The sequence below is a fragment of the Pseudomonas sp. FW305-25 genome (assembly GCF_017351415.1).
Classification (GTDB): domain Bacteria; phylum Pseudomonadota; class Gammaproteobacteria; order Pseudomonadales; family Pseudomonadaceae; genus Aquipseudomonas; species Aquipseudomonas chlororaphis.
In genome coordinates this window covers 114,267-170,595 of the sequence record NZ_JACNDE010000002.1, presented here as the reverse complement: position 1 = coordinate 170,595, position 56,329 = coordinate 114,267, and the positions used below count along the sequence as shown (strand labels likewise).

Sequence of the window (56,329 nt, the reverse complement as noted above, 5' to 3'; positions counted from 1 at the left end):
GGGCCAGGTGGTCCGCGCGGTGGATAACGTCACCACCCGCGTGGCCAAGGGCGAAGTGCTGGTGGTGATCGGTCCGTCCGGCTCCGGCAAATCGACCTTCCTGCGTTGCCTCAACGGCCTGGAGCAGTTCGATTCCGGCTCGGTGAGCATCGACGGCCTGCAACTGGCCGACCCGAAGACCGATGTGAATGCCTATCGCCGCGAAGTCGGCATGGTGTTCCAGCACTTCAACCTGTTCCCGCACATGACCGTGCTGGAAAACCTCTGCCTGGCGCAGAAGGTGGTGCGCAAGCGCGGCAAGCAGGAGCGCGAGGCCAAGGCCCTGGCGTTGCTGGAGAAGGTCGGTATCGCGCAGAAGGCCAACGAATTCCCGTCGCGGCTCTCCGGCGGCCAGCAGCAGCGCGTGGCCATCGCCCGGGCGCTGGCCATGGAACCCAAGGTCATGCTGTTCGACGAGCCGACTTCGGCGCTGGACCCGGAAATGGTCGGCGAAGTGCTGGACGTGATGAAGACCCTGGCCCTGGAAGGCATGACCATGGTCTGCGTGACCCACGAAATGGGCTTCGCCCGGGAAGTGGCGGATCGGGTGCTGTTCTTCGATCACGGCAAATTGCTGGAAGACGCCTCGCCAGCGGCGTTCTTCGATGCACCCAAAGACCCGCGGGCCCAGGCGTTTTTGCGTCAGGTCCTGTAACCCACCCCGATACCCTGCTTGGCAATACGCCCTGTAGCCGCTGCCGAAGGCTGCGATAAGGTCCGCAGGACCTTGGTTCCCGATCTCAGGCCGAACATCTGACGGCCTTGAGATCGCTGCGCCCCTTCGGGGCGATCGCAGCCTCGCGGGCTCGGCAGCGGCTACAGGGATCGCCGTCGCCCTGGCTCAAACCCGGAAGCGCCCGACCAGGGTCTGCAGATGGGTCCCCAGGCGCGCCAGTTCGACGCTGGAGGCCGCTGTCTCTTCACTGGCTGCCGAGGTCTGCTCGGACACGTCGCGCACGTTCAGCACGCTTCTGTTGATTTCCTCGGCCACAGCGCTCTGCTGTTCGGCCGCGGCGGCGATCTGCTGGTTCATCGCCTGGATCGCCGAGACGGTACGGGTGATGTTTTCCAGCGAGCCACCGGCACGGCGGGTCAGTTCGACGCTGCTGTCGGTCAGGCTGCGGCTGTTGTCCATGATGTTGGCCACTTCCTGGGTGCCGTTCTGCAGGCCGACGATCAGCTCCTCGATCTCCTCGGTGGACTTCTGGGTGCGCTGCGCCAGGCTGCGTACCTCGTCGGCGACCACGGCGAAACCGCGACCGGCTTCGCCCGCGCGGGCGGCTTCGATGGCGGCGTTGAGGGCCAGCAGGTTGGTCTGCTGGGCGACCGACTTGATCACGTCGAGCACGCTGCCGATCTTGTCGCTTTCCTGCTTCAGGTGGCCCATGGCCGCGGTGGAGTTGCCGACCTCGGCGGCCAGGCGCTCGATCTGTGCGATGGCCTCGCCGACCACCTTGTCGCCTTCGCGGGCCTGCTGATCGGCGGCGACCGCGGCTTCCGAGGCTTCTTCGGCGTTGCGCGCGACTTCCTGGACCGTGGCGGCCATTTCATTCATGGCGGTGGCGACCTGGTCGGTCTCGACTTTCTGGCTGTTGACCCCGGCGCTGGTCTGTTCGGTCACCGCCGACAGCTGCTCGGCGGCGCTGGCAATCTGGGTGACGCCATCGCTGATGCCGCCGATCAGCTCGCGCAGGCTCAGGGTCATGCGTTGCATGGCCCGTTGCAGCTGGCCGAGCTCGTCGCGCCGCTCGACCTGCAGGTTCTCGCTGAGATCGCCCGAGGCGACACGCTCGACCACCTTGAGAGTCTGGCGCAGCGGGATGACGATCTGCCGGGTGATGCTCCAGGCGGCGACCAGGCCGAACAGCAGGGCCAGCGCGGTGACGATGGCCAGGGTGCTTCTGGCCTTTGCGGCGTCGCTGTCGCGTTTGTGGGTTTGTGCGGCGGTCAGCTGCTTGCTGACTTCCATCAGGCGGTCGCCCTGGGCCGCCATGCGTTTGAGGGCGGCGGCGCTGGCCACCTGGGAGTCGCGGAAGTCGCTGACCGCCGAGCGATAGCCTTTCAGGGCGTCGGTGGCCTGTTGCAGGTTGGCCAGGTGCTGTTCCGGCAGCTTGGCCGGCAGGCTGGCGAGGTTGTTCAGGGCGTTGTCGATGGCGTCCAGCGCCGGCTGTTCGGCCTCGGCCTTGCCGCTGTAGGTGTAGCCGCGGACCTGGAAACGCGCCTGCTGGATCAGCTTGCTCAGGTCGATGACGCTGTTGAATTGCGCCACGTTGTCGCCCTGCAGCATGGATTTTTCCACTTCGGCCACCCGGGCCACGGCGTTATCGGCGGTGGCGCCCAGTTTGGCGCGGGCGGCTTCACGGCTGGCGGTGGCGCGGGTCATGTCGGCGAAGGCCAGCTTGTACTCGCTGACGGCGGCGATCTGCTGGTCGATCATGGCGATGCTTTCAGGCATTTCCAGCATCTTGCGCGCGCTTCGCAAGCCGTCGTCGAGCTTGGTCAGCAGCTCGCTGACCGGCCCCGGGCCTTGTTCGCCACGGCGCATTTCATAGTCCAGGCGCGCGTTGCGCAGGTCCTTGGTCAGCTCGTTGAGGCTGGAGATGTAGCCCAGCTTGTCGCCGCGCTCGATCACATTGCCCAGGCCCAGCCAGCCGGTTGCGGTGATCAACAGGGTCAGTAGCAGCACCAGGCCGAAGCCAACGCCGAGTTTGAGGTTGACGCTCACATTTCCCAGACTCTGGGCTAACCAACGGTACATGCCGCGAACTCCCTTGGGCTATTAATAGGTTTTGTACCAAGGCTATCGGCTGCGTCAGATTAATCTGAAGCATCCGTGCAACAGCAGCGAGGCTTGCCGGCGATGGTGCCGTGTCAGGCACAGCGCTATCGCGGGCAAGCCTCGCTCCTACGAGTAGTGGGGCTAATTTAGAAGAGGCGGGCGAGAAGGGCGGTGACGGCGGTTTCGACCCGCAGGATGCGCTCGCCGAGCTGCACCGGTTGCAGGCCGGACTTGCCCAGCAGGTCGATTTCGTAGGGGATCCAGCCGCCTTCCGGGCCGATGGCCAGGGTCACCGGCTCATCCAGGCCGCGAGGGCAGGCCGGGTACTGGCCGGGATGGCCGACCAGGCCGAGGGTGCCTTCGACCAGCGCTGGCAGACGGTCTTCGACGAAAGGTTTGAAGCGCTTTTCGATGACCACTTCCGGCAGCACGCTGTCGCGGGCCTGTTCCAGGCCAAGAATCAGTTGCTCGCGAATCGCCTCGGGTTCGAGGAAAGGGGTTTGCCAGAAGCTTTTCTCGACCCGATAGCTGTTCACCAGCACCAGCCGGGGTACACCCATGGCGGCGACGGTTTGCAGCACGCGACGGAGCATTTTCGGACGGGGCAGGGCCAGCACCAGGGTCAGGGGCAGCTTGGTCGGCGGCGGCTGGTCGAGGCTGACTCGCAGTTCAGCCTCCCCGGGCTCCAGGCGCAGCAGTTCGGCCGAGCCCATCAGGCCGCCGATACGGCCGACCCGCAGGCTGTCGCCTACCGCAGCACGATGGACTTCCTGCATGTGGGTCAGGCGGCGATCGCGCAGGATCACCCGGTCGGCCGCGATGAAGTCGGCCTCCTCGAGCAGCAGCAGGTTCACGCTTGGGTCGCTGGCGGCTGGTCGTTGTGGTCTTCAGCCGGCTGGTCGTCCGGATGGTCGCCGCGCTTGCTGATCAGGCTGCCGAACAGGATGCCGATCTCGAACAGTAGCCACATCGGTACTGCCAGCAAGGTCTGGGAGAAAATGTCCGGCGGGGTCAGGATCATGCCGACCACGAAGCAGCCGATGATCACGTACGGGCGGATCTTCTTCAGGTAGGCGACGTTGACCACGCCGATCCACACCAGCAGCACCACCGCCACCGGGATCTCGAACGCCACGCCGAAGGCGAAGAACAGGGTCATGACGAAATCGAGGTAGCTGGTGATGTCGGTCATCATTTCCACGCCGGCCGGGGTGGCCGCGGCGAAGAACTTGAAGATCAGCGGGAACACCAGGAAGTAGGCGAAGGCCATGCCGATGTAGAACAGCAGGATGCTGGAGACCAGTAGCGGTACGGCGATGCGCTTTTCATGCTTGTACAGGCCGGGGGCGATAAAGCCCCAGATCTGGTGCAGGATCACCGGGATCGCCAGAAACAGCGAGACCATCATCGTCAGCTTGAGCGGCGTCAGGAACGGCGACGCCACGTCGGTGGCGATCATCGTTGCGCCCGCCGGCAGGTACTGGCGCAGCGGCGTGGAGACGATGGTGTAGATCTGCTGGGTGAAGGCGAACAACCCGCCGAAGATCAGGAAGATCGCCGCCACGCAGCGCAGCAACCGGGTGCGCAACTCGGTGAGATGCGACACCAGCGGCATATGTTGGTCGTTTTCCGGAATATCGCTCATGGGGCTCGCGGCGGCAAAGTAGGGTCGTGGGGGGCTGGCGTGACAGGCGTTGTCACGGGCGCAGCCGGTTCGGCCGGTGCAGTTGCGGCAGTGGGGCTCGCCGTGGTCGCGCTGGCTGGCGCTTCAGGCGCCGCGGCGGGCGCGTGAATGCTCTGCTCGGCCACGGGCTCGACCGGTGTCGGCTGTTGCTGGGTCGGATTGAGGATCTTCCGCGCTTCCTGTTCCAGCGACAGAATGTGTTCGTTGTGCAGTTGCCGACGAATTTCATCGGCACCGATTTCCCGTTCAACTTCCTGCTTGATCGCATTGAAGCTGCGCTTCAAGCGGCCGATCCACAGGCCTGCCGTGCGCGCGGCACCCGGCAGACGCTCGGGGCCGAGCACCAGCAGGGCCACCAGGCCGACGAGCAGCAGTTCAGAGAAGCTGATACCAAACATTAGTCAGTGCTCACGAGTCTTTGCGGGTCGGCTCTTCGACTTTTTGAGCCTGCACGTCGATGGTGTGCGGCTGGTTCAACGGAGCGCTTTGCGGCTGGACCGGCGGAGCAGGCTGGGCGGTCGGTGGCACGCCGGGCTCGGCGGGTTTTTCGTCGTCGTTCATGGCCTTGCGAAAGCCCTTGATCGATTCGCCGACGTCGGTGCCGAGGTTTTTCAGTTTCTTGGTGCCGAACACCAGCACCACGACAACCAGGATGACGATCCAGTGTTTCCAGTCAAAAATGCCCATGCTGCGTTTCCTCTCTAAATGATGTTCAGGCGGACGGACGCGAGGCTTTCTCGGCGTGTCCGGACAAACCGAAGCGCCGGTCCAGTTCATCGAGAACGGCCTGCGGATGCTGCCCCAGCTGGGCGAGCATGACCATGGTGTGGAACCACAGGTCGGCGGTTTCGTAGATCACATCGCTGCAGTCGCCGCTGTGGGCGGCGTCCTTGGCGGCGATGATGGTTTCCACCGATTCCTCGCCGACTTTTTCCAGAATCTTGTTCAGGCCCTTGTGGTACAGGCTGGCGACATAGGAAGTGTCGGCGGCGGCGCCTTTGCGCTCTTCCAGCACCTGGGCCAGACGGGTCAGGGTATCGCTCATGTTCAGTGTCCTGCTTGATAGATCGCGTGCGGGTCTTTGAGTACCGGATCGACCGTTTTCCAGTCGCCGTTTTCATAAACGCGGTAGAAGCAGCTCTGGCGGCCTGTATGGCAGGCAATGTCGCCGATCTGTTCGACCATCAGGATGATGACGTCGGCATCGCAGTCCAGGCGCATTTCATGGAGCTTTTGCACATGCCCGGACTCTTCTCCCTTGCGCCATAGCTTGCCACGCGAACGTGACCAGTAGATGGCACGGTTTTCGGCAGCGGTCAGGCTCAGCGCCTCGCGGTTCATCCAGGCCATCATCAGCACGCGCCCGGTCTTGTGATCCTGGGCGATGGCTGGCACCAGGCCGTCAGCGTCCCATTTGATCTCGTCCAGCCAATCTTTCATCTTCGACTCCGACAACAGGGCTCGACGCGCTCGTCGAGCCTCGGCGATGGGAAACAGTGTGCCAGCCGCTAGCCCGGCTGGCTATCGGCGCACGACCAGATACAAGCCCACGGCAATCATGATTCCAGCAGGCCAGTGACCCAGCCCGTTCAGCGGTCCGCCGGCCGCGAGGATCGCGCCACCGCCCAGGTGCGCCGCGCCGAGAAGACGCAGGAACCAGTCGTCCTTGCGCCGTTTCCAGGGCGGCGAAGGGTCCTGGGCATGGGGCTGGGACATGCGTTCGAGCAGGTCGCGGGTCATGTTGGCCAGGTGCGGCAGTTGCTCGACCTGGCTGTGCAGGTTGCCCAGTAAGGCTTTCGGGCTGACGCGCTCGCGCATCCAGCGTTCGAGGAACGGCTGGGCGGTGTTCCACAGGTCCAGCTCCGGGTACAGCTGGCGGCCCAGGCCTTCGATGTTCAGCAGGGTCTTTTGCAGCAGCACCAGCTGCGGCTGCACTTCCATGTTGAAGCGGCGAGCGGTCTGGAACAGGCGCATCAGCACCTGGCCGAAGGAAATATCCTTTAACGGTTTTTCGAAAATCGGCTCGCACACGGTACGGATCGCCGCTTCGAATTCGTTGAGTTTGGTCTCTGCCGGCACCCAGCCCGAATCGATGTGCAACTGCGCCACGCGCCGGTAATCGCGCTTGAAGAACGCGAACAGGTTGCGGGCCAGGTAGTCCTGGTCTTCCGGGGTCAGGCTGCCGACGATGCCGCAGTCGATGGCAATGTACTGCGGGCTCCAGGGCTGCACGGTGCTGACGAAGATGTTGCCCGGGTGCATGTCGGCGTGGAAGAAACTGTCGCGGAACACCTGGGTGAAAAAGATCTCCACGCCGCGCTCGGCGAGCATTTTCATGTCGGTGCGCTGGTCGGCGAGGGTGGCCAGGTCGGTTACCTGGATCCCGTAGATGCGTTCCATGACCAGCACTTTCGGCCGGCACCAGTCCCAGTAGACCTGCGGCACGTAGAGCAGTGGCGAGCCTTCGAAGTTACGCTTGAGCTGGCTGGCGTTGGCCGCTTCGCGCAACAGGTCGAGTTCGTCGTAGATGGTCTTTTCGTAGTCACTGACCACGTCCACCGGGTGCAGCAGGCGGGCGTCGGCCGAGACCTTCTCGGCGGCGCGGGCGAGGATGAACAGCCAGGCCAGATCCTGCGCGATGACCGGCTTGAGGCCCGGGCGGATGACCTTGACCACCACTTCTTCGCCGCTCTTGAGCTGGGCGGCATGGACTTGCGCCACCGAGGCGGAGGCCAGGGGCTCGATATCGAAGCGGCTGAACACCTCGCTGATTTTCTTGCCCAGTTGCTCTTCGATCAGCGCCACCGACTTCTTCGAGTCGAAGGGCGGTACGCGGTCCTGCAGCAGCATCAGCTCGTCGGCGATGTCTTCGGGCAGCAGGTCGCGGCGGGTCGAGAGAATCTGCCCGAACTTGATGAAGATCGGTCCCAGGTCCTGCAAGGCCAGGCGCAGGCGCGCGCCGCGGCTTAGCTCCAGTGGCTTGCGCGGGAACCAGCGCCAGGGCAAGGCGTAGCGCAGCGCCAGGAGGAACCAGGGCAGCGGCAGGGCGAACAGCAGGTCATCGAGGCGGTAGCGAATCACGACGCGCTGGATGCGCAACAAACGGCGGACGGCAAGCAGCTTCATGCGTTATCGCTTGGGTCAAGGGATCGGGAAAGGCGCTCGAAGCGCGCCTCGAGGCGTTCCAGGTCGAGCTTGACCCGGTCCAGTTCGCTGAAACGGGCTTCGGCTTCGCGCTGGCCCACCAGGGTGCGCGACTCTTCGGCCAGATACTCGGCAAGGTTCTGGTTCAGGCTGGCGAAACCCTGGCGATACCAGCGCGCGCGGCTACGGATATGGCCGCTGAACAGCTGGGTGGCCACCGGGCCGAGCCAGCGCGAGAGTTCGTATTCCCAGTCCAGCTCCAGGTCCTGGAGGACGGCCGCCAGTTCCAGCAGCACGCCGCTGTCGCCTTCCAGCTCGACCTCGGGACCGTGCAGCACCGCGGTCTTGTCCTGGCTCAGGGCCAGGCGCACCAGGCTCGAGGCCGGCGCCCGCAGGGTGCAGTCGGCGTCGGCGGCCCAATGCGTGGCGAGGGTCAGGCCCTCATCGCCGGGAATGACGAACAACTGCACGCTCGGGCTGCGGCAATCGATGGCAATGACCTTGCCGTTCAAATGCTGCAAGCGTGGCAAAGCCGTGCTGTCGAGACGCAGTACACGGTTGAGGCCGTGTTCGACGCTGGCGAGCAGGCCGCTGAACAACATCAGGGTTTGATGCCGCGATGCAGGGCGACGATGCCCGCGGTCATGTTGTGGTAGGTCACGCGATCGAAACCGGCCTCGACCATCATCGACTTCAGGGTTTCCTGATTCGGGTGCATGCGGATCGATTCGGCCAGGTAGCGATAGCTTTCCGAGTCGTTGGTGATCAGCTTGCCGGCCAGTGGCATGAAGGCGAACGAGTAGGCGTCGTAGACCTTGGACATCAGGGCGTTGGTCGGTTTGGAGAATTCCAGCACCAGCAGGCGGCCACCGGGCTTGAGTACCCGCAGCATCGAGCGCAGGGCATCTTCCTTGTGGGTCACGTTGCGCAGGCCGAAGGCGATGGTCACGACGTCGAAATGGTTGTCCGGGAACGGCAGTTTTTCCGCGTCGGCCTGAACGAACTCGATGTTACCGGCCACGCCCTTGTCGAGCAGGCGGTCGCGACCGACCTTGAGCATGGAGGCGTTGATGTCCGCCAGAACCACCTGGCCGGTAGGGCCCACCAGATGGGAAAACTTGCGGGTCAGGTCACCGGTGCCGCCGGCGATGTCCAGCACCCGATTACCGGGGCGAACGCCGGACAATTCGATCGTGAAGCGTTTCCACAGGCGATGCATGCCACCGGACAGTACGTCGTTCATCAGGTCGTACTTGGCGGCTACCGAGTGGAACACCTCAGCGACTTTTTCCGCCTTCTGGCTTTCCGGAACGTTTTTGAAGCCGAAGTGAGTGGTGGGTTCGGCATCGCTGCCTTTGCGCTGATCAGTCATATCGCTGTCACCAAAAGAGAATGCGGGACATTCTAATCCCGGTGGCGGTCTTTGTCTTGGCAAGGCTGAATGTAAGATAGTGAAGCGCCGGGGCGTTTTGACGCAGCGCAGCTCAAGACGCTCAAGGCAAGTCCCGATAAATCAGGAGTCATTCAATGGCCCGTATAAGTGTTGAGCGTGCCCACGGCCTGGGTAAGGAGGCAGCCCGCGAAAAGGCTGACCAGTTGGCGCAGAAACTGGCCGATCAGTATGGCCTGGAGCCGCAGTGGTCGGGCGATACCCTGAACCTCAAGCGTTCGGGGGTCAAAGGTGCGGTGCAGGTGGGCGACGATTCGATCAGGGTCGATGTCGAGCTGGGCCTGTTGATGTCCGCTATGAGCGGCATGATCAAGTCGGAAATTGAAAAGGCGCTGGATAAAGCCCTGGTCTGAGGCGCTTTCGTGGAAGTCGGCTTGCCGGCGATTTCGGGTGTTGTCATGACGCCTGGGAAAGCATCGTTGGCGAGTTGGTTTCTCCAATAACCGTCCACTCTTTTATGACATTGGTTAGGGTGCCGATTCTAATTTTTCTCACTACTTTGTGCCTGAGCCCACTTTCCTGCGGGCAGTTCCTCAAACCTTCTGCGCGTGAGGTGCACTATGGCCAAAGTAATTCTGAAGAAAAAAGTTGATGCCGCATCAACCACTCTGAGTGAAGTCAAATCCTATGCCCGCAAGATCTGGCTGGCAGGCCTGGGTGCCTACACCAAGGTTGGCCAGGAAGGCAGCGAGTACTTTCAAGAGCTCGTTAAGGCTGGTCAAACTGTTGAAAAGAAAGGCAAAAAAGTTGTGACTGAACAACTTGAGGCCGCCAACAGTCAGATTGATAGTGTGAAGGGGGATGTCACCAGTCTCAGAGGCAAAGTCGAAGTGCAACTGGATAAAGTCGAGAAGGTTTTTGACACGCGCGTCGCAAGTGCCTTGAATCGCATCGGCATTCCGTCTAAACATGACGTTGAGACACTCTCTGCTAAGCTCGATGAGCTGACGGCATTGCTCGAACGTGTCGCGCGTAAACATTAAGGAGAACGGGATGGCTGGTAAAAAGAATACTGAAAAAGAAGGCAGCTCGTGGATCGGGAAGGTCGAAGACTACTCCCGTAAAATCTGGCTTGCTGGTTTAGGCGTGTACTCGAAAATCGACACTGACGGCAGCAAGCTTTTCGAGTCGCTGGTCAAGGATGGCGAGAAAGCCGAGAAGCTCACCAAAAGCGCTGTCGGCAAGAAAGTCGACGCCGCCAAGGACTCCGCGAGCTCGGCAAAATCGCGCATCAGTGGCGTCAAGGACCGCGCGCTGGGCAAGTGGGACGAGCTGGAAGGTGCATTCGACAAGCGTTTGAACAGTGCCATTTCGCGTCTGGGCGTGCCTAGCCGCAATGAAGTCAAGGCGCTGCACAGCAAGGTCGACACCCTGACCAAACAGATCGAAAAACTCACAGGCGCCAAGGTGGCTCCAATCGCGGCCAAGACTGCAGCGGCCAAACCAGCTGCCAAGCCTCTGGCTAAAGCAGCGGCCAAGCCGGCAGCCAAGGCTCCGGCCAAGACAGCAGCCAAGCCTGCGGCGAAACCGGCAGCCAAAACTGCGGCGGCCAAGCCGGCTGCAAAACCTGCCGCCAAGCCAGTAGCCGCCAAGCCGGCTGCCAAACCCGCCGCGAAACCGGCAGCGAAAAAACCAGCAGTGAAGAAACCGGCAGCACCCAAGGCCGCTGCACCGAAGCCTGCGGTTGCCGCCAAGCCGGCAGCACCGGTCAGCCCTGCGAACTCCGCAGTGGCGCCAACCCCTGCCGTCACCCCGACTGCCGCGCCAGCACCCGCGACGCCAACCAGTCAGTCCTGAGTTTTTCGGGGCATACAAAAACGCCCGGCCTGCAAAGGTCGGGCGTTTTTGTTCGTGGGGCTCTTGCGGCGCCGGTCAATCGTGCTCGTCGAGGTAACGCAGGGCCATCTGCTCGGTGGCCAGTTTCGCCGGTGGCAACAGGTGCGGCGCCACCAGCATCATGATCTGGTAGACCACCACCCGTACCTCGCCCTCGCGATCGAGAATGCGCTGATAGTCCAGCGAGAACAGCAGGGTCATGGTGATCTGTTCCACCAGTTGCCCCAGTGCCTGGGTATCGCTGACCAGTTGGCCCGAAGCCTTGAGCCTGGCCAGCAGCGAGGCCAGGGTGCGCTTCAGGGCGTTGAGCAGGTTGCGAATTCCCTTGGCCAGCTTCGGCAGTCGTCCGGCCAGGTTGGACAGGTCCTGGAACAGGAAGCGGTAGTGCGCCAGGCGCTCGACGATCAGGTGCAGGAACAGCCAGTAGTCTTCGGGAGCCAGGTGCACATCGGCGGGCGGATCGAGCAGGGGCGCCAGCTCATTCTGAAAGCGCTCGAACAACCCGAGGACCAGCGGCTCCTTGCCGTGAAAGTGGTAGTAGAGATTGCCGGGGCTGATCCCCATTTCGTTGGCAACTTCCATGGTCGAGACATTGGGTTCGCCCTTGTGATTGAACAGCAGCAGGGCGCATTCGAGTATTCGGTCGCGGGTTTTCATCCAGTCTTCTTGGTTGTTCAGTCAGGCCGCGACCCTAGGGCCGCGGCGCGGGGAAATTCAGCGGACGCGCACGTAGGTGCCAGGCGCCGCCTCCATCGGTGGGTAATTCTGGTTACCCAGGGTCATCAGGGTTTCGCGCTGGGCACCGGAACGCTGCTGGATCCACTCCAGCCATTGCGTCCACCAACTGCCGTCGACGTGCTTGGCGTCGTAGTACCAGGCTCGCGGGTCGCTGCTGAGCTTGCCGTTTTCGACGTAGTTGGCCTTGGGGTTGCTCGGCGGGTTGAGGATGCTCTGCACATGCCCGCTGTTGGACAGCACGAAGCGCTTGTCGCCGCCCAGCAGCAGGGTTGAGCGATACACCGCATCCCAGGGGGTGATGTGGTCGTTGATGCCGGCGACGCTGAAGCTGTCGACCGTGACCTTTTGCAGGTCGATTGGCGTGCCGCACACTTCCAGGCCCCCGGGATGACTCATCGGGTTGTGCTTGAAGAAATCCAGCAGATCGCCATGAAAGGCAGCCGGCAGCCGGGTGTTGTCGTTGTTCCAGTAGAGGATGTCGAACGCGGGCGGCTCTTTGCCCAGCAAGTAGTTGTTGACCCAGTAATTCCAGATCAGGTCGTTGGGCCGCATCCAGGCGAACACCTTGGCCATGTCGCGACCGTCCAGCACGCCGCGTTGATAGGAGCGGCGCTTGGCTGCCTCCAGGGTCTGTTCGTCGGCGAACAGGGTCGCCGGGCTGTCCAGCTGGCTATCCAGCAGGCTGACTAGGTAGGTGGAGCTGGAGACCCGACGCAGTTGTCGCTTGGCTTGCAGGTGGCCTTGCAGGGCGGCAATGGTCAGGCCGCCGGCACAGGCACCCATCAGGTTCACGTCACGACTGCCGGTGATCGCCCGGCAGGCATTCATGGCTTCCTCCACGGCCTCGACATAGCTCGACAGGCCCCATTCGCGATGCCGGACATCGGGGTTGCGCCAGCTGATGATGAAGGTTTGCAGGCCGTTTTTCAGGGCGAACTGCACGAAGCTGTTGGTGGGGCTGAGGTCGAAGATATAGAACTTGTTGATCTGCGGCGGCACTATCAGCAGGGGGCGGGCGTACTGTTTTTCGCTCATCGGCTTGTACTGGATCAGTTCCAGCAGCTCGTTGCGAAACACCACCGAACCGGGGGTGGTGGCCAAGCTCCTGCCGACCTCGAAGGCCTGTTTGGCGACCTGGCTGGGCAGGCCGTTGTTATGCAGCAGGTCGTCGACCAGATGACCGATGCCGCGGATCACGCTGTTGCCGCCGGAGTTGAAGATTTCCTTGATCGCCAGCGGATTGAGCAGGGTGTTGGACGGTGCCACCGCATCGTTGAGCAAGCTGAAGGCAAAGTGCGCGCGGGCCCGGTCGTCCGCGCTCATGCCGCTGTCGTCGATCCAGTTTTTGATTTGCTTCTGCCAACTGAGATAGGCCTGCAGGCCGCGTCGGTAAAACGGATTCAGGCTCCAGGTCGGATCGGAGAACCGGCTGTCCTGGGGGTTGGGTTTGTGCAGTGTTTCGCCCAGTAGTACACGGCCCAATTGGCCACCTAGCGCCAAGGCATGGCGGGCGCTGTGCACCGGGTTGCGCAGGCCATAAGTGGCCACGCTGCGCAGAGTCGACAACAAGTCACGGCCACGCAGACCGGTGATGGCACTCTGGGCAGTGATGTAGGTGGCGGGCGTGGGCAGCGAGCCCGCCGTTGGTTTGTCTCGCATGCTTCAACACTCCTTCGTCAAGCCATCAACAAGCACACCAAGACAAACACCATAGTCGGTCCTGAACCATCCTGCGCGCGCGACGATCCTGTCGGCAGACGCTTTTTGCTACGTACCGCTGAACGGCGTCGGATGCGGGTGCATCACTGCCCGTTGTCGTTCCTCCTCGAGGAATTTCATGATGATCGGCGCCACGGCTTCGGCCCGGGTAATCAGGAACAGATGCCCGTCGTCGATGATGTGTAGCTGGGCATTGGGAATGCGCCACGCCAGCATGCGCATGTTGATCAGTGGGATCAGCGGGTCGTCGTCGCCGGCCAGCACCAGGGTCGGCTGGTGGATCTTGTGCAGCCAGTGGATGCTGGTCCAGCCGAGGCCGGCGAACAATTGCCAGTAGTAGCCCAGCTTGCCCGCCGAGCGGACCTTGCTGGCATGTTCGGCGGCGAGGTTGGGATCACGGCGGAACGAGCCGCCGTAGATCAGGGGGGCGATGCGGATCACATGGGAGGGCTGGATGTAGCGCCGTGGGCTGGCCATCATCCACAGCACCTTGGGTTTGCCCGGCACCATGAAGGCGCCTGCGGCGGTGGCGGCCAGCACCAGTTTCTTGCAGCGTTCGGGGTAGTCGTAGGCGAACTGCTGGGCCAGTGCCCCGCCCCAGGACACCCCGACCACATTGACCTGCCCATAGTCGAGGTAATCGAGCATGCGCGCGGTCAACTTGGCCAAGCCGGGAAACCGGTAGGGGCGGCTCGGCGTCGAGGAGCCACCCACGCCCGGTACGTCGAAGGCGATGACTTCCAGGTCCGGGTCCAGAGCCTGGACGAATGGAAACACCAGCTCCAGGTTGGCGCCGATACCATTGAAGATCAGCAAGGGTGTCAAGTGAGGCTTGCCTGGGCGTACCGCGGTGCGGATGGTCTGGCCATCCAGGTCGACGGTGCGAAAGATGAACGGTTGAGGCATGCCTTGGCCCTGTTGGTGGAATCGTTGCCTGTAGGAGAGAGTCGCTTGCGCAGCCGCATGCTCGCAAGCGGCTCGATCCTACAGGCTTGCTATCGGCTAACGTTCATGAACATAAGTACCCGGCGCCGCCTCGGCCGCTGGATACGCCTTGTTGCCGAGAATGCTCGGCGTCTTTTTCAGTTTGCCCGAACGCTCCGCCTGCCAGGCCTGCCAGTGCAGCCACCAGGAGTCGGTGTGCTTGGTCGAGTTTTCCTGCCAGACGTCGGCGCTGGCCGGCATCTCTTCGCTGGTCATGTAGCGCGACTTGGGGTTGCCTGGCGGGTTGAGGATGCTCTGGATATGCCCGCTGCTGGAGAGGACGAATTCGACCTTGCCGCCGAACAGCTGGGCCGACTTGTAGCAGGACTTCCACGGGGTGATGTGGTCGTTGGTGCCGGCCAGGGAGAAGATGTCGGCGGTGACCTGCTTCAGGTCGATCGGCGTGCCGCACACTTCCAGTGCGTTGGGGCGGATCAGCGGATTGTTTTTGAACATTTCGATCAGGTCGCCGTGGAAGGCCGCGGGCAACCGGGTGGTGTCGTTGTTCCAGAACAGGATGTCGAACACCGGCGGCTCGTTGCCCAGCAGGTAGTTGTTCACCCAGTAGTTCCAGATCAAGTCGTTGGGCCGCATCCAGGCGAAGACCTTGGCCATGTCGCGGCCTTCCAGCACGCCGGCCTGATAGGAGTGACGCTTGGCGGCCTCCAGGGTCTGCTCGTCGACGAACAGCGCCACCTGGGTATCGAGGGTGGTATCGAGCACGCTGACCAGCAGGGTCAGGGCATTGACCTTCTTCTCGCCCAGGGCTGCGTAGTGCCCCAGCAGCGCGGTGCAGGTGATGCCGCCGGAGCAGGCACCGAGCATGTTCACGTCCTTGCTGCCGGTGATGGCGGTGACCACGTCGACCGCTTCTTTCAGCGCTTCGATGTAGGTCGACAGGCCCCACTCGCGCTGCGCCTTGGTCGGGTTGCGCCAACTGACGATAAAGGTCTGCAAGCCGTTGCGCAGGCAGAAGCGCGCCAGGCTCTTGTCCGGGCTGAGGTCGAAGACATAGAACTTGTTGATCTGTGGCGGCACCACCAGCAGCGGGCGCTCGTGCACCTGTTCGGTCACCGGGCGGTACTGGATCAGTTCCAGCACGTCGTTGCGAAACACCACTGCGCCTTCACTGGTGCCCAGGTTCTTGCCGATCTCGAAGGCGTCCATGTTGACCTGGCTCGGCATGCCGCCGTTGTGCACCAGGTCCTTGGCCAGATGGGAGAGGCCATCGAGCAGGCTTTTACCGCCGGTTTCGAAGAAGCGTTTGACCGCCGCGGGGTTGGCGGCGGTGTTGGTCGGCGCCATGGCCTCGGTCATCAGGTTGATGACGAAGTGGCCGCGACTGATGTCCTGTTCGGAGAGGTTGCTCTGGCCGATCCAGTCGTGAAGCTCCTTGCGCCACGCCAGGTAGGTTTGCAGATAACGCTTGTACAGTGGGTTCTGGCTCCAGGCCGGATCGTTGAAGCGACGGTCATCGCTCTCCGGTTGCAGCGTCGATTTTCCGAACATCACGTTCTTCAATTCGACGCCGAAATGGGCCACATGTTTGGCGCTGTGCAGCGGTTGTCTGATGGCCTGGGTCAGCACCATACGAGCAGAGGTAAGCAGATCTTTCCGACGTAAACCGATGACCGGATTCAGGCCCAGAGTGTTTTCCGAGGCTTGGCGTTTCAGGTCATCGTTATTCTTGTTACTCATCTACGACGCTCCATTGTCCTGAGACGAGTACCGGACCTGCTGTGTAGTCACACAGCAAAGATGCCAGGTACTACTGCTCGGGTGACCGTTGATTCTGCATTACTGCTTTTTTGTTCAGAGAACACTGCAGGGAACTTGCCAGCTCCATTGGTTACCCGAGTTTAATTTTTTTCGCAAGCAGGCCAATCGTTGGCCATGCAGCCCAGCATTCAAACAGATGAATCTAGAAAATGCCCTCTAAAGCTTCAGAGGTCTGATCTAGAGCATCAGCTTGACGATAGACTCATTTGGATCGCGGGACTTTCCGGCTGCTTGAAGTTCGGCAAGATAATCCTTCCACAGATCGTCCTGACGCACCGCCAACTGGTACAGGTAGTCCCAGGTGAACAGGCCGCTGTCATGCCCGTCGTCGAAGGTCAATTTCAGTGCGTACTGACCGGCCGGTTCGACCTTGGTCAGGCCGACGCCGATCTTGCCAAACTGCAGGATGGGTTTGCCGTGGCCCTGGACCTCGGCGGAGGGGGAGTGCACCCGCAGGAATTCGGCGGGCAGGTGATAGACCTCGTCTGGCGCGTAGGTCAGCGTCAGGGTCTTCGAGGCTTTGTGCAGGTTGATGGCGGTGGGAAGTCTGGTCATGGGGGCAGCTTAAAGCTGCAAGCCGCAAGCTACAAGATGACGGCGGTCAACTTGCAGCTTGAAGCTTATGGCTTGCCGCTTAGAGGATGTAGCGGGACAGGTCTTCGTTCTGCGCCAATTCGCCCAGGTGGCTGTTGACGTAGGCGGCGTCGATGCGGATCGGCTCTTCGTTGTGGGCGCTGGCCAGGTCGCCGGCGCTGAACGACACCTCTTCGAGCAAGCGCTCGAGCAGGGTGTGCAGGCGGCGGGCACCGATGTTCTCGGTCTTCTCGTTGACCTGCCAGGCGATCTCCGCCAGGCGCTTGATACCGTCCGCCTGGAACTCGATGACCAAGCCTTCGGTTTTCAGCAGCTCGCGGTATTGCTCGGTCAGGGAGGCGTGAGGCTCGCTGAGAATCCGCTCGAAGTCTTCCGGCGACAGCGCCTTGAGTTCGACGCGGATCGGCAGGCGGCCTTGCAGCTCGGGCACCAGGTCGCTCGGCTTGCTCAGGTGGAACGCGCCGGAAGCGATGAACAGGATGTGGTCGGTCTTGACCATGCCCAGCTTGGTGTTGACGGTGCAGCCTTCGATCAGCGGCAGCAGGTCGCGCTGGACGCCTTCGCGGGATACGTCGACGCCACCGGAGTTACCGCGCTTGGCAACCTTGTCGATTTCGTCGATGAACACGATGCCGTGCTGTTCGACCGCTTCCAGGGCCTTGGCCTTGAGTTCTTCATCGTTGACCAGGCGGCTGGCTTCTTCGTCGCGGATCAGCTTGAGCGCGTCCTTGATCTTGAGCTTGCGGTTCTTGCGCTGGCCCTTGCCCATGTTGGCGAAGAGGCTCTGCAGCTGGTTGGTCATCTCTTCCATGCCCGGTGGCGCGGAAATGTCGACGCCGCTGACTTCAGCCACTTCGATCTCGATTTCCTTGTCGTCCAGCTGGCCTTCGCGCAAGCGCTTGCGGAACAGCTGGCGGGTGTTGGAGTCCTGGGCCGGGGCGGCGTCCTCGTTGCTGAAGCCCATGCGCGCCGGCGGCAGCAGGGCATCGAGGATGCGTTCTTCGGCGGCATCTTCGGCGCGGTGGCGCACGCGGGTCATTTCCTGTTCGCGGAACAGTTTGATCGCGGCATCGGCCAGGTCGCGGATGATCGATTCAACGTCGCGGCCGACATAACCGACTTCGGTGAACTTGGTCGCTTCGACCTTGATGAACGGAGCGTTGGCCAGCTTGGCCAGGCGCCGGGCGATCTCGGTCTTGCCGACACCGGTCGGGCCGATCATCAGGATGTTCTTCGGGGTCACTTCGACACGCAGCTCCTCAGGCAGCTGCATGCGGCGCCAGCGGTTACGCAGCGCGATGGCGACGGCGCGCTTGGCATCGTCCTGGCCGATGATATGACGGTTGAGTTCGTGGACGATTTCGCGGGGAGTCATGGGCATAGTAATTGGCGGTCCTCAAGCAAGAATGAATGCCGTGGCGCGATGGCCGAAACAGGCTTATTCCGCGAGATCCTGCTCCTCAATGGTCTGGGTGTGGTTGGTGAATACGCAGATGTCGCCGGCGATGCCCAAGGCGGTTTCGACGATTTCGCGGGCCGACAGGTCGGTTTTCTTCAGCAGGGCGCTGGCCGCGGCCTGGGCGTAGGCGCCGCCGGAGCCCATGGCGATCAGGCCGTCTTCCGGCTCGACCACGTCACCGTTGCCGGTGATGATCAAGGAGGCGTCCTTGTTGGCGACCGCGAGCATGGCTTCGAGGCGGCTGAGGGAGCGATCGGTACGCCATTCCTTGGCCAGTTCGACGGCGGCGCGTACCAGATGCCCCTGATGCTTCTCAAGCTGGCCTTCGAAGCGTTCGAACAGGGTGAAGGCGTCAGCGGTGGCCCCGGCAAAGCCGGCGATGACCTGGCCGTGATACAGGCGACGAACTTTTTTCGCGTTGCCTTTCATCACGGTGTTGCCGAGGGAAACCTGGCCGTCGCCGCCCATGACGACTTTGCCGTGGCGGCGGACTGAAACGATGGTGGTCAAGGGGAGAGTCTCCACGCTGCGGGGCGAAAATGCCCTGATGGGAACTCATATGGGGGTGACGCGGGGTTTTTCAACTGCGGTGGGGGTTGTGGGACGAGCGGTCTTTGCTGCTGGGGGAGGCGGTGTCAATGAGGACGTCATCGCGAGCAAGCTCGCTCCTACAGGTTTGGCGCAGGCCTTGTAGGAGCGAGCTTGCTCGCGATCGGCCGTCTTAGCGGCTCTGGCGCTGTTGTAACAGCAGGTTGCTGAAGCCGGCGCCGGCCAGTTGCTTCTGCGCGGTGGTCAGCTGTTCGCGGTTGCTGAACGGGCCGACCAGTACGCGGTACCAGGTCTCGTCCTTGACGGTGCCGGACTCGACGGACACCGATTGCCCCAGCAGGATGATCTGCGCGCGGACCTTGTCGGCATCGGTCTGCTTGCGGAACGAACCGGCCTGCAGGAAGAACCTGGTCACAGGCGCGGCCTTCGCCACCTGCGCCACCGGTGGTGCGGGCGGCGGGGTGATGCCGGCCAGGGCGGCTTGGGCTCGCGCGGTATCGATCTTCGCCGCTTCCGCCGGGGTCACCGGCGTGGTCGGAACCACCGGCGCGGTCTGCGGTGTTGGCAGGGTTTTTTCCGGCACCGCTTCCGGCGGCACTATCACTTCCGATTCCGGCAGCAGGGTGTAGAAGTCGTACTTCGGCTTCACCGGTTGCTGTGGGCTCGGCGGGGTCTTGTTGGCCTCGGCGATCTTGGTGGTTTTCTGTTGCTCCAGCCGCTCGCGCTTGACGCTGTCACCGCCCTTGCCTGGCTCCAGCTTCATCAGGAACACGATGAAGGCGCCCACGGCCAGGCCGATGGCCATCCACAACCAACCCGGAATCGGTTGCTTCGCAGGAGCTTGGTAACGGCTGGCGCCACGCTTGGGTGCAGGTTTTTTCTTGGCAGCCAACTTACATTTGCTCCAGAACTTTCAGGCCCAGCAATTCCAGACCTTGCTTGAGGGTACGACGGGTCAGCTCGGTGAGGCGCAAGCGGCTCTGCATCTGCGTCGGCGATTCGGCACTGAGGATCGGGCAGTTCTCGTAGAAGCTGGAGAACAGCCCGGCCACGTCGTACAGGTAGGTGCACAGGATATGCGGCGTACCCTTGTCGGCCACGCCGTTCAGCACTTCGCCGAACTGCGCCAGCTTGGCCGCCAGCTCCAGCTCATGGGCGGCTTCGAGGGTGATCTGCCCCTGCACTTCGCTGAAGTCCTTGCCCAGCTTGCGGAACACACCGGCGGCGCGGGTGTAGGCGTACAGCAGGTAAGGCGCGGTGTTGCCTTCGAAGTTCAGCATCAGGTCGAAGTTGAAGCTGTAGTCGCTGGTGCGGTGCTTGGACAGGTCGGCGTATTTCACCGAGTCGATGCCCACCACCTTGGCGATGTTGCGCAGATCGGCCTCGGCCAGCTCCGGGTTCTTTTCCTTGACCAGGCTGTAGGCGCGCTCTTCGGCTTCGGTCAGCAGGTCGATCAGCTTCACGGTGCCGCCGTCGCGGGTCTTGAACGGACGGCCGTCGGCGCCGTTCATGGTGCCGAAGCCCATGTGCTCCATGTCCATCGGGTGGGTCACGAAGCCGGCCTTGCGGGCCACCGCGAACACTTGCTGGAAGTGCAGGGCCTGGCGCTGGTCGACGAAGTACAGTGCGCGGTCGGCCTTGAGCTTGCCGCTGCGGTAGCGCACGGCGGCCAGGTCGGTGGTGGCGTACAGGTAGCCGCCGTCGGCCTTGACGATGATCACCGGCAGCGGCTCGCCTTCGGCGTTCTTGAATTCGTCGAGGAACACGCACTGGGCGCCGTTGCTCTCGACCAGCATGCCCTTGGCCTTGAGGTCGTTGACCACGTTGATCAGGTCGTCGTTGTAGGCGCTTTCGCCCATCACGTCGGCCATGGTCAGTTTGACGTTCAGCAGTTCGTAGATCTTCTGGCAGTGGGACAGGGAGATGTCCTTGAACTTGGTCCACAGTTCCAGGCAGTCCGCGTCACCGGCCTGCAGCTTGACCACCAGGCCGCGGGCACGGTCGGCGAACTCTTCGGATTCGTCGAAGCGCTGCTTGGCGGCGCGGTAGAAGTTTTCCAGGTCCGACAGCTCGTCGCTAGTGATCGGGTTTTCCTGCAGGTAGGCCATCAGCATGCCGAACTGGGTACCCCAGTCGCCCACATGGTTCTGGCGGATCACGGTATCGCCGAGAAACTCCAGGACCCGCGCCACGCCGTCGCCAATGATGGTCGAGCGCAGGTGGCCGACGTGCATCTCTTTGGCCAGGTTCGGTGCCGACAGGTCGACCACGGTGCGCTGCAATGCGCCGGCCTTGCGCACGCCGAGGTGGGCGTCGGACAAGGCGGCATCCAGGCGGGTGGCCAGGGCCTGGGTGTTCTGGAAGAAATTGATGAAGCCGGGGCCAGCGATCTCGGCCTTGCTGACCTGTTCGTCGGCGGGCAGGGCGGCGATGATCTTTTCCGCCAGGTCGCGTGGTTTCATGCCGGCCGGCTTGGCCAGCATCATGGCGATGTTGCTGGCGAAGTCGCCGTGGGTCTTGTCGCGGGAGTTTTCTACCTGGATCGCCGGCGTCAGGCCTTCTGGCAACACACCTTCGGTGACGAGTTGGGTGATGGCTTGCTGGATGAGCTGGCGAATGGTGTCTTTCATGGTCTTCTCTTTCAACCGCTGGCGCGGCGGCGCTTCGATGCGCAGGTGGAAAAACTGGGCATTATCCGTTGCGAAGACGGGCTTGCCAACTATAGCCGGCTGTGCGGTGGCTATTCGGGCCTTATCGCGGGCAAGCCGGATCGCCGCCCGCTCGCTCCTACAGAAGCGTGCTTGCCCAAGATGGCGGTTTTTCTATCAATACAGGTCCACAGGGTCAACATCCAGCGACCAGCGTACCTGGCGCCCGCTGGGCATCTGTTCCAGCACCAGCAGCCAGTGACTCAGCAGCTTGTGCAGCGGCGCCCGGGCATTGGCCTGTAACAGCAGTTGCGCGCGATAACGCCCGGCGCGGCGTTCCATGGGCGCCGGTACCGGCCCCAGCAATTCGATACCGCCCAGGTTCATCTCGGCCAGCAAGCGCTCGGCCTCGCCGCAGGCTTCGTCGAGGAAGCCTTCGGCCTGTCCCGGCTTGTGCGCCTCGGCGCGCAGCAGCGCCAGATGGGCGAACGGCGGCAGGCCGGCGGCGCGGCGTTCGCTCAAGGCCTGTTCGGCAAAGGCGAAGTAACCCTGCTCGGTCAGCTGCACCAACAGCGGATGGTCGGCCAGGTGGGTCTGGATGATCACCTTGCCCGGCTCTTCGGCCCGCCCGGCGCGGCCAGCCACCTGGACGATCAGCTGCGCCATGCGCTCGCTGGCGCGGAAGTCGCCGGAGAACAGGCCGCCGTCGGCATCGAGGATCGAGACCAGGGTCACCCGCGGGAAGTGGTGTCCCTTGGCGAGCATCTGGGTGCCCACGAGGATGCAGGGCTGGCCCTTCTGGATGGTGGCGAACAACTGGTTCATCGCGTCCTTGCGCGAGGTGCTGTCGCGATCGACCCGCAGCACCGGGTAGTCCGGGAACAGGATTGCCAGCCGCTCCTCGGCGCGCTCGGTGCCGGCGCCGACCGGGCGCAGGTCGACCTTGCCGCATTTCGGGCAATGCCGCGGCACGCGCTCGGAGTGACCGCAGTGGTGGCAGCGCAGTTCGCCGTAGCGCTGGTGCACGGTCATCCGCGCGTCGCAGCGTTCGCACTCGGACATCCAGCCGCAGTCGTGGCACAGCAGGGTCGGCGCGAAACCACGGCGATTGAGGAACACCAGCACCTGCTGGCCTGCCGCCAGGGTCTGGCCGATGGCTTGTTGCATGGGGCCGGAAATGCCGCTGTCCAGCGGCCGGCTCTTCACATCCAGGCGCAGGAAGCGTGGCTGCTTGGCGCCACCGGCCCGCTCGTTCAGCCGCAACAGGCCATAACGGCCGGTGTAGGCGTTGTGCAGGCTTTCCATCGACGGGGTGGCGGAGCCCAGCACGATAGGGATGTTTTCCTGGCGGGCGCGGACCAGGGCCAGGTCGCGGGCGTGGTAACGCAGGCCTTCCTGCTGTTTATAGGAGCCGTCGTGTTCTTCATCGATGATGATCAGCCCGGGGTTCTTCATCGGCGTGAACAGTGCCGAGCGGGTGCCGATAATAATGTCGGCCTCGCCGTCGCGGGCCGCCAGCCAGGCATCCAGGCGCTCGCGGTCGTTGACCGCCGAGTGCAGCAGGGCGATGCGGGCGTTGAAACGTTGTTCGAAGCGCGCCAGGGTCTGCGGGCCGAGATTGATTTCCGGGATCAGCACCAGCGCCTGCTTGCCGGCTTCCAGGGTTTCGCGGATCAGCTGCAGATAGACTTCGGTCTTGCCGCTGCCGGTGACCCCGGCCAGCAGGAAGGCGTGATAGCTGTCGAAGCCGGAGCGGATGGCCTCATAGGCGGCGCGCTGTTCGCTGTTGAGTGGCAGTTCCGGCTGGGCCAGCCAATGTTCGTGGCGTTCGCCCGGGGCGTGCCGACGGACTTCCACCTGCACCAGATCCTTGGCCAGCAACAGGTCCAGGCTGTCCTTGCTCAGCATCAGCTTGCTCAGTAACTGATGGGCGACGCCGTGAGGGTGCTGGGCCAGGGTCGCCAGGGCTTCGCGCTGGCGTGGGGCGCGGGCGATGCGAGGGTCGTCGAGACTGGCGCCGGGGCTGACCGACCAGAAGCGTTCCTGCCGAGCCTCGGCCGGCTCGCCCTGGCGCAGCAGGACCGGCAGCGCCCAGCTCAGGGTGTCGCCGAGGCTGTGCTGGTAGTACTGCGCGGTCCACAGGCACAGCTTGAACAGCGCGGGCGGCAGCGGCGGGGTGGCGTCCAGCAGGGCCAGTGCCGGTTTGAGTTTCTCGGCCGGGACTTCGCTGCTGTCCGTGACCTCGACCAGGATGCCGATCATTTCCCGGCGACCGAACGGCACTCGCAGGCGCATGCCCGGATGCAGCTGGGCGCGCAGTACGCCGGCAGGGGCCCGGTAATCGAACAGGCGGCGCAGGGGGGAGGGCAGGGCGAGGCGCAAAATGGCGTCGGGCACGCGGGGAAATCTCATTGAACGGGCGGTGAAGAAGGCCCGGAGCCTAGCAGACGGTCGGTGCAAGGGACAGCTTGCGTGATCGCAAAGGTCTGGTAGAATCCGCGGCCTAATTACGTGCGGTATTCAACAATAGTGTTGGGTGGCGGCACGCTAGCCTGAGGAAGACACCATGAAAGCCGATATCCATCCAGAATACCCAGCAGTTGCCGTAACCTGCAGCTGCGGCAACAAGTTCGAAACTCGTTCGACCTTCGCTAAGCCGCTGGCGATCGACGTTTGCAACGAATGCCACCCGTTCTACACCGGTAAGCAGAAGACTCTGGATACCGGCGGCCGCGTTCAGAAGTTCGCCGACCGTTTCGGCGCTTTCGGCGCGAAAAAGGCCTAAGGCTGATCGGTCTGGAAAGCTGTTTCAGCTTCTCCTCGCTGATGAAAAAGGCGTCCCTTGCGGGCGCCTTTTTTGTGTCCGCGATTTGGCTCTCCAGTGCCCAGGCGTTCTGCCCGGCGCCGGTCGGGCTGGCCTCTGTGCAGGTCCAGCGGGTGGTCGATGGCGACACCTTGCGTCTCGTCGATGGCCGCAGCGTGCGCATGATCGGCCTCAATGCGCCGGAACTGGGCAAGAAAGGCCGCACCGACGAGCCCTTCGCGGTTGCCGCCCGCCAGCGCCTGCAGGCGCTGGTGAAGGCCAGCAACGGTCGGGTCGGCCTGCTTCCCGGTCGGGAAAGCAGGGATCACTATGGGCGGACCCTGGCCCATGTCTATGGTGCCGATGGCGCCAACCTTGAGGCGCAATTGCTTGCCGAAGGCCTGGGCTACCAGGTGGCGGTCGTGCCGAACGTCGATTTGTTCAACTGCCAGCAAGCCGCCGAGCGTAGCGCCCGGCAGGCCCGGCTGGGGCTGTGGCGGCAATCGTCTGTACTGAAAGCGGATCAGATAAAGGCCTCCGGATTTGCGCTGCTCAGTGGTCGGGTGAGCAAGGTGCAACGCAATCGGGGCGGTGTCTGGATCGAATTGCAGGATTCGGTTGTATTGCGCATTGCACCCAATCTGCTTGGCCAATTCGATGGCGTGCAGCTGGATCGCCTGCCGGGGCGGCAGATCGAGGCGCGCGGCTGGGTGCTCGACCGTTCACGCAAGGGTGGTTTGAAATCGGGTCAGGCGCGCTGGATGTTGCCGTTGACCCATCCCGGAATGTTCCAGCTGGTTCAATAAATAAAAAATTGTAGACATTTTTTATTTCGATTGTGAACAGTCTACCCCTTGTGTTCCGTGGCTCTTGGCCCAAAGTCGTAGCCTGCGGGCCTTGACAGGGGTGACTGGTCAGTCTTGTAGGGACTTTGCGACACGCGTATCCTCGGCGGTCCGTCTGTCCAACAGTAAAAAGCGGAATGCCCACATGTCTGATTTGAAAACTGCCGCTCTCGAATATCACGCCAATCCCCGTCCAGGGAAACTGAGTGTCGAGCTCACCAAGGCCACCGCTACCGCCCGCGACCTGTCGCTGGCCTACAGCCCCGGCGTAGCCGAACCAGTACGCGAAATCGCCCGCGATCCTGAACTGGCCTACAAATACACCGGCAAGGGCAACCTGGTTGCAGTCATTTCCGATGGCACCGCGATTCTCGGCCTGGGTAACCTCGGCCCACTGGCCTCCAAGCCGGTGATGGAAGGCAAGGGCGTGCTGTTCAAGCGCTTCGCCGGCATCGACGTATTCGACATCGAAGTCGACTCCGAAAGCCCGCAAGCCTTCATCGACACCGTCAAGCGCATCTCCATCACCTTCGGTGGCATCAACCTGGAAGATATCAAGGCGCCAGAGTGCTTCGAGATCGAGCGCGCCCTGATCGAGCAGTGCGACATTCCGGTATTCCACGATGACCAGCACGGCACCGCTATCGTGACCGCGGCCGGCATGATCAACGCCCTGGAAATCGCTGGCAAAACCCTGTCGGACGCGAAGATCGTCTGCCTGGGCGCCGGTGCCGCCGCCATCTCCTGCATGAAGCTGCTGGTGAGCATGGGCGCCCAGATCGAAAACATCTTCATGGTCGACCGTACCGGCGTGATCCACTCCGAGCGCGACGACCTGAACCAGTACAAGGCGGTCTTCGCCCACACGACCGACAAGCGCACCCTGGCTGACGCCCTCAAAGGTGCCGACGTGTTCGTTGGTCTGTCCGGCCCGAACCTGCTGAGCGCCGAAGGCCTGAGCTCCATGGCTGCCAACCCGATCGTGTTCGCCTGCTCGAACCCTGATCCGGAAATCGCCCCGGAACTGGCGCACGCCACCCGTAGCGACGTGATCATGGCCACCGGTCGTTCGGACTACCCGAACCAGGTCAACAACGTACTGGGCTTCCCGTTCATCTTCCGTGGTGCCCTGGACGTTCGCGCCAAGCGCATCAACGAAGAAATGAAAGTGGCCGCGGCCAACGCCCTGCGCGAACTGGCCAAGCTGCCGGTGCCTCAGGAAGTGTGCGACGCCTACGGCGGCATCAAGCTGGAATTCGGTCGTGAGTACATCATTCCGAAGCCTATGGATGCCCGTCTGATCACCGTGATCTCCGATGCCGTGGCCAAGGCTGCGATCGAGACTGGCGTGGCGACCCTGCCATATCCGAAGAACTACCCGCTCAAAAGCGTGGATGACGTATTCAACGGCTAAATAGCAGCCCATAAAAAAACCCGGCCTTCGAGCCGGGTTTTTTTATGGGGAAGTTTCAAGCCTCAAGCTGCAAGAGAAAGGCGGCGCCGCTCTGCTCTTTCTTGCCGCTTGAAGCTTGCAGCTTGCGACTGCTCTCTAGAACAGATCGATCGGCGCCGACTCGTCCGCCGGCAGCGGGCTGCCAGGGGCGTAGCCATTGCCCAGTTCGTTGACCGAAGGCGGCGTGTCTTCGCTCTTGAACAGTTCGAAGTAGGCGTTCGGTGTGCCCGGTGTCGCGGCGCGGCCGCTGACCGGGTCGACCCGCAGGCTGAGAATGCCTTCCGGCTCGGCCTGAGTATGGGCCGGCTTGTCCTTGAGGGCGGCGCCCATGTAGTTCATCCAGATCGGCAGGGCCACGGTGCCGCCATACTCGCGGCGTCCCAGGCTTTCCGGCTGGTCGAAACCGGTCCAGACCGTGGTCACGTAGTCAGCGTTGTAGCCGGAGAACCAGGCGTCCTTGGATTCGTTGGTGGTCCCGGTCTTGCCGGCCAGGTCGGTGCGGCCCAGGGCCAGGGCGCGCCGCCCGGTGCCGAGCTTGATCACGTCTTCCAGCATGCTGTTGAGGATGTAGGTGGTGCGGCCATCGATGATGCGTTCGGCCACCGCGGGTGCCTGTACAGGGGCCTGGCTCGGGGTCTCGCCAGGGACGTTGTCCACCGTGAAGCCCTGCTGCGCCGGTGCCGCTATCCCGCTGCTGGCCGTGTCGCCAGCCGGTACGCTCGGCGGGTTGGCGGTGAACAGGGTTTCGCCGTTGCGGCTTTCGATCTTGTCGATGATGTACGGCGTGACCTTGTAGCCGCCGTTGGCGAACACGCTCCAGCCGGTGGCGATTTCCATCGGGGTCAGGGTCGCGGTGCCCAGGGCCAGCGACAGGTTGCGCGGCAGGTCCTGTTTGTTGAAGCCGAACTTGCTGATGTAGTCGATGGTGCGGTCCACGCCCAGGCTCTGCAGGAGGCGGATCGAAACCAGGTTGCGCGACTTGTACAGCGCCTCGCGCATGCGGATCGGGCCGAGGAAGGTGTTGGTGTCGTTTTTCGGACGCCAGACCTTGTCCAGGTACTCGTCGACGAACACGATCGGCGCATCGTTCACCAGGCTGGCGGCGGTGTAGCCATTGTCCAGCGCGGCGCTATAGACGAACGGCTTGAAGCTGGAACCGGGTTGGCGCTTGGCCTGCAGCGCCCGGTTGTAGTTGCTCTGCTCGAAGGCGAAGCCGCCCACCAGCGAGCGAATGGCGCCGTTTTGCGGATCGAGGGACACCAGTGCGCCCTGAACGACCGGGATCTGGCGGAACTTGAGCGAGTTGTCTGCCTGGCGCTGCACGCGAATCAGGTCGCCGACCTGGGCGACATCGCTCGGTTGCTTGGGAGCGGCACCCATGCTGTTGGTGTTCAGGAACGGGCGCGCCCATTTCATGCTGTCCCAACCTACGTGCTCTTCGCCGGTGCGGGTCAGTACCTGCAGGCCGTTCTTGTCGACCTGGGTGACGATCGCCGGTTCCAGGCCGCTGATGCTGCGTTGCTTGGTCAGTTCCTGGGCCCAGGCAGCGTGGGTCTTGCCGGGCAGGCGCGACTCGGGGCCGCGATAGCCATGGCGCTGGTCGTAGGTGATCAGGCCTTCATGGACGGCGGTGTTGGCCAGTTCCTGCAGGTCGCTCGGTACCGTGGTGGTGACGCGGAAACCTTCGGTATAGGCGTCGCTGCCGTAACGACCGACCATCTCGGCGCGGGCCATCTCGGCGATGTACGGTGCGTTCACTTCCGGCGTCGGCACGTGATAGCTGGCGTTCAGCGGCTCGTTGATCGCCGCGGTGTAGTCCGCCTCGCTGATCTTGCCGAGCTTGTACATCCGCCCGAGGATCCAGTCGCGGCGCTCTTTACTGCGCGCCGGGTTGGCCAGCGGGTTGAAGCGCGACGGTGCCTTGGGCAGGCCGGCGATCATCGCCATCTGCGCCAGGCTGACATCGCGAATCGACTTGCCGTAATACACCTGGGCCGCGGCCTCGATGCCGTAGGCGCGGTTACCCAGGTAGATCTTGTTGACGTACAGCTCGAGGATCTCGTCCTTGGTCAGTTGGCGCTCGATTTGCAGGGCCAGGAGGATCTCGGTGGTCTTGCGCGAGAAGCTGCGTTCGCTGCTCAGGAAGAAGTTCTTCGCCACCTGCATGGTGATGGTGCTGCCGCCGGACTGGATGTGCCCGCTCTTGACCAGCTGGGTCGCGGCACGCATCAGGCTGCTGGGATCGACGCCGTAGTGGTTGGCGAAATTGTCGTCTTCAGCACTTAGTAACGCATTAATGAAGTTGGGGGGAATGTCGGCGAAACGGATTGGAGTGCGGCGCATTTCGCCGAATTCTGCAATCAACTTGCCGTCGCTGCTGTACACCCGCAGGGGAATCTGCAACTGGATACTTCTGAGCGCCTCTACCGACGGTAACCCAGGACTAAGATAGAGAAACGCGCCGGAGAGAGCGAGGAGCAGCCCGCAGAACACAGCGACGATGGACCACCCGAAAAACTTCAGCAGACGAATCAAGGCTTTTGGATTTCCAGAGAAAGGAATGAATTGGGCGTCAGGTATTCACAGTCAGGAATCGGCTCACGCAGCAGATAAATCGCGGAAAAATCGCTGGGCATTATAAGCATTTTTCCGCCAAGGGCGTCATTTGCCCGTCTGTCAAGACGTGGTGATTGAACGCAATGGACATTCCAGAGTCCGTAAGTCACGGATAGTCATAGGGAATTGGTAGTGCTAGGACTCTTCAGTAAAAAGGCGAGTTCCCTTCTGGGGATCGATATCAGCTCCACCTCGGTCAAGCTTCTTGAATTGAGCCGTGTCGGTGGCCGTTTTCGGGTCGAGGCCTATGGCGTGGAGCCGTTGCCGGCCAACGCCGTGGTCGAAAAAAACATCGTCGAGCCTGAAGGGGTCGGGCATGCCCTGTCTCGCCTGCTGGCCAGGGCCCGGCCGGGTGCGAAGCACGCGGCGCTGGCGATGGCCGGCTCGGCGGTGATCAGCAAGGTCATCGAGATGGAGGCCGGGCTGTCCGACGACGATCGGGAAAGCCAGCTCAAGGTCGACGCCGACCAGTACATTCCCTATCCGCTGGACGAGGCCGCCATCGATTTCGACGTCCTCGGCTATTCGGCCCGCAATCCCGAACGCGTCGATGTGCTGTTGGCGGCCTGCCGCAAGGAGCACATCGAAGTTCGCGAGGCGGCGCTCGAGCTCGCCGGGCTGACGGCCCGAGTGGTGGACCTGGAAGTCTGCGCGCTGGAGCGTTCGTTCGCCCTGGCGGCTGGCTCGCCGGCTGCCCGGACCGTGGCGCTGGTCGATATCGGCGCCACCCTGACCACCCTGAGCATCGTGCATGAAGGGCAGATCGTCTATTCCCGTGAGCAGTTGTTCGGCGGACACCAACTGACCGAACACATCCAGCGTCGCTACGGGCTGTCGAAAGAAGAGGCCGGCCTGGCGAAAAAGCAGGGTGGCCTGCCGGACGATTACGCCAGTGAGGTGCTGCAACCTTTTCAGGAGGCGGTTGTGCAACAGGTTTCGCGCTCGTTGCAGTTTTTCCAGGCCTCCGCCCCGCAACACCAGGTCGACTCCATCCTGTTGGCGGGTGGCAGCGCCTCGGTTCCGGGGCTTGTCCCGTTGATCGAGCAGCGCCTGGGCTTGCCTGTGCTGATCGCCAACCCCTTCGTTGGCATGAGCATCGGCGCCAAGGTCGACGCCGCAGCCCTGGCCAGCGAAGCCCCGTCCTTGATGATCGCCTGTGGGCTGGCCTTGCGGAGTTTCGACTGATGGCGCGGATCAATCTTCTTCCCTGGCGCGAGGCGCGGCGCGAACAGCGGCGTCGCCACTTTTTCCTGGCCCTGGCGACGGCTGTGGCGGTGGCCCTGGGTGTGTTGTTCGCGGGCGACAGGATCATCGACCGGGCGATCGACAGGCAACTGGCGCGCAACAATCACGTAGGCGCTCAAATCACCTTGCTCGATCAACGGATCGCCAAGATCGGCGAGCTGAAGCTGCATCGCGAGCAACTGGTGGAACGGATGAAGATCATCCAGGACCTGCAAGGCAATCGCTCCACCAGTGCGCGGGTGTTCGACCAATTGGCCCGCACCCTGCCGGACGGGGTGTATTTCACCGATGTCAGGATGAGCGGGCAGACTCTTTCCATCACCGGGGCGGCCGAATCGAACCATCGTGTTTCGGACCTGATGCGCAACCTGGACGCCTCCGACTGGTTCGACGCGCCGAGCCTGACAGAGGTCAAGGCCGCCGGGGCGGACAACGCCGACCAGGTCAATGTGTTTCAGCTGACCGTCCATCAGACCCGGCCCGCCCTGGGCGAGGACGGGCAATGAACCTGTCCGGCGGGTGGGCGCAGATGCGCCGGATCGATCTCGGCGAGCTGGAAATGAGCAACATGGGGGCGTGGCCGGCGCTGGTCAAAGGTGTGGTCGTGGCGCTGGTCATGCTGCTGGTACTGGCCCTCGGCTACAACCTGTACCTCAAGGACCTGTTGCTGCAACTCGACCAGCGCCGGGCGGACGAGGCCGTGCTGAAACAGCAGTTCGCCAGCAAGGCGCGCCTGGTGGCCAACCTCGGGCCTTACACCGAACAGATGAAGGCCATGGAAACCGCCTTTGGCCTCATGCTGCGCCAGCTGCCCAGCGATACCGAGGTGCCGGGCCTGCTTGAAGACATCAGCCGTACCGGGCTTGGCAGCGGGCTGGAGTTCGAAGAGATCAAGCTGTTGCCGGAGGTGGTCCAGCCGTTTTACGTCGAATTGCCAATCCAGATCAGGGTTACCGGCGGCTATCACGCACTGGCGACTTTCGTCAGCGGCGTGGCCGGTTTGCCGCGAATCGTCACCCTGCATGATTTCGAGATCAAACCGGTCACGCCGCAGGTCGGTTCGAACCTGCGCATGAACATTCTGGCCAGGACTTACCGCTACAAGGTGCCACGCCCATGAAGCGCGCTCACGGCTTGTTGCTGGTGCTGGCATTTGTCGGGCTGGCTGGTTGTGGCAACGATGACGACTTCAGTGATCTGGATGCCTACATGAACGAGGCGCGGTTGCAGTCGCCCGGCGAGATTGAACCAATGCCGGCATTCGGGTCTTACCCAACGTTCACCTATAACGCCGCACCCTTGCGCAGCCCGTTTCAGCCTGCGGTCAGGGTGGACCTGGCGGCACGTCGGGCAGGCTCGCCTGCGGTCAAGCCGGATCCGAACCGTAGCAAGCAGTATCTCGAGGGCTTCAGCATCGAACAGTTCGAGATGGTGGGCACCCTTTCCAATGCTTCCGGCTTCTTTGCGCTGTTGCGTGGCGCCGGTGGCGTGCATCGGCTGAAGGTCGGCGATTACCTGGGGCGTAACGACGGGCGGATTGTCGCGATCAGCGATTCACAGGTCGAGGTGGTCGAGATTGTTCCCGATGGAGCGGGAGCGTGGCTGGAGCGACCACGGACCATTCCATTAAAAGAACACTCATAGTGGAACTCGCATCATGAACAGGATCTTTTCAGCCTTCGGTATTGCGCTATGGATGGCGCTGCTTTCACCGATGGCCATGGCGGCCAGCCTCAAGGCCCTGGATGTCGCGGCACTGCCGGGGGATCGCCTGGAGTTGAAACTCACCTTCGATGGGCCGGTGCCCGAGCCGCGCGGCTATACCACCGACCAGCCGGCGCGGATCGCCCTCGATCTGCCCGGTGTTGTCAGTCAGCTGGCAGACAAGAGCCGTGACCTGGGCAATGGCAATGCGCGCAGCGTGACGGTGGTCGAATCGGGGCAGCGTACCCGGGTCGTCGTCAATCTGGTCGCGCTGGCGCCCTACAGCACTCGGGTCGCCGGCAATCAGCTGTTTGTGGTGATCGGCCAGGGGGCGACGGCGGTGCTGAGTGCGCCGGGGCAGCCGGCTGTCGCGTCCGGGCGGGCCAAAGCCGTGGCTTCCGTGGGGCGGTCGATTCGCAGCGTGGATTTCCAGCGCGGCGAGCAAGGCGAAGGTAATGTGCTGATCGATCTCTCCGACTCGGGAATGAGCCCGGATATACAGGAGCGCGGCGGCAAGCTCGTCCTCACCTTCGCCAAGGCCCGCCTGCCCGAGCCCCTGCGGGTCAGGCTGGACGTCAAGGATTTCGCCACCCCCGTGCAGTTCGTCAGCGCCCGGGCGGAGTCCGGCAAGGCCATCGTCACCATCGAGCCCGGCGGCACTTTCGATTACTCGACCTACCAGACGGATAACAAACTCACGGTGAGCGTCAGGCCGATGACCTCGGGCGACCTGCAGAAACGCAACGCCGAGCGCTCGGCCTACAACGGCGAAAAGCTCTCGCTGAACTTCCAGGACATCGAGGTCCGCTCGGTGCTGCAACTGATCGCCGATTTCACCAACCTCAACCTGGTGGCCAGCGATACGGTGCAGGGCGGCATTACCTTGCGCCTGCAGAATGTGCCGTGGGACCAGGCCCTCGATCTGGTGCTCAAGACCAAGGGGCTGGACAAGCGCAAGGTGGGCAACGTGTTGCTGGTGGCGCCGGCCGATGAAATCGCTGCCCGCGAACGCCAGGAACTGGAGTCGCAGAAGCAGATCGCCGACCTGGAACCATTGCGGCGCGAACTGCTGCAGGTCAACTACGCCAAGGCCGCGGAGATCGCCAAGCTGTTCCAGTCGGTCACCCGCGCCGAGGACAAGTCCGACGAACGCGGGTCGATCACTGTCGATGAGCGGACCAACAACATCATCGCCTACCAGACCCGGGAGCGCCTGGACGAGCTGCGGCGGATTGTCAGCCAGCTGGATATCCCGGTGCGCCAGGTGATGATCGAAGCGCGGATCGTCGAGGCCAACGTCGACTACGACAAAAGCCTGGGCGTGCGCTGGGGCGGCTCGATCCAGAACCAGGGCAACTGGAATGCCTCGGGGGTCAGCAACGGCACCAACGGCTCCTCCACCATAGGCACGCCGGGCAGCACCAGCAGCAACTCACCGTTCGTCGACCTGGGCACTACCGCCAATACCTCCGGCCTGGGTATCGCCTTCATCACCGACAATGTGTTGCTGGACCTTGAGCTGACAGCCATGGAAAAGACCGGTAACGGGGAAATCGTCTCCCAGCCCAAGGTCGTCACGTCCGACAAGGAGACGGCGAAGATCCTCAAGGGCACGGAAATCCCCTATCAGGAAGCCGCCTCCAGCGGGGCGACCTCGGTGTCGTTCAAGGAGGCCTCGCTATCCCTGGAGGTGACGCCACAGATCACCCCGGATAACCGCATCATCATGGAGGTCAAGGTCACCAAGGACGAGCCTGACTACCTGAACAAAGTCCAGGACGTGCCGCCGATCAAGAAGAACGAGGTCAACGCCAAGGTCCTGATCAACGATGGAGAGACCATCGTCATCGGTGGAGTTTTCTCCAATACGCAAAGCAAGGTTGTAGATAAGGTGCCATTTCTCGGCGATGTGCCGTATCTTGGCCGCCTTTTCCGGCGTGACGTGGTGTCGGAGAAAAAATCCGAGCTGCTGGTATTTCTCACTCCGCGTATCATGAACAACCAGGCGATTGCTGTGAGTCGTTGATTCTGTGCGAAATTTGATTCTTGTTGGGCCAATGGGGGCTGGAAAAAGCACCATTGGTCGCTTGCTGGCCAAAGAGCTGCGCCTGCCATTCAAAGATTCCGATAAGGAAATTGAGTTGCGCACGGGTGCCAATATCCCGTGGATCTTCGATAAAGAAGGTGAGCCGGGCTTTCGTGATCGGGAACAGGCCATGATCGCCGAGCTGTGCTCCGCCGATGGCGTGGTCCTGGCGACCGGCGGCGGCGCGGTGATGCGCGAAGCCAACCGTCTGGCGCTGCATGCCGGGGGGCGTGTGGTCTATCTGCATGCTTCGGTGGAGCAGCAGGTCGGTCGCACCGCACGGGATCGCAATCGACCGCTGCTGCGCACGGCCGATCCGGCGAAGACCCTGCGGGACCTGTTGGCAATTCGCGATCCGCTTTATCGGGAAATCGCCGACCTGGTGGTTGAAACCGATGAACGGCCACCGCGCATGGTGGTGCTGGACATACTGGACCGCCTGCAGCAACTGCCTCCCCGTTAATGCGCAGCGGGAAATGCGCTATCCTCGGCGCCTTGCCATGATCGCTCGCGGTTGTGGCGCATGGCTATTGCGCGGCGTCAGAAAGCCAGGCAATGCCAGTCGTTAATGCAAGGCAGGACACCAGCTTCCATCTTCACTGTGGGGACACATGCAGACACTTAAGGTCGATCTAGGCGAGCGCAGCTACCCGATTCATATTGGCGAAGGTTTGTTGGACCGGCCCGAGTTGCTGGCTCCGCACATCGCCGGGCGACAAGTGGCGATCGTTTCCAATGAAACCGTAGCGCCGCTGTACCTTGAGCGTCTGAAACGCAGCCTCGCCCAGTTCTCGGTGATCTCGGTGGTTCTTCCCGACGGCGAAGCGTTCAAGAACTGGGAAACCCTGCAACTGATTTTCGATGGCCTGCTGACCGCACGCCACGATCGCCGCACCACGATCATCGCCCTCGGCGGCGGGGTGATCGGCGACATGGCCGGCTTTGCCGCCGCCTGCTACCAGCGCGGCGTCGATTTCATCCAGATTCCTACCACCTTGTTGTCCCAGGTCGATTCGTCGGTGGGTGGCAAGACCGGTATCAACCATCCGCTGGGCAAGAACATGGTCGGTGCCTTCTATCAGCCGAACGTGGTGCTGATCGATACCGCCTCGCTCAATACCCTGCCGCCTCGCGAGCTGTCGGCCGGCCTGGCGGAAGTCATCAAATACGGTCTGATCTGCGACGAGCCCTTCCTTACCTGGCTCGAAGACAACGTCGACCGCTTGCGAGCCCTGGACCAGCAGGCGCTGACCTATGCCATCGAACGCTCCTGCGCGGCCAAGGCGGCCGTGGTGGGCGCCGACGAGCGTGAGTCCGGTGTGCGCGCCACGCTGAACCTGGGGCATACCTTCGGCCACGCCATCGAAACCCACATGGGCTATGGTGTCTGGCTGCATGGTGAAGCGGTCGCCGCTGGCACCGTAATGGCACTGGAGATGTCCGCACGCCTTGGCTGGATCACCGCCGAGGAGCGTGACCGCGGCATTCGCCTGTTCCAGCGCGCAGGCTTGCCGGTCATTCCACCCGAGGAAATGACCGAAGCGGATTTTCTCGAACACATGGCAATTGACAAGAAAGTGATCGATGGTCGTTTGCGTCTGGTGCTGTTGCGCCGCATGGGCGAAGCCGTAGTGACCGACGATTATCCGAAAGAGGTTTTACAGGCCACGCTGGGAGCGGATTACCGCGCCCTGGCTCAGCTTAAAGGTTAATAAGATCCCCATGACTAGTTTGCATGCCGACGAGGCCTTCCTCGGCCACTATCAATTGAGCCATGACCCTTTCGCTCCACGGGTGCCGGGCTTCAAGTTTTTCCCCGCCCAGCGCAAGCCGGTGCTGGGGCAGCTGCATCACCTGGCGCGCTACAGCCAGCTGCTGCTGGTCGTGACCGGCCCGCAAGGCAGCGGCAAGACGCTGCTGCGTCAGGCCCTGGTAGCCAGCACCAACAAGCAGTCGGTACAGAGCGTGGTGGTTTCCGCCCGTGGTGCCGGCGACGCGGCGGGCGTGCTGCGGCAGGTGGCCCAGGCGCTGAACGTCGAGCAGGCCGAAATCGGCCCGATCCTGGCGCAAGTGGTGCAACTGGCCCTGACCGGCCAGGAAGTCTATCTGCTGGTGGATGACGCCGAGCAGCTCGACGAGTCGGCGCTCGAGGCACTGCTGGCGCTCGCTGCCGGCGCACCGGAAGGTCGCCCGCATGTGTTCCTGTTCGGCGAGTCGTCGCTGATTGCCGGCCTGGAGCAGCTGAGCGCGGAAGAAGAGCGCTTCCATGTCATCGAACTGCAGCCTTACACCGAAGAGGAAACCCGCGAATACCTGGCGCAGCGTCTCGAAGGCGCAGGACGGGGTATCGAACTTTTCTCCGCGGATCAGATCAGTGATATTCACGAAGGCTCCGATGGCTGGCCTGGCAACATCAACCAGGTCGCCCGGGATGCAATGATCGAAGCCATGATTGCCAGCCGCTCAGCGGTCAAGCGTCCAAGTATGGGGTTCAACATGCCGAAGAAACACGTATTGGCGATATCCGCAGTCGTAGTGGTGGCCGTTGCCGCTGCCTGGCTGATGCCGGGTCGCAGCAAGGCACCAAGTACCGGTGCGCCAGCCAACGAACAGGCGCAGCTGCCGCTGGGCCAGACACCGCAACCGAACAGCAATGGCAGCCCGGCTGTCGAGTTCGCCGGTTCTTCCCAGCCAATGCCGCTGCCATTGGTCGGCCAGTCGCAACCGGTGATGCGCGGCCCTCTGGCTGAAGCCGCCGGCGGGATCACCGAGGGGGACGATGGTGTGCCGGTGGAAGGCTCCAGCGCCACGCCGCCGACCGTGACCACCATTGCACCGCCAGCCGGCGTGCCAGCCGGTCCGGCGCCGACGCCTGAAGCCCGTCCGACCCCGGCACCGACCCAGGTCGCTGCCGCCAAGCCGGCTCCAGTGGTCAAGCCTGCGCCTGCTCCGGTCAGCAAGCCGGCTGCACCAGCCGCCAAGCCAGCCGAGAAACCTGTCACCGTAGCCAAGGCCGCCACCGGCGGTAGCTGGTACGCCGGTCAGGCGCCAGGCAACTACGTCGTGCAGATCCTGGGCACCAGTTCCGAAGCCGCGGCGCAGAGCTTCGTCAAGGAGCAGGGCGCTCAGTACCGTTATTTCAAGAAAGTCCTCAACGGCAAACCGCTGTATGTGATCACTTACGGCAGCTTCAGCAGCCGTGATGCAGCCGTTACCGCTATCAAGGCCTTGCCAGCGAAGGTTCAGGCTGGTAAACCTTGGCCTCGCACTGTCGCCAGCGTCCAACAGGAACTGGCAGCAACTCGCTGAAGATTCGGCGGCCTTACCCAGGCCGCCTCTCCCAGCACCTCAAAAAAATCCGCATGCGCATGCTGCCTTCAAGGCCGCGTGCCTTGTGGTGTCTGCGTCACAGTAGCTTTTGAGTCGTCGCGGTCCGAACTAAAAAAGTTTTGACTAGCACAGCATATCGCTTTAAACCTTTCATAAATGCGACATAGATTTGCGACATTTCGTCGCCAAATTTGTGAGCGTCTGTGTCGGTGTGTACAATGACCTCCCTTTTGCCCCCGCAAAGCCGGCGTACGTTCGGCGTGGATGGTAATTGGTTGAATTGAAAAGAAATTTGTCTCGATAAGAGGCAGCCTGGTGAGAAAGTGTCTATGAAAGCAGGTCTGTACCAACCAGATGAATTCAAGGATAACTGCGGTTTCGGTCTGATAGCCCATATGCAGGGCGAACCCAGTCATACCCTTTTGCAAACGGCCATCGAGGCCCTGACCTGCATGACCCACCGCGGTGGGATCAACGCGGACGGCAAGACCGGCGACGGTTGCGGTCTGCTGATTCAGAAGCCTGACGCGTTCCTGCGAGCCATTGCCCAGGAAACCTTCAGTGTCCAATTGCCCAAGCAATATGCCGTGGGCATGGTCTTCTTCAACCAGGATCCGGCCAAGGCTGAAGCTGCTCGCGAGAACATGAACCGCGAGATCCTGGCCGAAGGCCTGCAACTGATCGGCTGGCGCAAAGTGCCTATCGATACCAGCGTTCTCGGCCGCCTGGCCCTGGAGCGCCTGCCGCAGATCGAACAGGTCTACATCGGCGGCGAAGGCCTGAGCGACCAGGACATGGCGGTCAAGCTGTTCAGCGCCCGTCGTCGTTCGTCGGTAGCCAACGCCGCCGATACCGACCACTACATCTGCAGCTTTTCCCACAAGACCATCATCTATAAAGGCCTGATGATGCCGGCGGACCTCGCCGCCTTCTATCCGGACCTGGGTGACCCGCGCCTGCAAACCGCGATCTGCGTGTTCCACCAGCGCTTCTCCACCAACACCCTGCCGAAATGGCCGTTGGCGCAGCCGTTCCGCTTCCTCGCCCACAACGGCGAGATCAACACCATCACCGGCAACCGCAACTGGGCCCAGGCCCGGCGCACCAAGTTCACCAACGACCTGATGGATCTGGAAGAACTCGGCCCGCTGGTCAACCGCGTGGGTTCCGACTCCTCGAGCATGGACAACATGCTGGAGCTGATGGTCACCGGCGGCATCGACCTGTTCCGTGGCGTGCGGATGATCATTCCGCCAGCGTGGCAGAACGTCGAGACCATGGACGCCGACCTGCGTGCGTTCTACGAATACAACTCCATGCACATGGAACCGTGGGACGGCCCCGCGGGCGTGGTCATGACCGACGGCCGCTACGCCGTCTGCCTGCTCGACCGTAACGGCCTGCGCCCGGCGCGCTGGGTCACCACCAAGAACGGTTTCATCACCCTGGCATCGGAAATCGGCGTCTGGAACTACCAGCCTGAAGACGTGATCGCCAAGGGCCGTGTCGGCCCGGGCCAGATCTTCGCCGTGGACACCGAAACCGGGCAGATCCTCGACACCGACGCCATCGACAACCGCCTGAAGTCCCGTCATCCGTACAAGCAATGGCTGCGCAAGAACGCCCTGCGCATCCAGGCGACCATGGAAGACAACGACCACGGTTCGGCGTTCTACGACGTCGACCAGCTCAAGCAGTACATGAAGATGTACCAGGTCACCTTCGAGGAACGTGACCAGGTGCTGCGTCCCTTGGGCGAGCAAGGCTACGAGGCGGTCGGCTCCATGGGCGACGACACGCCGATGGCCGTGCTGTCCCAGCGTGTGCGCACGCCGTACGACTACTTCCGCCAGCAGTTCGCCCAGGTCACCAACCCGCCAATCGACCCGCTGCGCGAAGCCATCGTCATGTCCCTGGAGATCTGCCTCGGTGCCGAGCGCAATATCTTCCAGGAATCGCCTGAGCACGCTTCCCGCGTGATTCTCAGCTCGCCGGTGATCTCGCCCGCCAAGTGGCGCTCGCTGATGAACCTCGACCGTCCGGGCTTCGAGCGTCAGGTCATCGACCTGAACTACGAGGAAAGCCTCGGCCTGGAAGCGGCGATCCGCAACGTCGCCGACCAGGCCGAAGAAGCCGTGCGCGCCGGTCGTACCCAGATCGTCCTCAGCGACCGCCATATCGCCCCGGGCAAGTTGCCGATCCACGCGTCCCTGGCCACCGGCGCGGTGCACCACCGCCTGACCGAGAAGGGCCTGCGCTGCGACTCCAACATCCTGGTGGAAACCGCCACCGCGCGCGATCCGCACCATTTCGCGGTGCTGATCGGTTTCGGCGCCTCGGCGGTCTATCCGTTCCTGGCCTATGAAGTGCTGGGCGACCTGATCCGTACCGGTGAAGTGCTGGGCGACCTCTACGAGGTGTTCAAGAACTACCGCAAGGGCATCACCAAGGGCCTGCTGAAGATCCTGTCGAAGATGGGTATCTCGACCATCGCGTCCTACCGTGGTGCGCAGTTGTTCGAGGCCATCGGCCTGTCCGAGGAAGTCTGCGAGCTGAGCTTCCGTGGCGTGCCGAGCCGCATCAAGGGCGCGCGTTTCGTCGACATCGAAGCCGAGCAGAAAGCCCTGGCTACCGAAGCCTGGAGCCCGCGCAAGCCGATCCAGCAAGGCGGCCTGCTGAAGTTCGTCCACGGTGGCGAATACCACGCCTACAACCCGGATGTGGTCAACACCCTGCAAGCCGCCGTGCAGCAGGGCGACTACGCCAAGTTCAAGGAATACACCGCGCTGGTGGACAACCGCCCGGTGTCGATGATCCGCGACCTGTTCAAGGTGAAGACCCTGGACACGCCGATGGACATCAGCGAAGTCGAGCCGCTGGAATCGATCCTCAAGCGTTTCGACTCCGCCGGTATCTCCCTGGGCGCGCTGTCGCCGGAGGCCCACGAAGCCCTGGCCGAAGCCATGAACCGCCTGGGTGCGCGTTCCAACTCCGGTGAAGGCGGCGAAGACCCGGCGCGCTACGGCACCATCAAGAGCTCGAAGATCAAGCAGGTGGCCACCGGCCGTTTCGGCGTGACCCCGGAATACCTGGTCAATGCCGAAGTGCTGCAGATCAAGGTGGCCCAGGGCGCCAAGCCCGGCGAAGGCGGCCAGTTGCCGGGCGGCAAGGTCAACGGCCTGATCGCCAAGCTGCGTTACGCGGTACCGGGCGTGACCCTGATTTCGCCACCGCCGCACCACGACATCTATTCCATCGAAGACTTGTCGCAGCTGATCTTCGACTTGAAGCAGGTCAACCCACAGGCGCTGGTTTCGGTGAAGCTGGTGGCGGAAGCCGGCGTCGGCACCATCGCCGCCGGCGTGGCCAAGGCCTACGCCGACTTGATCACCATCTCCGGCTACGACGGTGGCACCGGCGCTTCGCCGCTGACCTCGATCAAGTACGCCGGTGCGCCGTGGGAACTGGGCCTGGCGGAAACCCACCAGACCCTGCGCGGCAACGACCTGCGCGGCAAGGTCCGGGTGCAGACCGACGGCGGCCTGAAAACCGGCCTCGACGTGATCAAGGCGGCGATCCTCGGCGCCGAAAGCTTCGGCTTCGGCACCGCGCCGATGATTGCCCTGGGTTGCAAATACCTGCGCATCTGCCACCTGAACAACTGTGCCACCGGCGTCGCCACGCAAAATGAGAAGCTGCGCAAGGACCACTACATCGGCACCGTGGAGATGGTGGTGAACTTCTTCACCTACGTCGCCGAGGAAACCCGTGAGTGGCTGGCCAAGCTGGGCGTGCGTTCGCTGGAAGAGCTGATCGGTCGCACCGATCTGCTGGAAATCCTCGAAGGCCAGACCGCCAAGCAGCATCACCTGGACCTGACCCCGCTGCTGGGCAGCGACCATATCCCGGCGGACAAGCCGCAGTTCTGCCAGGTCGATCGCAACCCACCGTTCGACCAGGGCCTGCTGGCCGAGAAAATGGTCGCCATGGCCAAGCCTGCGATCGCCGACCTCAGCGGTGCCGAGTTCGCGCTCGACATCTGCAACTGCGACCGTTCCATCGGTGCGCGGATTTCCGGCGAAATCGCCAAGGTCCACGGCAACCAGGGCATGGCCAAGGCGCCGATCACCTTCCGCTTCAAGGGCACTGCCGGTCAGAGCTTCGGCGTGTGGAACGCCGGCGGCTTGAACCTCTACCTCGAAGGCGACGCCAACGACTATGTCGGCAAGGGCATGACCGGCGGCAAGCTGGTGATCGTTCCGCCCAAAGGCAGCGCCTACAAGACTCAGGACAGCGCGATTATCGGCAACACCTGCCTGTACGGCGCTACCGGCGGCAAGCTGTTCGCCGCCGGCACCGCGGGCGAGCGTTTCGCCGTGCGCAACTCCGGTGCCCACACCGTGGTGGAAGGCACTGGCGATCACTGCTGCGAATACATGACCGGTGGTTTCGTCTGCGTGCTGGGCAAGACCGGTTACAACTTCGGCTCAGGCATGACCGGCGGTTTCGCCTACGTGCTCGACCAGGACAACACCTTCGTTGACCGGGTCAACCACGAGCTGGTGGAAATCCAGCGGATCAGCGGCGAAGCGATGGAAGCCTATCGCAGCCACCTGCAGCGCGTGCTGGACGAATACGTCGAGGAAACCGGTAGCGAGTGGGGCCGTAACCTGGCCGAGAACCTCGATGACTACCTGCGTCGCTTCTGGTTGGTCAAACCTAAGGCGGCGAGCTTGAAATCTCTGCTCTCCAGTACTCGTGCGAATCCGCAATAACGACGCAGCTGCAAGCGGCAAGCTTCAAGCCGCAAGTTAACAGCAGTGCGCGATATGCCTGCACACGTGATTGTCTTGCAGCTTGAAGCTTGTAGCTTTGAGCTGCTGTTAAGAGGTTTTAGTAATGGCTGAACGTCTGAATAATGACTTCCAGTTCATCGAGGTCGGGCGCAAGGATCCGAAGAAGAAACTGTTGCGTCAACGCAAGAAAGAGTTCGTGGAGATCTACGAGCCCTTCAAACCCCAGCAGTCGGCCGACCAGGCCCATCGCTGCCTGGGTTGCGGTAACCCGTACTGCGAATGGAAGTGCCCGGTGCACAACTTCATTCCCAACTGGCTCAAGCTGGTGGCCGAGGGCAACATCCTCGCCGCCGCCGAGCTGTCGCACCAGACCAACACCCTGCCGGAAGTCTGCGGCCGGGTGTGCCCGCAGGATCGTCTGTGCGAGGGTGCCTGCACCCTCAACGACGGCTTCGGCGCGGTGACCATCGGTTCGGTGGAGAAGTACATCACCGACACCGCCTTCGCCATGGGCTGGCGCCCGGACATGTCCAAGGTCAAGCCGACCGGCAAGCGGGTCGCGGTGATCGGCGCGGGCCCGGCGGGCCTGGGCTGCGCCGACGTGCTGGTACGCGGTGGCGTGACCCCGGTGGTGTTCGACAAGAACCCGGAAATCGGCGGCCTGCTGACCTTCGGCATCCCCGAGTTCAAGCTGGAAAAGACCGTGCTGAGCAATCGTCGCGAAGTCTTCAGCGGCATGGGCATCGAGTTCCGCCTCAACACCGAGGTGGGCAAGGACGTGACCATGGAGCAACTGCTCGAAGAATACGATGCGGTATTCATGGGCATGGGCACCTACACCTACATGAAGGGCGGCTTTGCCGGCGAGGACCTGCCGGGTGTGCACGATGCGCTGGACTTCCTGATCGCCAACGTCAACCGCAACCTGGGCTTTGAAAAGTCGCCGGAAGACTTCGTCGACATGAAGGGCAAGAAGGTCGTGGTCCTCGGTGGCGGCGACACGGCGATGGACTGCAACCGCACGTCGATCCGCCAGGGCGCCAAGGCGGTAACCTGTGCCTATCGTCGTGACGAAGCGAACATGCCGGGCTCGCGCAAAGAGGTGAAGAACGCCAAGGAAGAAGGCGTGAAGTTCCTCTACAACCGCCAGCCGATCGCCATCGTCGGCGAAGACAAGGTCGAAGGCGTGAAGGTGGTCGAGACCCGTCTCGGCGAGCCGGACGCCCGTGGCCGTCGCAGCCCTGAGCCGATCCCGGGTTCCGAAGAGGTCATCCCGGCCGACGCCGTGGTCATCGCCTTCGGTTTCCGTCCGAGCCCGGCGCCGTGGTTCGAGCAGTTCAGCATCCAGACCGACAGCCAGGGCCGCGTCGTGGCGCCGGAACAGGGCCAGTACAAGCACCAGACCAGCAACCCGAAGATCTTCGCCGGTGGCGACATGGTGCGCGGTTCCGACCTGGTGGTGACGGCGATCTTCGAAGGCCGCAACGCCGCCGAAGGGATCCTCGACTACCTGGGCGTGTAAATCTGCTTGATCGGCGTCGCTCCATTCGCGGGCAAGCCTCGCTCCTACAGGAATGCCACCGGACCTGTAGGAGCGAGGCTTGCCCGCGAAGAGGCCGGCCGAATCAACGCAGAATTAGCCGATGCAGTCCGCGACAAATTGACCCGATAGATAAAAGGCACGGCTCTCGCCGTGCCTTTTGCGTCGCGCTCTGAGAAAATGCCCGCACTTTTTTTCCGGATGCCGACATGACTGCCCTGAAGAACGACCGTTTCCTTCGTGCCCTGCTCAAGCAACCCGTAGACGTCACCCCGGTGTGGATGATGCGTCAGGCTGGGCGCTACCTGCCTGAATACCGCGCCAGCCGTGCCAACGCCGGTGACTTCATGAGCCTGTGCATGAACCCGGAGTTCGCCTGCGAAGTCACGCTGCAACCGCTGGACCGTTATCCACAACTGGATGCGGCCATCCTCTTCTCCGACATCCTGACCATCCCCGACGCCATGGGCCAGGGCCTGTACTTCGAAACCGGCGAAGGCCCGCGTTTCAAGAAGGTCGTCAGCACCCTGGCCGATATCGAGGCCCTGCCGATCCCGGACCCGCACAAGGACCTGGGCTATGTGATGGACGCGGTCAGTACCATCCGCCGTGAGCTCAACGGCCGCGTGCCGTTGATCGGCTTCTCCGGCAGCCCCTGGACCCTGGCCACCTACATGGTCGAGGGCGGCTCGTCGAAGGACTTCCGCAAGACCAAGGCGATGCTCTACGACAACCCGCAAGCCATGCACCTGCTGCTGGACAAGCTGGCGCAGTCGGTCGTCAGCTACCTCAACGGCCAGATCAAGGCCGGCGCGCAAGCGGTGCAGATCTTCGACACCTGGGGCGGCAACCTGTCGGCGGCGGCCTACCAGGAGTTCTCCCTGGCCTACATGCGCAAGATCGTCAGCGGCCTGATCCGCGAGCACGAAGGGCGCAAGGTGCCGGTGATCCTGTTCACCAAGAACGGCGGCCTGTGGCTGGAAAGCATTGCCGACGCCGGTGCCGACGCCCTGGGCCTGGACTGGACCTGCGACCTCGGCGAAGCGCGCCGGCGGGTCGGCAACAAAGTCGCCCTGCAAGGCAACATGGACCCGACGGTGCTCTACGCCAAGCCGGAAGCGATCCGTGCCGAAGTCGGGCGCATCCTCGCCAGCTACGGCAAGGGCAGCGGCCATGTGTTCAACCTCGGCCATGGCATCACCCCGGAAGTCGACCCGGAGCACGCCGGCGCTTTCCTGCGCGCGGTGCACGAACTGTCGGCGCAGTATCACCTGTGATCGCGACCCGATAACCAGGCCCGGCATTCGCCGGGCCTTTTTTTTGCGCCCGGGAAACGGCCTGGCGGATTAAGTTTCAATTCAGCCTGACTGGTTAATCTGGCGCTATCGAAACCCACATTGGATCACTGCCATGAAAACCCGTTACCTCGTTCTGTTGCTCGCTCCGCTGTTCAGCACCGCCGCCCTGGCTGTCGGCTACACCGGTCCTGGCGCCCAGGCCGTCACCAGCGTCGCGGCGGCCAACGATGCCGCGGACGATACGCCGGTGGTGTTGCAGGGCCATGTGGTCAAGAAGCTGAACAATGACGACAAGTACGAATTCAAGGATGCCAGCGGCACCATCACCGTCGAGATCGACGACGAAGACCTGCCGCCAGTGGCGTTCAACGAGAAGACCCAGGTCAGGCTGACCGGTGAGGTCGAGAAGGGGTTGATGAAGCGTGAGATCGACGTCGACCTGGTGGAGATCGTCAAGTAAGCCGATCGACAGTCTTTAGCTATCGCCATGCCGGCGACCGGCCCCTGCGTATGGATCGCGGGGGGTGGTCGCCGGCATGTTCGTTTAGCAACTACCGAGTGGCCAGCGGTGGCAGTTTGGCCAGCTTCAACGCCACCAGCAGCGCCACCAACAGCAGGGCGCTGATAAACAGGCCGATGCCGTTCCACCCGGCCATGTGCCAGAACATCCCGCCCGCCGTCCCGGCGATGCTCGACCCGGCGTAATAGCTGAACAGGTACAGCGATGAGGCCTGGCCCTTGGCCTTGAGGGCGCGCCGGCCGATCCAGCTGCTGGCGACCGAGTGGGCGCCGAAGAAGCCGAACGTGAAGATCAGCATGCCGATGATCACCACCGGCAACGCGCTGAGCATGGTCAGCGCGAGGCCGGCGAGCATCAGCGAGATGGTGGCCCAGAGCATTTTGCGCCGTCCCAGGCGGTCGGCCAGGGCACCGATTTTCGCCGAGCTGTAGATCCCCGACAGGTACACCACCGACAGCAGGCCGACGAAGGCCTGATCCATGTGATACGGCGCGGCCAGCAGGCGATAGCCGATGTAGTTGAACAGCGTGACGAACGCGCCCATCAGCACGAAGGCTTCGAGGAACAGCAGCGGCAGGCCGGCATCGCGAAAGTGCATGACGAAGCCGTCCAGCAGGCTGCGCGGGTGCAGCGAGCGGGCGCGGAAGTTGCGCGATTCGGGGAGGATTCTCCAGAATACCGCCGCCGCGATCAGCGCCAGGCCACCGATCACCAGCATTGCCGTGTGCCAGCTGACGAAGTCGATCAGCACCCCGGTGATCAGGCGACCGCTCATGCCGCCAATGGCGTTGCCACCGATGTACAGGCCCATGGCCAGGCCGATGTGCTGTGGGTGGATCTCTTCGCTCAGGTAAGTCATCGCCACCGCCGCCAGGCCGCTCAGGGACAGCCCCACCAGCGCGCGCATCAGCAGCACCCCGTGCCAGCTCGGCATCAGGGCGCTGGCGAGGGTACACAGCGCGGCGGCGAACAGGGCGGCCACCATCACCGGTTTGCGGCCGATGCGGTCGGAAATCGGCCCGGTGACCAGCAGACCGATGGCCAGCAGGCCGGTGGCGACCGAGAGGATCAGGCTGCTTTGCGCGGCGTTGATGGAAAAATCCCGGGACAGCAGCGGCATCATCGGTTGTACGCAGTAGAGCAGGGCGAAGGTGGCGAATCCGCCGCAGAACAGCGCCAGCACCGTGCGCATGAACATCGGCGTGCCTTTTTCGATGTAGACCTCGTTCAGTTGCGCGACCACCTCATCGAGGGCGGTGGGAGGGAGTTCGTGGGCGAGTGGAGCGACAGCGGTTTTCACGGGGGACCTCGGGGGGAGCGCGGCCGGTCAGGCAATGGAAAAAAGCATATAGCTGGCTAATGTTTCTTTCCAATATATTGTTCGACCTGATTAATATGTTTTGCGACCTAATGAGGCGATCATGGAATTGCGTCACCTGCGTTACTTCATCGCGGTGGCCGAAGAGCTGCATTTCGGCCGCGCCGCCCAGGTCCTGGGCATCTCCCAGCCGCCCTTGAGCCAGCAGATCCAGGTGCTGGAGCAGGAGGTCGGCGCGCGTTTGTTCGAGCGTACCAATCGTCGGGTCGAGCTCAGCGAGGCCGGCAGGCTGTTCCTGGATGAGGCACGACAGGTGCTGGCTCAGGTCGACAAGGCCGCGGATGTGGCCCGCCGGGCGCAACGTGGGGAGCTGGGCGAACTGAAGATCGGCTTCACCTCGTCGGCGCCCTTCAACTCCAGCATCCCCCAGGCGATCTTCGCCTTTCGCCAGCGCTTTCCCGACGTGCACCTGAAGCTGCGGGAAATGAGCAGCACCCAGGTGGCCGAGGCGCTGCTGGACGAGTCGATCCAGGTCGGCATCATGCGGCCGTTGCCGCTGCCGGATTCCCTGAGCGTGGTGGAGTTGCTGCGCGAACCGCTGGTGGCGGTGCTGGGCTCCAAGCACCCGCTGGTGGCCGGCAGCGAAGCCGGCCTGGCGCTGTCGGCCCTGGCCCACGAGCCCTTCGTGTTCTTCCCGCGCAGCTACGGCAGCGGCCTGTATGCGCAGTTGCTGACCCTGGCCCGGGATGTCGGCTTCACCCCGCACTTTGCCCAGGAAGCGGGCGAGGCCATGACCATCATCGGCCTGGTGGCGGCGGGGCTGGGTGTCTCGGTGTTGCCGGCGTCCTACCAGCGCATGCGCATCGACGGCGTGGTCTACCGACCGCTGCTCGACCCCGAGGCGGTCTCGGCGGTGTGGCTGGCGCAGCGCACCGACCAGCGCTCGCCAATGGCCAAGGCCTTTGTCGAACTGCTGACCCGCAAGGCCGAGTTGTAACCTGCTGGGTAGTATTCCGCGGGGTTCCGAAGGTGGACATCTCGGGTAACGGATCGGGTTTGCTCATCCGCCGGCCCATTGCGCAGACTCGGGTTCTTTGCGCGAGTGTCACGGATGTCACTTCACTATCAGCCCAGGGAGGGCAGTGTCCTGATTTGTGACTTCAGAGGTTATGAAGTCCCCGAGATGGTCAAGGTCAGGCCTGTTGTGGTCATACGCAGGCACAGGAGCAACCGGCATCTGGTGACGGTCGTTCCCTTGAGCACCACCGCGCCTGACGTGGTGTTGGGGCACCATCTGCAACTTGCCAACCGCATGCAGGGGCGACCGTGCGTCTGCTGGGCGAAATGCGACATGCTTGCCACGGTCGGCTTGTCGCGACTCGATCGGATCAGGCGCAAAGACCGCCATGGCCGGCGAATTTACGAAGTCTTGCAACTTACAGACGAAGAGTTCGCCGCCATCAAAGCCGCTGTGCGCAAGGCTTTGGGGATCTAAGGTCAACCTTTCCCAGGAATAAGGCCAATGGCCACGGTTGCCGGGCGGCAGGCTTCGAGCGACACTGCGCACGTACCCGAAAGGGACTTGTGAGACTCTGAGGATCCTGGGCAACCAGCCATCGCAGAGCCAGACAGGCAGAGCGTGATGACAAGCCAGCCTGTTTGTGAAAGGGCGCCGAAAGGCGCCCTTTGTCGTTTCCGGGGGGATGGAAACCTGTTGGCGCCTTACTCCACCTTCGCCAGGTCGCCGCGCAGCGCGACGCCTGCCATCAGGGCGCCCGCGTGGCATTCGTAGGTTTTCGCATCCTTGCGCTCGTTGCTCTTGTAGAAGCTGGCGATGTCGGTCACGGCATTGGCGCCGACTTTCTTGGCTGCCTGGTGCAGGGTGATCAGCGCCGATTGCAGGACCCATTCGCAGGCCACTTCGTCGCTCTTGTTGAAGGCGTTGGTCTTCTTGTTGGTGACCGCGCCGGCGCTGACCACCGTGACCTTGCCGGCTGGCTTGTTGCCGGCCAGGTAGAACTTCACGCTGCCGTCGATCTTGCCGGTGCTGATGGCTTCGGCGACGACCTTGTCGAACGGCAGGTACAGCGCGGTATCACGGGCCTGGCTGACGCCGGGCAGGGTGCAGAGCAGCAGGGTGGCGGCAGCGGCCAGGGTCTTCAGTTGCATGGTGGTCTCCTTGACATAGAAAGGGGGGCGGCGGCTGGCGCTCAATTAGGCGCGGCAATCGCCTGGGCCGAGCTGGACAGCTGTTGCGCGGTCCGCTCGTTCTGGTTGTCCTTCAGCTCGCGCAGGATGCCCTTGTCCAGCAGGCGCACCCAGCGGATGTAGTTCTTGTGGATCTTGCCGTCCGCGTAGTTCATGCCACGGCTGTCGCGGTAGAGGATCTTGTAGTGGGTCGGTGTGTACTGGATGTCGATTTCCACGTGGTACTGCTCGCGCACGGTGATCTCGGCCTGGATCAGCTCCGGGCTGATGCGCTGCACGGTCCACTTGCGGGCGACCAGGTTTTTCAGGATCGCCTGTTTCATTTCCTCGTGGTCGGCCTTGAGGGTGGCGGGCAGGACCCGGTCCGGGGTGTACATGCGCTTGCTGGTACACGAGACACAGGTCAGCAGGGCCAGCACGATCAGGCAGGCGCGAAGCAGGGAGGACATTCCATTTTCTCCGGGGGTAACGTCATTGAGGCCAGCGGCGGAAAATCAGCGAAGTGTTGACGCCGCCAAAGGCAAAGTTGTTGTTCATCACGTATTCGCAGCTCATCTGCCGGAATTCGCCGCGCAGGTAATCCAGCTCGCCGCAACGCGGATCCACCGTGTCGAGGTTGAGGGTGTGCACGTAGAGGTCGCGGTTGAGCATTTCGATGCTGAACCAGGACTCCAGCGCGCCACAGGCTCCCAGGGTGTGGCCGAGGAAACTCTTCTGCGAACTGATGGGCATCCGGCTGCCGAACAGGCTGCTGGTGGCCAGTGTTTCGGCAATGTCGCCCTGTTCTGTAGCGGTGCCGTGGCCGTTGACGTAACCGATGGCCGAAGGCTCGAGGCCGGCGTCTTCCAGGGCCAGCTCCATGGCCCGGCGCATGGTGGCCTGCTCCGGACGGGTGGTGTGCTGGCCATCGGCGTTGCTGCCGAAGCCGACGATCTCGGCATGGATATGCGCGCCACGGGCCAGGGCGTGCTCCAGCTCTTCGAGCACCAGCATGCCGCCGCCCTCGCCGATCACCAGGCCGTCGCGGTCGCTGTCGTAGGGCCGTGGGCTGGTGTGCGGGGCATCGTTTTTCAGGCTGGTGGCGTAAAGCGCGTCGAACACCATGGCTTCGGTCGGGCACAGCTCTTCGGCGCCGCCGGCGAGCATCAGCGGCAGGCGGCCGAACTTGATCGCCTCATAGGCGTAGCCGATGCCCTGGCTGCCGCTGGTGCAGGCGCTGGACGTCGGGATCAGGCGGCCGGTGAGGCCGAAGAAGATGCTGATATTGGCCGCGGTGGTGTGCGGCATCATGCGCACGTAGGAGTTGGCGTTGAGGCCTTCGGCCACCGAGTTCAGCAACATGTTGCCGAACGCCTTGATCTCGTCGGTGCTGCCGGTGGACGAGCCACAGGCCACGCCCATGCGCCCATCCTTGATCGACTCGTCGCCCAGCAGGCCGGCATCGGCCAGGGCTTGCTCGGCGGCCCCCACCGCGAGCCGCGACACCCGGCCCATGCTGCGCAGCTGCTTGCGGGTCCAGTGCGCCGGTACCTTGAAGTCGTCCACGGGGCCGGCCAGGCGGGTATTGAGCTCGCTGAAGCGATCCCATTCGTCCATCCGGCGAATGCCGCTGCGGTTGGCGCCGAAGTTGGCGACGATGGTGTCCCAGTCGCTGCCCAGCGAAGTGATGCCGGCCATGCCGGTGACGACCACACGTTTCATCAGACCAGGCCTCCGTTGACCGCCAGCACCTGGCGGGTGATGTAGGCGGCCTCGGCGGACATCAGGAAGTTCACCGCGCCGGCGACTTCCTCCGGGGTGCCCATGCGCTGGGCCGGGATCATCTTCAGCAGCTCGTCCACCGGCACGTTCTCGTCGAGCATGGCGGTGTCGATCAAGCCTGGCGCCACGCAGTTGACGGTGATCTTGCGTTTGCCCAGCTCGATGGCCAGGGCCTTGGCCGCGCCGATCAGGCCGGCCTTGGAAGCGCTGTAGTTGACCTGGCCACGGTTGCCGACCTGCCCGGACACCGAGGCGATGCAGACGATGCGCCCGGCCGCGCGGCGCCGGATCATCGGCATGATCAGCGGGTGCAGCACGTTATAGAAACCGTCGAGGTTGGTACGCAGCACGGTGTCCCAGTCGTCTTCGCTCAGGGCCGGGAACGCGCCGTCGCGGGTCAGGCCGGCGTTGAGCACCACGCCGTAGTAGGCGCCATGTGCTTCCACGTCGGCTTCGAGAGCGGCCTTGCAGCTGGCGCGGTCGGTCACATCGAATTGCAGGATGCGCGCCTGGCGCCCCAGGGCCTCGACTTCGGCCTGCACGGCCTCGGCTTCGCCGCGGCCACTGCGGCAATGCAGGATCAGGTCATAGCCGGCCTGGGCCAGGCGCAGGGCGATGGCACGGCCGATACCGCGGCTGGAGCCGGTGACCAATATGGATTCAGTCATGGCTGGACTCCTGTTGATAAAGCGGGTGATTCGTTCAGGTAGCTGTCCGCCTGTGGCGGACAGAACACGTTGAGGCGGGCGACGGCCTGAATGCCGGGGGCACTCAGGTGGCATTCGAATATGCCCATGCCGTTGTCGTCTTGCAGGGAGCGCAAGGCGTGAATCTGCAGTTCGCTGCCGGCGGGGAAGTGTTCCACATTGCATTCGAACTTGCGCGTGCCGAGCAGGAACCCCAGCTCGACAGCCTGGCCTTTCTGGCGCGCATGGCAACCGGCGTAGGCGGCGACGCTCTGGGCCATCAGTTCGATGCCGACCCAGGCCGGCAGGCTGCCGTCGGCACGGTTGAACAGGCCATCGGGCTTGACGGTGAGGCGGGTGCGGATCTGCTCTTCATCGAACCCCAGGACCTGATCAATCAGGATCATGTCGCCCGCGTGGGGCAGCAGTTCGGCGAGCGGCCAGTCAATCATGGGGCATCTCCGATAATCAGGCTGACGTTGTTGCCACCGAAGGCAAAGGAGTTGCTCATCAGGCAGCGCGGAGCGTTCTGCTCCAGACGTGTAGTGGCGGTGACCCAATGCAGCGGCGGCAGTTGCGGGTCGGCCTGGGCGTCCCAGACATGGGGCGGCAGGGCATGTGCGGCGTTGTCGCTGGACAGGCTCAGCCAGCAGAACGCCGCTTCCAGGGCCCCGGCGGCGCCCAGGGTATGGCCGCTCATGGGTTTGGTCGACGAGCAAGGCACGCCGGCCGGGAACAACTGGTCGACCGCCAGGCTTTCCATGGCGTCGTTGTGCTGGGTGGCCGTGCCATGCAGGTTCAGGTAGCCGATCTGTGCGGCGTGCAGGCCGGCGTTGTGCAAGGCCTTCTGCATGGCTTGCAGGGCGCCGCGGCCACTGGGTTCGGGGGCGGAAATATGGTGCGCGTCGGAGCTGGCGCCGCCGCCGAGCAAGGCGATCGATTGCGCGCCGAGGGTTTCCTTACTCATCAGGAACAGCACGGCGGCTTCGCCGATATTGATGCCGTCGCGGTTGACCGAGAACGGATTGCAGCGCTGCGCGGACACCGCCTCCAGGGCCGAGAAACCGTTGAGGGTCAGCTTGCACAGGCTGTCGACGCCACCGCACAGCACCGCGTCGCACAGGCCCAGGTCGAGCAGGCGGCGGGCGCTCATCAGGGCGCGGGCGCTGGAGGTGCAGGCGGTGGAAATCACATAGGCCGGGCCACTGAGGTCGAGCCAGTCGGCGAGAAAATTCGCCGGCGCGCCGAGTTCCTGCTGCCGGTAGTCGTAATCGGCCGGGAAGTGCCGGTCGCGCAGATAATGGGCAATGCCGCGGCTGGCTTCGTCGATGCCCGAGGTGCTGGTGCCGAGGACGATACCGATGCGGCTGTGGCCGTAGCGGGCGATGGCCCGGTCGATGTCGCCACGGATCTGCTGGGCGGCCTCCAGCAGCAGCTGGTTGTTGCGGCTGCCCTGCTGCCCCAGCGGCGGCGGAATGCTCGCCAGCGGCCCCTGGACGGCGGCGACGGGCACGCTGCGCTCCGGCACCCAGCCGGCTTCGGCGCGCATGCCGGAGCAGTCGCCGGCAAACAGGCTGCGGGCCACTTGCTGTTTGTCGCGCCCAAGGGCACAGATCACCCCGAGGGCATTCAGGTAGGCCGTCATGAGGCGTTCTCGGCGGTCAGCGGGCTGATGTGGTAGTGCAAGCCACGAGGCAACTCCAGACGGAAATCCAGAGCCTGGCGATAGCGGACCTGCCAGTGCGGGACGAGGTCACGCTGCGCGCCGTGCTGCCGGGCGGCTGGATAATTATCTCGCAGTTCGCCCGCGGGCGTCAGGGCGAACAGCAATGCGGCGAACAGTTCGCGGGCCTCCGGGTTCGGCGGCAACAGGCCGTCGGCCTGCCAGCGACCGGCGATCAGTTGCTGGCGCGCCAGGGGAATGCCCAGCGGGTCGATCAGCGACCAACGGATGCCCGGCCCTTCGGCCTGGATCACCAGCAGCCAGTCCTGGCGCTGCCCGGCCTGTTGCCGCTCGACGTGCAGTTGCAGCGGCAGGGCCAGGCTCGGGGTTTTCTCGGGCAGCGGCGGCTGGCTGGCGCAGGCGCTCAGCAACAGCAGGCAGCCGACGAGCAGGGCACGGATCATCCAGCGGCACCTTCGTGCAGGGGTTTGCGGGCAACCACATTGACCAGGGTTTCTTCCCGTTGGCCAAAGGGTTTCGGGCGGCGCAGGCCGAAGCGTTCGAGTAGCCCGAAATCCTTGGCACGGCTCCACCACAGATAGGGATAGGACACATTGCGCGGGGTGAACTCAAAACCCTGTCGGCGGATCATTTCCAGGTACTGCGCGGCGCTTTTCTGCACGTGCATCGGGTGGCGGAACAGCCAGCGGATTACCCAGGTGTCGATGTAGGCCTCGGTGGATTCGGCGAACAGCAGGTAACCGCCCGGCTTGAGCACGCGATAGAACTCGACCAGGGCTTTTTCCTGTTCCACCAGGTGGTGAAAGGTCTGGTGGCAGAACAGCAGGTCGACGCTGGCATCGGCCACGTCCAGGGTCGCGCAGTCGCTGCCGATCAGCTCGACCTGCAAGCCCTGGCGCGCCGCTTCTTCGCTGCTGAGCCTGAGGCTGTGCGGGTCGGCGTCCAGGCCGATCAGGCGCCGCGGGGCGAACACCTGGCGCAGGTACTGGAACGACTTGCCCTGGCCGCAGCCGGCATCCAGCAGCACCGGGTTGCTCGGCGGCTGGTTGTCGAACAGGCGGCGCAGGTCGTTGATCGCCACCCGCAGCACATGGTGCTGCCAGGTATGGCTGCGCAGGAACCAGAAGCCGAAGCGGGTTTCCTCGACGTAGCTGGCGCTCAGGTACTGCGGCTGGGCGTCGCTCATGGAGCCTCCATGGCGCAGATTTCCGAGAGCATGCGCAGCCGGCGCTTGGGTTCGCTGACGAACGGGTTGCGTTCGTCCCAGGCATAACCGGCGAGGATCGAACTGATCATCCGGCGAATTTCCGGCGAGCTGCCCGGGTGGTAGATCACGTCCTGGAAGGTGCCGGCGTACCAGCCTTCGACGTAGCAGCGGAAGGTGTCGACGCCGCGCTTGAGGGGGGTGGCGAATTCGCTTTCCCAATCCACGCTTTCGCCCTGCAACTGCCGATGCAGCACGGCGGCGGCCATGCTCGCCGAACGCATGGCGATGGTCACGCCGGAGGAGAACACCGGGTCGAGGAATTCCGCGGCGTTGCCCAGCAGCGCGAAGCCCGGGCCGTGCAGGGTCTTGACGTTGGCCGAGTAGCCGCCGATGGCCCGCGCCGGGGTGTCCCAGACGGCGTTGTGCAGGACCTTGGCCAGGCTCGGGGTTTCCTCGATGAAACCGCGCAGGCACTGGTCCAGGTCGTCGCCACGGCCGTCGAAATGCTCCTTGGCCGCCACCACGCCGACCGAGCAGCGGCCGTTGCTGAACGGGATGGTCCAGAACCACACATCGCGTTTGCTGGGGTGAGTGGTGATGAGGATCTTTTCCCGCTCAAAGGCCGGGCTGTCGATACGGTCTTCAATGTGGGTGAACACCGCCTGGCGGACCGGGAAGTTCGAGGGCGCCTCCAGGTCCAGCAGACGTGGCAGCACGCGGCCGTAGCCACTGGCGTCGAGGACGAAGTCCGCTTCCACGCGGTATTCGCTGCCGTCTTCGCGCAGCACCTGCAGCTGCGGCCTGGCCAGGTTGAAGTCGGCGCTGACGATGGCCTCGCCATAACGCAGTTCAACGCCTTGCAGGGCGGCCTGATCGGCCAGCAGCTTGTCGAAGTCGGCGCGTTGCACCTGAAAGGTGGTGGGCTTGCCCTCGCTGAAGGTGTCGCCGAAGTCGAAGGCGCTGTAGCGCTCGCCCCAGGCGAACGCGGCGCCGTTCTTCAGTTGGAAGCCCGCAGCCTTGACCGCCTCGAGCATGCCGGCCTCTTCGACGAAATCCAGGCAGTGGGACAGCAGGCTTTCACCGATCGAAAACCGTGGGAAATGCTGGCGCTCGACGATCAGCACGTCGTGGCCTTTGCCCTTGAGCAGTGCGGCGGCAATGGCGCCCGATGGGCCAGCGCCGATCACCACAATCTGGCGGCGTTCCATTTCAACTGTTGGCACTGGGGCTCCTTGCCGGTTCGGCGATGTTCGGGTTCAAAGGGACCAAAGGTGTTCGGTGCAGCCCGGCCAGGGCCGGCATCAGGGTGGCGATCAGGCCCATGAGCATCAGCGCGAAGTACAGCGCCGGGCTGATCAGCTGTTGTTGCAGCAGCAGGTTGAGAAAGACGATCTCGCTCAGCCCGCGAATGTTCAGCAGCAGGCTTTCCCGCCAGCGGCTGGCGCCCTTGAAGGAGGCGCCGGCCCAGCCCAGGCCGAGCCAGTTGCCGAGCAGCTTGCTGGCAATCGGCAACAGCAGCAAGGCCCCCAGCTGCACCCAGCCGAGGCTGTCCATGGCGCTGTGCACGTTGATCTGCACGATGCCGAACGTAAGGATCAGCGGGATGGCGATAAAGGTCTGCAAACGGCTCATCCAGGCTGCCTTTAACGGCAGCACCAGCGGCACCTTGAGGGCGGCCATGCACAGCAGGTAGCCGATGCCGAAAATCAGCGCGTTGAGCTTGTAGTGCTCGGCCACCACCAGCAGGCCGAAGAAACCCAGGCTGTGCAGCAGCGGCTGGCGCAGGCCGAGGCCGCGCAGGAGCAGCGGCAGGCAGGCTGCGGCCAG

General features: G+C 63.2%; 53 protein-coding genes and 1 pseudogene (2 of these 54 only partly in view). 21 read left to right on the top strand and 33 right to left on the bottom strand.

Annotation, left to right across the window (positions count from 1 at the left end; genetic code table 11):
• A protein-coding gene (locus J4E58_RS03130) for an amino acid ABC transporter ATP-binding protein (RefSeq protein ID WP_087089752.1) crosses the window boundary here: on the top strand, nt 1-694 show its 3' portion. The gene continues 41 nt to the left of window position 1, outside the view; the window shows 694 of its 735 coding nt (coding positions 42-735); its start codon lies off the left edge, out of view; its stop codon occupies nt 692-694.
• A gap of 186 nt (nt 695-880) precedes the next feature.
• Here the strand turns inward: J4E58_RS03130 and J4E58_RS32180 are convergent, their stop codons facing one another.
• The 11 genes and pseudogenes from J4E58_RS32180 to ubiE form a co-directional block, all read right to left on the bottom strand.
• Entirely contained in the window at nt 881-1,594 is a 714-nt protein-coding gene (locus tag J4E58_RS32180; protein ID WP_371858163.1) for a methyl-accepting chemotaxis protein, read from the bottom strand.
• Nucleotides 1,595-1,735: 141 nt separating this feature from the next.
• A pseudogene (locus J4E58_RS32175) lies at nt 1,736-2,797 on the bottom strand (methyl-accepting chemotaxis protein); the annotation flags it as partial.
• Between the two features lie 167 nt (nt 2,798-2,964).
• On the bottom strand, nt 2,965-3,672 hold the full coding sequence (locus J4E58_RS03120) for a 16S rRNA (uracil(1498)-N(3))-methyltransferase (RefSeq protein WP_009041803.1): 708 nt from the start codon (nt 3,670-3,672) through the stop codon (nt 2,965-2,967).
• Entirely contained in the window at nt 3,669-4,463 is a 795-nt protein-coding gene (tatC, locus tag J4E58_RS03115) for a twin-arginine translocase subunit TatC (protein WP_053259344.1), read from the bottom strand. Before tatC ends, J4E58_RS03120 begins: the two co-directional genes overlap by 4 nt.
• Nucleotides 4,460-4,900, bottom strand: a complete 441-nt coding sequence (gene tatB, locus J4E58_RS03110; protein WP_009041805.1) for a Sec-independent protein translocase protein TatB — start codon at nt 4,898-4,900, stop codon at nt 4,460-4,462. The genes tatC and tatB overlap by 4 nt, the downstream gene beginning before the upstream one ends.
• A 10-nt stretch (nt 4,901-4,910) precedes the next feature.
• Complete coding sequence (locus J4E58_RS03105) at nt 4,911-5,189, bottom strand: twin-arginine translocase TatA/TatE family subunit (protein WP_007925884.1); 279 nt, start codon at nt 5,187-5,189, stop codon at nt 4,911-4,913.
• A 25-nt stretch (nt 5,190-5,214) separates the two neighbouring features.
• Nucleotides 5,215-5,547, bottom strand: coding sequence for a phosphoribosyl-ATP diphosphatase (locus J4E58_RS03100; protein ID WP_007925883.1), 333 nt, complete (start codon nt 5,545-5,547; stop codon nt 5,215-5,217).
• A 2-nt stretch (nt 5,548-5,549) separates the two neighbouring features.
• Complete coding sequence (gene hisI, locus J4E58_RS03095; protein ID WP_007925882.1) at nt 5,550-5,942, bottom strand: phosphoribosyl-AMP cyclohydrolase; 393 nt, start codon at nt 5,940-5,942, stop codon at nt 5,550-5,552.
• Between the two features lie 81 nt (nt 5,943-6,023).
• Nucleotides 6,024-7,628 (bottom strand): ubiquinone biosynthesis regulatory protein kinase UbiB, encoded by a 1,605-nt coding sequence (gene ubiB / locus J4E58_RS03090; RefSeq protein ID WP_009041806.1) that lies wholly within the window; start codon nt 7,626-7,628, stop codon nt 6,024-6,026.
• Nucleotides 7,625-8,248 (bottom strand): SCP2 domain-containing protein, encoded by a 624-nt coding sequence (locus tag J4E58_RS03085; RefSeq protein WP_087089756.1) that lies wholly within the window; start codon nt 8,246-8,248, stop codon nt 7,625-7,627. The genes ubiB and J4E58_RS03085 overlap by 4 nt, the downstream gene beginning before the upstream one ends.
• Nucleotides 8,248-9,018: a bifunctional demethylmenaquinone methyltransferase/2-methoxy-6-polyprenyl-1,4-benzoquinol methylase UbiE gene (gene ubiE / locus J4E58_RS03080; RefSeq protein ID WP_007925879.1), complete on the bottom strand. Its 771-nt coding sequence runs from the start codon at nt 9,016-9,018 to the stop codon at nt 8,248-8,250. The genes J4E58_RS03085 and ubiE overlap by 1 nt, the downstream gene beginning before the upstream one ends.
• Before the next feature lie 155 nt (nt 9,019-9,173).
• Between ubiE and J4E58_RS03075 the strand changes: the two genes are divergently transcribed.
• From J4E58_RS03075 to J4E58_RS03065, 3 genes are all read left to right on the top strand, one after another.
• Nucleotides 9,174-9,449, top strand: a complete 276-nt coding sequence (locus J4E58_RS03075; RefSeq protein ID WP_007925878.1) for a polyhydroxyalkanoic acid system family protein — start codon at nt 9,174-9,176, stop codon at nt 9,447-9,449.
• A gap of 207 nt (nt 9,450-9,656) precedes the next feature.
• Entirely contained in the window at nt 9,657-10,079 is a 423-nt protein-coding gene (locus J4E58_RS03070; RefSeq protein ID WP_087089758.1) for a phasin family protein, read from the top strand.
• A gap of 10 nt (nt 10,080-10,089) precedes the next feature.
• Nucleotides 10,090-10,893: a phasin family protein gene (locus J4E58_RS03065; RefSeq protein ID WP_087089760.1), complete on the top strand. Its 804-nt coding sequence runs from the start codon at nt 10,090-10,092 to the stop codon at nt 10,891-10,893.
• Between the two features lie 75 nt (nt 10,894-10,968).
• On the opposite strand, the gene J4E58_RS03060 is transcribed toward J4E58_RS03065, so the two are convergent.
• From J4E58_RS03060 to J4E58_RS03015, 10 genes are all read right to left on the bottom strand, one after another.
• On the bottom strand, nt 10,969-11,589 hold the full coding sequence (locus tag J4E58_RS03060) for a TetR/AcrR family transcriptional regulator (RefSeq protein ID WP_053259349.1): 621 nt from the start codon (nt 11,587-11,589) through the stop codon (nt 10,969-10,971).
• Nucleotides 11,590-11,646: 57 nt separating this feature from the next.
• Nucleotides 11,647-13,329 (bottom strand): class II poly(R)-hydroxyalkanoic acid synthase, encoded by a 1,683-nt coding sequence (gene phaC / locus J4E58_RS03055; protein WP_087089762.1) that lies wholly within the window; start codon nt 13,327-13,329, stop codon nt 11,647-11,649.
• 108 nt (nt 13,330-13,437) lie between these two features.
• Entirely contained in the window at nt 13,438-14,295 is an 858-nt protein-coding gene (gene phaZ / locus J4E58_RS03050; RefSeq protein WP_007925872.1) for a poly(3-hydroxyalkanoate) depolymerase, read from the bottom strand.
• Nucleotides 14,296-14,391: 96 nt separating this feature from the next.
• Nucleotides 14,392-16,071 (bottom strand): class II poly(R)-hydroxyalkanoic acid synthase, encoded by a 1,680-nt coding sequence (gene phaC / locus J4E58_RS03045; protein ID WP_087089764.1) that lies wholly within the window; start codon nt 16,069-16,071, stop codon nt 14,392-14,394.
• A gap of 258 nt (nt 16,072-16,329) precedes the next feature.
• Nucleotides 16,330-16,707: a gamma-butyrobetaine hydroxylase-like domain-containing protein gene (locus J4E58_RS03040; protein WP_007925870.1), complete on the bottom strand. Its 378-nt coding sequence runs from the start codon at nt 16,705-16,707 to the stop codon at nt 16,330-16,332.
• A gap of 79 nt (nt 16,708-16,786) precedes the next feature.
• Nucleotides 16,787-18,127: an ATP-dependent protease ATPase subunit HslU gene (gene hslU / locus J4E58_RS03035; protein WP_007925868.1), complete on the bottom strand. Its 1,341-nt coding sequence runs from the start codon at nt 18,125-18,127 to the stop codon at nt 16,787-16,789.
• Nucleotides 18,128-18,184: 57 nt separating this feature from the next.
• Nucleotides 18,185-18,715 carry an ATP-dependent protease subunit HslV gene (gene hslV, locus J4E58_RS03030; RefSeq protein ID WP_003186641.1) on the bottom strand — a complete coding sequence of 177 codons (531 nt, stop codon included), beginning with the start codon at nt 18,713-18,715 and terminating at the stop codon, nt 18,185-18,187.
• A gap of 211 nt (nt 18,716-18,926) precedes the next feature.
• Nucleotides 18,927-19,646, bottom strand: a complete 720-nt coding sequence (locus tag J4E58_RS03025) for an SPOR domain-containing protein (protein WP_007925864.1) — start codon at nt 19,644-19,646, stop codon at nt 18,927-18,929.
• A gap of 1 nt (nt 19,647) precedes the next feature.
• Nucleotides 19,648-21,384: an arginine--tRNA ligase gene (argS, locus tag J4E58_RS03020; protein WP_087089766.1), complete on the bottom strand. Its 1,737-nt coding sequence runs from the start codon at nt 21,382-21,384 to the stop codon at nt 19,648-19,650.
• Nucleotides 21,385-21,579: 195 nt separating this feature from the next.
• On the bottom strand, nt 21,580-23,799 hold the full coding sequence (locus tag J4E58_RS03015) for a primosomal protein N' (protein WP_087089769.1): 2,220 nt from the start codon (nt 23,797-23,799) through the stop codon (nt 21,580-21,582).
• A 169-nt stretch (nt 23,800-23,968) separates the two neighbouring features.
• Between J4E58_RS03015 and rpmE the strand changes: the two genes are divergently transcribed.
• The 3 genes from rpmE (at nt 23,969) to J4E58_RS03000 (ending at nt 26,464) form a co-directional block, all read left to right on the top strand.
• Complete coding sequence (gene rpmE, locus J4E58_RS03010; protein ID WP_007925855.1) at nt 23,969-24,187, top strand: 50S ribosomal protein L31; 219 nt, start codon at nt 23,969-23,971, stop codon at nt 24,185-24,187.
• A 41-nt stretch (nt 24,188-24,228) separates the two neighbouring features.
• Nucleotides 24,229-25,011 carry a thermonuclease family protein gene (locus J4E58_RS03005; RefSeq protein WP_087089771.1) on the top strand — a complete coding sequence of 261 codons (783 nt, stop codon included), beginning with the start codon at nt 24,229-24,231 and terminating at the stop codon, nt 25,009-25,011.
• 184 nt (nt 25,012-25,195) lie between these two features.
• On the top strand, nt 25,196-26,464 hold the full coding sequence (locus J4E58_RS03000; RefSeq protein WP_007925851.1) for a malic enzyme-like NAD(P)-binding protein: 1,269 nt from the start codon (nt 25,196-25,198) through the stop codon (nt 26,462-26,464).
• A 135-nt stretch (nt 26,465-26,599) separates the two neighbouring features.
• Here J4E58_RS03000 and J4E58_RS02995 read toward each other — a convergent pair whose 3' ends face one another.
• A complete protein-coding gene (locus J4E58_RS02995) occupies nt 26,600-29,035 on the bottom strand; it encodes a penicillin-binding protein 1A (protein WP_172963018.1) in 2,436 nt (811 codons plus the stop codon).
• A gap of 216 nt (nt 29,036-29,251) precedes the next feature.
• On the opposite strand from J4E58_RS02995, the gene J4E58_RS02990 reads away from it, so the two are divergent.
• The 12 genes from J4E58_RS02990 (at nt 29,252) to J4E58_RS02935 (ending at nt 45,578) form a co-directional block, all read left to right on the top strand.
• Nucleotides 29,252-30,304 carry a pilus assembly protein PilM gene (locus tag J4E58_RS02990; RefSeq protein WP_087089773.1) on the top strand — a complete coding sequence of 351 codons (1,053 nt, stop codon included), beginning with the start codon at nt 29,252-29,254 and terminating at the stop codon, nt 30,302-30,304.
• Nucleotides 30,304-30,870: a PilN domain-containing protein gene (locus J4E58_RS02985; protein ID WP_087089776.1), complete on the top strand. Its 567-nt coding sequence runs from the start codon at nt 30,304-30,306 to the stop codon at nt 30,868-30,870. The genes J4E58_RS02990 and J4E58_RS02985 overlap by 1 nt, the downstream gene beginning before the upstream one ends.
• Entirely contained in the window at nt 30,867-31,484 is a 618-nt protein-coding gene (locus tag J4E58_RS02980) for a type 4a pilus biogenesis protein PilO (RefSeq protein ID WP_087089778.1), read from the top strand. Before J4E58_RS02985 ends, J4E58_RS02980 begins: the two co-directional genes overlap by 4 nt.
• The gene (locus J4E58_RS02975; RefSeq protein WP_087089780.1) at nt 31,481-32,008 is read left to right on the top strand and encodes a pilus assembly protein PilP; all 528 of its coding nucleotides are present in this window, start codon (nt 31,481-31,483) and stop codon (nt 32,006-32,008) included. The genes J4E58_RS02980 and J4E58_RS02975 overlap by 4 nt, the downstream gene beginning before the upstream one ends.
• Before the next feature lie 13 nt (nt 32,009-32,021).
• Nucleotides 32,022-34,094, top strand: a complete 2,073-nt coding sequence (gene pilQ / locus J4E58_RS02970) for a type IV pilus secretin PilQ (RefSeq protein ID WP_087089782.1) — start codon at nt 32,022-32,024, stop codon at nt 34,092-34,094.
• 4 nt (nt 34,095-34,098) lie between these two features.
• A complete protein-coding gene (gene aroK / locus J4E58_RS02965; protein WP_009041824.1) occupies nt 34,099-34,617 on the top strand; it encodes a shikimate kinase AroK in 519 nt (172 codons plus the stop codon).
• Between the two features lie 148 nt (nt 34,618-34,765).
• On the top strand, nt 34,766-35,866 hold the full coding sequence (aroB, locus tag J4E58_RS02960; protein ID WP_087089784.1) for a 3-dehydroquinate synthase: 1,101 nt from the start codon (nt 34,766-34,768) through the stop codon (nt 35,864-35,866).
• 10 nt (nt 35,867-35,876) lie between these two features.
• Nucleotides 35,877-37,463, top strand: a complete 1,587-nt coding sequence (locus J4E58_RS02955) for an SPOR domain-containing protein (protein WP_053259362.1) — start codon at nt 35,877-35,879, stop codon at nt 37,461-37,463.
• A gap of 350 nt (nt 37,464-37,813) precedes the next feature.
• Nucleotides 37,814-42,259, top strand: a complete 4,446-nt coding sequence (gltB, locus tag J4E58_RS02950) for a glutamate synthase large subunit (RefSeq protein ID WP_087089786.1) — start codon at nt 37,814-37,816, stop codon at nt 42,257-42,259.
• Nucleotides 42,260-42,383: 124 nt separating this feature from the next.
• Nucleotides 42,384-43,802: an FAD-dependent oxidoreductase gene (locus J4E58_RS02945; RefSeq protein ID WP_007925837.1), complete on the top strand. Its 1,419-nt coding sequence runs from the start codon at nt 42,384-42,386 to the stop codon at nt 43,800-43,802.
• Between the two features lie 227 nt (nt 43,803-44,029).
• Nucleotides 44,030-45,097 carry a uroporphyrinogen decarboxylase gene (gene hemE / locus J4E58_RS02940; RefSeq protein WP_087089787.1) on the top strand — a complete coding sequence of 356 codons (1,068 nt, stop codon included), beginning with the start codon at nt 44,030-44,032 and terminating at the stop codon, nt 45,095-45,097.
• A 133-nt stretch (nt 45,098-45,230) separates the two neighbouring features.
• Nucleotides 45,231-45,578, top strand: coding sequence for a YgiW/YdeI family stress tolerance OB fold protein (locus J4E58_RS02935; RefSeq protein WP_007925834.1), 348 nt, complete (start codon nt 45,231-45,233; stop codon nt 45,576-45,578).
• 91 nt (nt 45,579-45,669) lie between these two features.
• On the opposite strand, the gene J4E58_RS02930 is transcribed toward J4E58_RS02935, so the two are convergent.
• Nucleotides 45,670-46,881 carry an MFS transporter gene (locus J4E58_RS02930; protein WP_370686809.1) on the bottom strand — a complete coding sequence of 404 codons (1,212 nt, stop codon included), beginning with the start codon at nt 46,879-46,881 and terminating at the stop codon, nt 45,670-45,672.
• 178 nt (nt 46,882-47,059) lie between these two features.
• On the opposite strand from J4E58_RS02930, the gene J4E58_RS02925 reads away from it, so the two are divergent.
• Together J4E58_RS02925 and J4E58_RS02920 are read left to right on the top strand one after the other, a co-directional pair.
• Nucleotides 47,060-47,953 carry a LysR family transcriptional regulator gene (locus J4E58_RS02925; RefSeq protein WP_007925832.1) on the top strand — a complete coding sequence of 298 codons (894 nt, stop codon included), beginning with the start codon at nt 47,060-47,062 and terminating at the stop codon, nt 47,951-47,953.
• A 114-nt stretch (nt 47,954-48,067) separates the two neighbouring features.
• A complete protein-coding gene (locus J4E58_RS02920; protein WP_007925831.1) occupies nt 48,068-48,451 on the top strand; it encodes a type II toxin-antitoxin system PemK/MazF family toxin in 384 nt (127 codons plus the stop codon).
• Nucleotides 48,452-48,678: 227 nt separating this feature from the next.
• Here J4E58_RS02920 and J4E58_RS02915 read toward each other — a convergent pair whose 3' ends face one another.
• The 10 genes in view from J4E58_RS02915 to J4E58_RS02870 are tightly spaced (at most 41 nt apart) and all read right to left on the bottom strand, a layout consistent with a single transcriptional unit that may run on beyond the window.
• A complete protein-coding gene (locus J4E58_RS02915; protein ID WP_007925830.1) occupies nt 48,679-49,125 on the bottom strand; it encodes a hypothetical protein in 447 nt (148 codons plus the stop codon).
• A gap of 41 nt (nt 49,126-49,166) precedes the next feature.
• On the bottom strand, nt 49,167-49,613 hold the full coding sequence (locus J4E58_RS02910; protein ID WP_009041832.1) for a hypothetical protein: 447 nt from the start codon (nt 49,611-49,613) through the stop codon (nt 49,167-49,169).
• Nucleotides 49,614-49,635: 22 nt separating this feature from the next.
• Nucleotides 49,636-50,865: a beta-ketoacyl-ACP synthase gene (locus J4E58_RS02905; RefSeq protein WP_007925827.1), complete on the bottom strand. Its 1,230-nt coding sequence runs from the start codon at nt 50,863-50,865 to the stop codon at nt 49,636-49,638.
• Nucleotides 50,865-51,593: a 3-oxoacyl-ACP reductase FabG gene (gene fabG, locus J4E58_RS02900; protein WP_007925825.1), complete on the bottom strand. Its 729-nt coding sequence runs from the start codon at nt 51,591-51,593 to the stop codon at nt 50,865-50,867. Before fabG ends, J4E58_RS02905 begins: the two co-directional genes overlap by 1 nt.
• Nucleotides 51,590-52,063 (bottom strand): hotdog family protein, encoded by a 474-nt coding sequence (locus J4E58_RS02895; RefSeq protein WP_087089791.1) that lies wholly within the window; start codon nt 52,061-52,063, stop codon nt 51,590-51,592. The genes fabG and J4E58_RS02895 overlap by 4 nt, the downstream gene beginning before the upstream one ends.
• Nucleotides 52,060-53,256, bottom strand: coding sequence for a beta-ketoacyl-[acyl-carrier-protein] synthase family protein (locus tag J4E58_RS02890; protein WP_087089793.1), 1,197 nt, complete (start codon nt 53,254-53,256; stop codon nt 52,060-52,062). Before J4E58_RS02890 ends, J4E58_RS02895 begins: the two co-directional genes overlap by 4 nt.
• Nucleotides 53,253-53,738 (bottom strand): DUF3261 domain-containing protein, encoded by a 486-nt coding sequence (locus J4E58_RS02885; protein ID WP_007925820.1) that lies wholly within the window; start codon nt 53,736-53,738, stop codon nt 53,253-53,255. Before J4E58_RS02885 ends, J4E58_RS02890 begins: the two co-directional genes overlap by 4 nt.
• Nucleotides 53,735-54,481, bottom strand: a complete 747-nt coding sequence (locus J4E58_RS02880; protein WP_087089795.1) for a class I SAM-dependent methyltransferase — start codon at nt 54,479-54,481, stop codon at nt 53,735-53,737. The genes J4E58_RS02885 and J4E58_RS02880 overlap by 4 nt, the downstream gene beginning before the upstream one ends.
• On the bottom strand, nt 54,478-55,725 hold the full coding sequence (locus tag J4E58_RS02875; protein WP_087089797.1) for an NAD(P)/FAD-dependent oxidoreductase: 1,248 nt from the start codon (nt 55,723-55,725) through the stop codon (nt 54,478-54,480). The genes J4E58_RS02880 and J4E58_RS02875 overlap by 4 nt, the downstream gene beginning before the upstream one ends.
• Nucleotides 55,712-56,329: the 3' portion of a sodium:proton antiporter gene (locus J4E58_RS02870; protein WP_087089800.1), read on the bottom strand. The gene runs 558 nt beyond the window's last position; the window shows 618 of its 1,176 coding nt (coding positions 559-1,176); the start codon falls outside the window, past its right edge — the gene reads right to left on this strand; it ends in the stop codon at nt 55,712-55,714. Before J4E58_RS02870 ends, J4E58_RS02875 begins: the two co-directional genes overlap by 14 nt.

Bases quoted from the DNA above. Each gene is read 5' to 3' on its own strand.
- J4E58_RS32180 (WP_371858163.1), bottom strand. From the start codon at position 1,594: ATGAATGAAATGGCCGCCACGGTCCAGGAAGTCGCGCGCAACGCCGAA.
- tatC (WP_053259344.1), bottom strand. From the start codon at position 4,463: ATGAGCGATATTCCGGAAAACGACCAACATATGCCGCTGGTGTCGCAT.
- tatB (WP_009041805.1), bottom strand. From the start codon at position 4,900: ATGTTTGGTATCAGCTTCTCTGAACTGCTGCTCGTCGGCCTGGTGGCC.
- J4E58_RS03105 (WP_007925884.1), bottom strand. From the start codon at position 5,189: ATGGGCATTTTTGACTGGAAACACTGGATCGTCATCCTGGTTGTCGTG.
- J4E58_RS03100 (WP_007925883.1), bottom strand. From the start codon at position 5,547: ATGAGCGATACCCTGACCCGTCTGGCCCAGGTGCTGGAAGAGCGCAAA.
- hisI (WP_007925882.1), bottom strand. From the start codon at position 5,942: ATGAAAGATTGGCTGGACGAGATCAAATGGGACGCTGACGGCCTGGTG.
- ubiB (WP_009041806.1), bottom strand. From the start codon at position 7,628: ATGAAGCTGCTTGCCGTCCGCCGTTTGTTGCGCATCCAGCGCGTCGTG.
- J4E58_RS03085 (WP_087089756.1), bottom strand. From the start codon at position 8,248: ATGTTGTTCAGCGGCCTGCTCGCCAGCGTCGAACACGGCCTCAACCGT.
- ubiE (WP_007925879.1), bottom strand. From the start codon at position 9,018: ATGACTGATCAGCGCAAAGGCAGCGATGCCGAACCCACCACTCACTTC.
- J4E58_RS03075 (WP_007925878.1), top strand. From the start codon at position 9,174: ATGGCCCGTATAAGTGTTGAGCGTGCCCACGGCCTGGGTAAGGAGGCA.
- J4E58_RS03070 (WP_087089758.1), top strand. From the start codon at position 9,657: ATGGCCAAAGTAATTCTGAAGAAAAAAGTTGATGCCGCATCAACCACT.
- J4E58_RS03065 (WP_087089760.1), top strand. From the start codon at position 10,090: ATGGCTGGTAAAAAGAATACTGAAAAAGAAGGCAGCTCGTGGATCGGG.
- J4E58_RS03060 (WP_053259349.1), bottom strand. From the start codon at position 11,589: ATGAAAACCCGCGACCGAATACTCGAATGCGCCCTGCTGCTGTTCAAT.
- phaC (WP_087089762.1), bottom strand. From the start codon at position 13,329: ATGCGAGACAAACCAACGGCGGGCTCGCTGCCCACGCCCGCCACCTAC.
- phaZ (WP_007925872.1), bottom strand. From the start codon at position 14,295: ATGCCTCAACCGTTCATCTTTCGCACCGTCGACCTGGATGGCCAGACC.
- phaC (WP_087089764.1), bottom strand. From the start codon at position 16,071: ATGAGTAACAAGAATAACGATGACCTGAAACGCCAAGCCTCGGAAAAC.
- J4E58_RS03040 (WP_007925870.1), bottom strand. From the start codon at position 16,707: ATGACCAGACTTCCCACCGCCATCAACCTGCACAAAGCCTCGAAGACC.
- hslU (WP_007925868.1), bottom strand. From the start codon at position 18,127: ATGCCCATGACTCCCCGCGAAATCGTCCACGAACTCAACCGTCATATC.
- argS (WP_087089766.1), bottom strand. From the start codon at position 21,384: ATGAAAGACACCATTCGCCAGCTCATCCAGCAAGCCATCACCCAACTC.
- rpmE (WP_007925855.1), top strand. From the start codon at position 23,969: ATGAAAGCCGATATCCATCCAGAATACCCAGCAGTTGCCGTAACCTGC.
- J4E58_RS03005 (WP_087089771.1), top strand. From the start codon at position 24,229: ATGAAAAAGGCGTCCCTTGCGGGCGCCTTTTTTGTGTCCGCGATTTGG.
- J4E58_RS03000 (WP_007925851.1), top strand. From the start codon at position 25,196: ATGTCTGATTTGAAAACTGCCGCTCTCGAATATCACGCCAATCCCCGT.
- J4E58_RS02985 (WP_087089776.1), top strand. From the start codon at position 30,304: ATGGCGCGGATCAATCTTCTTCCCTGGCGCGAGGCGCGGCGCGAACAG.
- J4E58_RS02980 (WP_087089778.1), top strand. From the start codon at position 30,867: ATGAACCTGTCCGGCGGGTGGGCGCAGATGCGCCGGATCGATCTCGGC.
- J4E58_RS02975 (WP_087089780.1), top strand. From the start codon at position 31,481: ATGAAGCGCGCTCACGGCTTGTTGCTGGTGCTGGCATTTGTCGGGCTG.
- pilQ (WP_087089782.1), top strand. From the start codon at position 32,022: ATGAACAGGATCTTTTCAGCCTTCGGTATTGCGCTATGGATGGCGCTG.
- aroB (WP_087089784.1), top strand. From the start codon at position 34,766: ATGCAGACACTTAAGGTCGATCTAGGCGAGCGCAGCTACCCGATTCAT.
- J4E58_RS02955 (WP_053259362.1), top strand. From the start codon at position 35,877: ATGACTAGTTTGCATGCCGACGAGGCCTTCCTCGGCCACTATCAATTG.
- gltB (WP_087089786.1), top strand. From the start codon at position 37,814: ATGAAAGCAGGTCTGTACCAACCAGATGAATTCAAGGATAACTGCGGT.
- J4E58_RS02945 (WP_007925837.1), top strand. From the start codon at position 42,384: ATGGCTGAACGTCTGAATAATGACTTCCAGTTCATCGAGGTCGGGCGC.
- hemE (WP_087089787.1), top strand. From the start codon at position 44,030: ATGACTGCCCTGAAGAACGACCGTTTCCTTCGTGCCCTGCTCAAGCAA.
- J4E58_RS02935 (WP_007925834.1), top strand. From the start codon at position 45,231: ATGAAAACCCGTTACCTCGTTCTGTTGCTCGCTCCGCTGTTCAGCACC.
- J4E58_RS02925 (WP_007925832.1), top strand. From the start codon at position 47,060: ATGGAATTGCGTCACCTGCGTTACTTCATCGCGGTGGCCGAAGAGCTG.
- J4E58_RS02920 (WP_007925831.1), top strand. From the start codon at position 48,068: ATGTCACTTCACTATCAGCCCAGGGAGGGCAGTGTCCTGATTTGTGAC.
- J4E58_RS02915 (WP_007925830.1), bottom strand. From the start codon at position 49,125: ATGCAACTGAAGACCCTGGCCGCTGCCGCCACCCTGCTGCTCTGCACC.
- J4E58_RS02910 (WP_009041832.1), bottom strand. From the start codon at position 49,613: ATGTCCTCCCTGCTTCGCGCCTGCCTGATCGTGCTGGCCCTGCTGACC.
- J4E58_RS02905 (WP_007925827.1), bottom strand. From the start codon at position 50,865: ATGAAACGTGTGGTCGTCACCGGCATGGCCGGCATCACTTCGCTGGGC.
- fabG (WP_007925825.1), bottom strand. From the start codon at position 51,593: ATGACTGAATCCATATTGGTCACCGGCTCCAGCCGCGGTATCGGCCGT.
- J4E58_RS02895 (WP_087089791.1), bottom strand. From the start codon at position 52,063: ATGATTGACTGGCCGCTCGCCGAACTGCTGCCCCACGCGGGCGACATG.
- J4E58_RS02890 (WP_087089793.1), bottom strand. From the start codon at position 53,256: ATGACGGCCTACCTGAATGCCCTCGGGGTGATCTGTGCCCTTGGGCGC.
- J4E58_RS02885 (WP_007925820.1), bottom strand. From the start codon at position 53,738: ATGATCCGTGCCCTGCTCGTCGGCTGCCTGCTGTTGCTGAGCGCCTGC.
- J4E58_RS02880 (WP_087089795.1), bottom strand. From the start codon at position 54,481: ATGAGCGACGCCCAGCCGCAGTACCTGAGCGCCAGCTACGTCGAGGAA.